Source organism: Asaia bogorensis, from assembly GCF_900465345.1.
GTDB lineage: Bacteria > Pseudomonadota > Alphaproteobacteria > Acetobacterales > Acetobacteraceae > Asaia > Asaia bogorensis_A.
The window spans coordinates 1-57,671 of record NZ_UEGO01000008.1 but is presented as its reverse complement, the minus strand read 5'-3'; the positions used below and the strand labels follow the sequence as shown (position 1 = coordinate 57,671).

52 protein-coding genes, 1 tRNA gene and 1 riboswitch (1 of these 54 running past the window's edge) are annotated in these 57,671 nt (G+C 60.5%); of the genes, 31 read left to right on the top strand and 22 right to left on the bottom strand.

Annotation, left to right across the window (positions count from 1 at the left end; translation table 11 throughout):
• From ribB to ED655_RS03590, 5 genes are all read left to right on the top strand, one after another.
• Positions 1-980, top strand: partial view of a 3,4-dihydroxy-2-butanone-4-phosphate synthase gene (gene ribB, locus ED655_RS03610; RefSeq protein ID WP_122049028.1) — the 3' portion only. It extends 310 nt beyond the left edge of the window; only the last 980 of its 1,290 coding nucleotides appear in the window; its start codon lies beyond the left edge, outside the window; the stop codon is at positions 978-980.
• A 9-nt stretch (positions 981-989) separates the two neighbouring features.
• The gene (gene ribH, locus ED655_RS03605; protein ID WP_023977802.1) at positions 990-1,463 is read left to right on the top strand and encodes a 6,7-dimethyl-8-ribityllumazine synthase; all 474 of its coding nucleotides are present in this window, start codon (positions 990-992) and stop codon (positions 1,461-1,463) included.
• A 115-nt stretch (positions 1,464-1,578) separates the two neighbouring features.
• Positions 1,579-4,173, top strand: coding sequence for an MMPL family transporter (locus tag ED655_RS03600; protein WP_122049027.1), 2,595 nt, complete (start codon positions 1,579-1,581; stop codon positions 4,171-4,173).
• Positions 4,174-4,335: 162 nt separating this feature from the next.
• Positions 4,336-5,796 carry a carbohydrate porin gene (locus ED655_RS03595; RefSeq protein ID WP_240993479.1) on the top strand — a complete coding sequence of 487 codons (1,461 nt, stop codon included), beginning with the start codon at positions 4,336-4,338 and terminating at the stop codon, positions 5,794-5,796.
• A 132-nt stretch (positions 5,797-5,928) separates the two neighbouring features.
• Positions 5,929-6,678 carry a TIGR00266 family protein gene (locus ED655_RS03590; protein WP_122049025.1) on the top strand — a complete coding sequence of 250 codons (750 nt, stop codon included), beginning with the start codon at positions 5,929-5,931 and terminating at the stop codon, positions 6,676-6,678.
• A 27-nt stretch (positions 6,679-6,705) separates the two neighbouring features.
• Here ED655_RS03590 and ED655_RS03585 read toward each other — a convergent pair whose 3' ends face one another.
• From ED655_RS03585 to ED655_RS03575, 3 genes are read right to left on the bottom strand one after another with little or no spacing between them, the layout of a single operon-like run.
• Positions 6,706-7,434, bottom strand: coding sequence for a hypothetical protein (locus tag ED655_RS03585; protein WP_162993371.1), 729 nt, complete (start codon positions 7,432-7,434; stop codon positions 6,706-6,708).
• Between the two features lie 56 nt (positions 7,435-7,490).
• Positions 7,491-8,315: a serine O-acetyltransferase gene (cysE, locus tag ED655_RS03580; protein ID WP_023977808.1), complete on the bottom strand. Its 825-nt coding sequence runs from the start codon at positions 8,313-8,315 to the stop codon at positions 7,491-7,493.
• Positions 8,312-9,535 carry a UbiH/UbiF/VisC/COQ6 family ubiquinone biosynthesis hydroxylase gene (locus ED655_RS03575; RefSeq protein ID WP_122049023.1) on the bottom strand — a complete coding sequence of 408 codons (1,224 nt, stop codon included), beginning with the start codon at positions 9,533-9,535 and terminating at the stop codon, positions 8,312-8,314. Before ED655_RS03575 ends, cysE begins: the two co-directional genes overlap by 4 nt.
• A 170-nt stretch (positions 9,536-9,705) precedes the next feature.
• Between ED655_RS03575 and glnK the strand changes: the two genes are divergently transcribed.
• The 6 genes from glnK to ED655_RS03540 all read left to right on the top strand — a co-directional run bounded on the left by glnK (position 9,706) and on the right by ED655_RS03540 (position 16,043).
• On the top strand, positions 9,706-10,044 hold the full coding sequence (gene glnK, locus ED655_RS03570) for a P-II family nitrogen regulator (protein ID WP_023977809.1): 339 nt from the start codon (positions 9,706-9,708) through the stop codon (positions 10,042-10,044).
• The gene (locus ED655_RS03565) at positions 10,041-11,381 is read left to right on the top strand and encodes an ammonium transporter (RefSeq protein WP_122049022.1); all 1,341 of its coding nucleotides are present in this window, start codon (positions 10,041-10,043) and stop codon (positions 11,379-11,381) included. The genes glnK and ED655_RS03565 overlap by 4 nt, the downstream gene beginning before the upstream one ends.
• 31 nt (positions 11,382-11,412) lie before the next feature.
• Positions 11,413-11,916 (top strand): hypothetical protein, encoded by a 504-nt coding sequence (locus tag ED655_RS03560; protein ID WP_023977811.1) that lies wholly within the window; start codon positions 11,413-11,415, stop codon positions 11,914-11,916.
• A 533-nt stretch (positions 11,917-12,449) separates the two neighbouring features.
• Positions 12,450-13,994: a hypothetical protein gene (locus ED655_RS03550; protein ID WP_122049020.1), complete on the top strand. Its 1,545-nt coding sequence runs from the start codon at positions 12,450-12,452 to the stop codon at positions 13,992-13,994.
• Positions 13,995-14,290: 296 nt separating this feature from the next.
• Positions 14,291-14,980: a transaldolase family protein gene (locus ED655_RS03545; protein WP_122049040.1), complete on the top strand. Its 690-nt coding sequence runs from the start codon at positions 14,291-14,293 to the stop codon at positions 14,978-14,980.
• A gap of 103 nt (positions 14,981-15,083) precedes the next feature.
• Positions 15,084-16,043, top strand: coding sequence for a carbohydrate kinase family protein (locus ED655_RS03540; protein ID WP_162993370.1), 960 nt, complete (start codon positions 15,084-15,086; stop codon positions 16,041-16,043).
• A gap of 62 nt (positions 16,044-16,105) precedes the next feature.
• Here ED655_RS03540 and ED655_RS03535 read toward each other — a convergent pair whose 3' ends face one another.
• The 3 genes from ED655_RS03535 to ED655_RS03525 all read right to left on the bottom strand — a co-directional run bounded on the left by ED655_RS03535 (position 16,106) and on the right by ED655_RS03525 (position 18,903).
• Positions 16,106-17,032 carry a GIY-YIG nuclease family protein gene (locus ED655_RS03535; protein WP_122049018.1) on the bottom strand — a complete coding sequence of 309 codons (927 nt, stop codon included), beginning with the start codon at positions 17,030-17,032 and terminating at the stop codon, positions 16,106-16,108.
• Positions 17,033-17,275: 243 nt separating this feature from the next.
• Positions 17,276-18,487 (bottom strand): nucleoside hydrolase, encoded by a 1,212-nt coding sequence (locus tag ED655_RS03530; protein WP_240993478.1) that lies wholly within the window; start codon positions 18,485-18,487, stop codon positions 17,276-17,278.
• A 330-nt stretch (positions 18,488-18,817) separates the two neighbouring features.
• Positions 18,818-18,903 (bottom strand) — tRNA-Tyr (locus tag ED655_RS03525).
• A gap of 95 nt (positions 18,904-18,998) precedes the next feature.
• Between ED655_RS03525 and rlmB the strand changes: the two genes are divergently transcribed.
• Positions 18,999-19,850: a 23S rRNA (guanosine(2251)-2'-O)-methyltransferase RlmB gene (gene rlmB / locus ED655_RS03520; RefSeq protein WP_122049017.1), complete on the top strand. Its 852-nt coding sequence runs from the start codon at positions 18,999-19,001 to the stop codon at positions 19,848-19,850.
• Positions 19,851-20,077: 227 nt separating this feature from the next.
• Complete coding sequence (locus ED655_RS03515; protein WP_122049016.1) at positions 20,078-21,076, top strand: zinc-binding alcohol dehydrogenase family protein; 999 nt, start codon at positions 20,078-20,080, stop codon at positions 21,074-21,076.
• A 57-nt stretch (positions 21,077-21,133) separates the two neighbouring features.
• On the opposite strand, the gene ED655_RS03510 is transcribed toward ED655_RS03515, so the two are convergent.
• Complete coding sequence (locus tag ED655_RS03510; RefSeq protein ID WP_122049015.1) at positions 21,134-21,961, bottom strand: sulfotransferase family protein; 828 nt, start codon at positions 21,959-21,961, stop codon at positions 21,134-21,136.
• 254 nt (positions 21,962-22,215) lie between these two features.
• Here ED655_RS03510 and ED655_RS03505 point away from each other — a divergent pair, with 254 nt between their 5' ends.
• Complete coding sequence (locus ED655_RS03505; protein ID WP_122049014.1) at positions 22,216-22,611, top strand: DUF3597 domain-containing protein; 396 nt, start codon at positions 22,216-22,218, stop codon at positions 22,609-22,611.
• A gap of 115 nt (positions 22,612-22,726) precedes the next feature.
• On the opposite strand, the gene ptsP is transcribed toward ED655_RS03505, so the two are convergent.
• The 5 genes from ptsP to ED655_RS03480 all read right to left on the bottom strand — a co-directional run bounded on the left by ptsP (position 22,727) and on the right by ED655_RS03480 (position 26,966).
• Positions 22,727-24,553: a phosphoenolpyruvate--protein phosphotransferase gene (ptsP, locus tag ED655_RS03500; protein ID WP_240993477.1), complete on the bottom strand. Its 1,827-nt coding sequence runs from the start codon at positions 24,551-24,553 to the stop codon at positions 22,727-22,729.
• Positions 24,546-24,839, bottom strand: coding sequence for an HPr family phosphocarrier protein (locus ED655_RS03495; protein ID WP_122049012.1), 294 nt, complete (start codon positions 24,837-24,839; stop codon positions 24,546-24,548). The genes ptsP and ED655_RS03495 overlap by 8 nt, the downstream gene beginning before the upstream one ends.
• Positions 24,839-25,339 (bottom strand): PTS sugar transporter subunit IIA domain-containing protein, encoded by a 501-nt coding sequence (locus ED655_RS03490; protein ID WP_122049011.1) that lies wholly within the window; start codon positions 25,337-25,339, stop codon positions 24,839-24,841. Before ED655_RS03490 ends, ED655_RS03495 begins: the two co-directional genes overlap by 1 nt.
• Positions 25,340-25,415: 76 nt before the next feature.
• Complete coding sequence (gene rapZ, locus ED655_RS03485) at positions 25,416-26,384, bottom strand: RNase adapter RapZ (protein ID WP_240993476.1); 969 nt, start codon at positions 26,382-26,384, stop codon at positions 25,416-25,418.
• A 45-nt stretch (positions 26,385-26,429) separates the two neighbouring features.
• Positions 26,430-26,966 (bottom strand): HPr kinase/phosphorylase, encoded by a 537-nt coding sequence (locus ED655_RS03480; RefSeq protein WP_240993475.1) that lies wholly within the window; start codon positions 26,964-26,966, stop codon positions 26,430-26,432.
• Here ED655_RS03480 and ED655_RS03475 point away from each other — a divergent pair.
• The gene (locus ED655_RS03475; protein WP_062163962.1) at positions 26,961-27,305 is read left to right on the top strand and encodes a RidA family protein; all 345 of its coding nucleotides are present in this window, start codon (positions 26,961-26,963) and stop codon (positions 27,303-27,305) included. The two genes, ED655_RS03480 and ED655_RS03475, sit on opposite strands and share 6 nt — an antisense overlap.
• A 118-nt stretch (positions 27,306-27,423) precedes the next feature.
• Here the strand turns inward: ED655_RS03475 and ED655_RS03470 are convergent, their stop codons facing one another.
• The 3 genes from ED655_RS03470 to ED655_RS03460 form a co-directional block, all read right to left on the bottom strand.
• Positions 27,424-29,409 (bottom strand): M61 family metallopeptidase, encoded by a 1,986-nt coding sequence (locus ED655_RS03470; RefSeq protein WP_240993474.1) that lies wholly within the window; start codon positions 29,407-29,409, stop codon positions 27,424-27,426.
• 215 nt (positions 29,410-29,624) lie between these two features.
• On the bottom strand, positions 29,625-33,242 hold the full coding sequence (gene putA, locus ED655_RS03465) for a bifunctional proline dehydrogenase/L-glutamate gamma-semialdehyde dehydrogenase PutA (RefSeq protein ID WP_122049008.1): 3,618 nt from the start codon (positions 33,240-33,242) through the stop codon (positions 29,625-29,627).
• A gap of 219 nt (positions 33,243-33,461) precedes the next feature.
• On the bottom strand, positions 33,462-33,773 hold the full coding sequence (locus tag ED655_RS03460) for a putative quinol monooxygenase (RefSeq protein WP_122049007.1): 312 nt from the start codon (positions 33,771-33,773) through the stop codon (positions 33,462-33,464).
• A 60-nt stretch (positions 33,774-33,833) separates the two neighbouring features.
• A riboswitch (glycine riboswitch) is annotated at positions 33,834-33,924 on the top strand.
• Between the two features lie 116 nt (positions 33,925-34,040).
• Between ED655_RS03460 and gcvT the strand changes: the two genes are divergently transcribed.
• From gcvT to gcvP, 3 genes are all read left to right on the top strand, one after another.
• Positions 34,041-35,174, top strand: a complete 1,134-nt coding sequence (gene gcvT, locus ED655_RS03455; RefSeq protein WP_122049037.1) for a glycine cleavage system aminomethyltransferase GcvT — start codon at positions 34,041-34,043, stop codon at positions 35,172-35,174.
• A gap of 27 nt (positions 35,175-35,201) precedes the next feature.
• Positions 35,202-35,567 carry a glycine cleavage system protein GcvH gene (gcvH, locus tag ED655_RS03450; RefSeq protein ID WP_035443956.1) on the top strand — a complete coding sequence of 122 codons (366 nt, stop codon included), beginning with the start codon at positions 35,202-35,204 and terminating at the stop codon, positions 35,565-35,567.
• Positions 35,568-35,707: 140 nt separating this feature from the next.
• A complete protein-coding gene (gene gcvP, locus ED655_RS03445; protein WP_122049006.1) occupies positions 35,708-38,599 on the top strand; it encodes an aminomethyl-transferring glycine dehydrogenase in 2,892 nt (963 codons plus the stop codon).
• A gap of 244 nt (positions 38,600-38,843) precedes the next feature.
• On the opposite strand, the gene ED655_RS03440 is transcribed toward gcvP, so the two are convergent.
• Positions 38,844-39,311 (bottom strand): YbaK/EbsC family protein, encoded by a 468-nt coding sequence (locus tag ED655_RS03440; protein WP_122049005.1) that lies wholly within the window; start codon positions 39,309-39,311, stop codon positions 38,844-38,846.
• A 7-nt stretch (positions 39,312-39,318) separates the two neighbouring features.
• Positions 39,319-40,551 carry an energy transducer TonB gene (locus tag ED655_RS03435; protein ID WP_240993473.1) on the bottom strand — a complete coding sequence of 411 codons (1,233 nt, stop codon included), beginning with the start codon at positions 40,549-40,551 and terminating at the stop codon, positions 39,319-39,321.
• A 163-nt stretch (positions 40,552-40,714) separates the two neighbouring features.
• Between ED655_RS03435 and ED655_RS03430 the strand changes: the two genes are divergently transcribed.
• Positions 40,715-41,293 carry a DNA-3-methyladenine glycosylase family protein gene (locus tag ED655_RS03430; protein WP_122049035.1) on the top strand — a complete coding sequence of 193 codons (579 nt, stop codon included), beginning with the start codon at positions 40,715-40,717 and terminating at the stop codon, positions 41,291-41,293.
• 105 nt (positions 41,294-41,398) lie between these two features.
• Here ED655_RS03430 and ED655_RS03425 read toward each other — a convergent pair whose 3' ends face one another.
• On the bottom strand, positions 41,399-42,808 hold the full coding sequence (locus ED655_RS03425; RefSeq protein WP_122049034.1) for a M20/M25/M40 family metallo-hydrolase: 1,410 nt from the start codon (positions 42,806-42,808) through the stop codon (positions 41,399-41,401).
• A 35-nt stretch (positions 42,809-42,843) separates the two neighbouring features.
• Complete coding sequence (locus ED655_RS03420) at positions 42,844-43,623, bottom strand: alpha/beta fold hydrolase (protein WP_122049004.1); 780 nt, start codon at positions 43,621-43,623, stop codon at positions 42,844-42,846.
• A 366-nt stretch (positions 43,624-43,989) separates the two neighbouring features.
• Between ED655_RS03420 and ED655_RS03415 the strand changes: the two genes are divergently transcribed.
• The 8 genes from ED655_RS03415 (at position 43,990) to ED655_RS03380 (ending at position 50,825) form a co-directional block, all read left to right on the top strand.
• A complete protein-coding gene (locus ED655_RS03415; protein ID WP_240993472.1) occupies positions 43,990-45,630 on the top strand; it encodes a chloride channel protein in 1,641 nt (546 codons plus the stop codon).
• 127 nt (positions 45,631-45,757) lie between these two features.
• Complete coding sequence (locus ED655_RS03410; protein ID WP_240993471.1) at positions 45,758-46,099, top strand: AtpZ/AtpI family protein; 342 nt, start codon at positions 45,758-45,760, stop codon at positions 46,097-46,099.
• A gap of 93 nt (positions 46,100-46,192) precedes the next feature.
• The gene (locus ED655_RS03405) at positions 46,193-46,942 is read left to right on the top strand and encodes a F0F1 ATP synthase subunit A (RefSeq protein ID WP_062165669.1); all 750 of its coding nucleotides are present in this window, start codon (positions 46,193-46,195) and stop codon (positions 46,940-46,942) included.
• 57 nt (positions 46,943-46,999) lie between these two features.
• Positions 47,000-47,224 carry an ATP synthase subunit C family protein gene (locus tag ED655_RS03400; protein ID WP_023977841.1) on the top strand — a complete coding sequence of 75 codons (225 nt, stop codon included), beginning with the start codon at positions 47,000-47,002 and terminating at the stop codon, positions 47,222-47,224.
• Between the two features lie 22 nt (positions 47,225-47,246).
• Positions 47,247-47,849: a F0F1 ATP synthase subunit B family protein gene (locus ED655_RS03395; protein ID WP_062163972.1), complete on the top strand. Its 603-nt coding sequence runs from the start codon at positions 47,247-47,249 to the stop codon at positions 47,847-47,849.
• Positions 47,850-47,861: 12 nt separating this feature from the next.
• Positions 47,862-48,389 carry a F0F1 ATP synthase subunit B family protein gene (locus ED655_RS03390; protein ID WP_062163973.1) on the top strand — a complete coding sequence of 176 codons (528 nt, stop codon included), beginning with the start codon at positions 47,862-47,864 and terminating at the stop codon, positions 48,387-48,389.
• A gap of 49 nt (positions 48,390-48,438) precedes the next feature.
• Complete coding sequence (locus ED655_RS03385) at positions 48,439-49,164, top strand: glycosyltransferase (RefSeq protein ID WP_062163974.1); 726 nt, start codon at positions 48,439-48,441, stop codon at positions 49,162-49,164.
• A gap of 8 nt (positions 49,165-49,172) precedes the next feature.
• Entirely contained in the window at positions 49,173-50,825 is a 1,653-nt protein-coding gene (locus ED655_RS03380) for an ArnT family glycosyltransferase (RefSeq protein ID WP_122049002.1), read from the top strand.
• 104 nt (positions 50,826-50,929) lie between these two features.
• Here ED655_RS03380 and ED655_RS15965 read toward each other — a convergent pair whose 3' ends face one another.
• Positions 50,930-51,061 (bottom strand): hypothetical protein, encoded by a 132-nt coding sequence (locus ED655_RS15965; RefSeq protein ID WP_023977846.1) that lies wholly within the window; start codon positions 51,059-51,061, stop codon positions 50,930-50,932.
• A gap of 180 nt (positions 51,062-51,241) precedes the next feature.
• Positions 51,242-51,757, bottom strand: a complete 516-nt coding sequence (locus tag ED655_RS03375) for a DUF2721 domain-containing protein (protein WP_035444273.1) — start codon at positions 51,755-51,757, stop codon at positions 51,242-51,244.
• 356 nt (positions 51,758-52,113) lie between these two features.
• On the opposite strand from ED655_RS03375, the gene ED655_RS03370 reads away from it, so the two are divergent.
• Together ED655_RS03370 and ED655_RS03365 are read left to right on the top strand one after the other, a co-directional pair.
• Positions 52,114-52,926, top strand: coding sequence for a creatininase family protein (locus tag ED655_RS03370; RefSeq protein WP_408735639.1), 813 nt, complete (start codon positions 52,114-52,116; stop codon positions 52,924-52,926).
• Positions 52,927-52,951: 25 nt separating this feature from the next.
• On the top strand, positions 52,952-54,319 hold the full coding sequence (locus ED655_RS03365) for a YncE family protein (protein ID WP_122049000.1): 1,368 nt from the start codon (positions 52,952-52,954) through the stop codon (positions 54,317-54,319).
• Between the two features lie 247 nt (positions 54,320-54,566).
• Here ED655_RS03365 and ED655_RS03360 read toward each other — a convergent pair whose 3' ends face one another.
• Positions 54,567-55,547, bottom strand: a complete 981-nt coding sequence (locus tag ED655_RS03360; protein ID WP_122048999.1) for a SphA family protein — start codon at positions 55,545-55,547, stop codon at positions 54,567-54,569.
• A gap of 194 nt (positions 55,548-55,741) precedes the next feature.
• Here ED655_RS03360 and ED655_RS03355 point away from each other — a divergent pair, with 194 nt between their 5' ends.
• Both ED655_RS03355 and ED655_RS03350 read left to right on the top strand, forming a co-directional pair.
• A complete protein-coding gene (locus tag ED655_RS03355; RefSeq protein ID WP_122048998.1) occupies positions 55,742-56,716 on the top strand; it encodes an AraC-like ligand-binding domain-containing protein in 975 nt (324 codons plus the stop codon).
• A 135-nt stretch (positions 56,717-56,851) separates the two neighbouring features.
• A partial coding sequence (locus tag ED655_RS03350; protein WP_162993369.1) for a carbon-nitrogen hydrolase family protein occupies positions 56,852-57,671 on the top strand: 820 nt, incomplete at its 3' end.

Sequence of the window (57,671 nt, the reverse complement as noted above, 5' to 3'; positions counted from 1 at the left end):
CGGCCGATCGGGCACGAACCATTCAGGTTGCGGGCCACCCCGATGCAAGGCCCGAGGATATCAGCACCCCCGGCCACATCTTCCCCTTGCGGGCGCATCCCGAAGGTACGGTGGCCCGTGACGGGCATACGGAAGGCGCTGTGGATCTGGCTCGGCTGGCTGGCCTGTTTCCCGCGGCGGTGATCTGCGAGGTCATGAGCGATGACGGCACGATGGCACGCCTGCCGGAACTGCGCGCATTCTCGGCCCGTCACGACATTCCCGTCATCAGCATCGAGGAAATCGCGGCCTGGTGCCGTGTGCATGGCCGCGAAGCGCTGGGGGACGTCATTCTGCCGGCACCCGTTCCGCCTGCGGTCGAGCGCATTGCCGAGGCAGCGCTTCCCAGCGTCTATGGCGGTCACGACCTGCGTATCCAGGCGTTCCGTGCCCCTGATGGCATCGAGCATGTGGCGCTGATCAAGGGTGATCCCGCTAACGGTACCCCCCTGGTGCGTCTGCACTCCGAATGTGTGACAGGTGATGCGCTGGGTTCGCTGCGCTGCGATTGCGGCCCGCAATTGCGCGAGGCGCTCGAGCGTATCGCCGCAGCGCCTTCCGGCGTGCTGGTGTATCTGCGCGGGCATGAGGGCAGGGGGATCGGACTTGGCAACAAGATACGGGCCTATGCCCTGCAGGATGCCGGCAAGGACACGCTTGAAGCCAATCTGGAACTGGGTCTGCCGGGCGATGCGCGTGACTGGGTGACAGGCGCGGCCATTCTGCAATCGCTTGGTATCGACACGCTCAGGCTGCTCACCAATAATCCCAGCAAGGTCTCGGGACTGGAGGCGGCAGGGCTGAAGGTCATCAGTCAGGAACGCCTCGAAGCCGGGTCCAACCCGTTCAACCGGGCGTATCTTCACGCCAAGCGTACCCGGATGGGGCATCAGCTCAGCGATGTCTGGCCCGAACTCGTTGATTCAGTGATTCAGAAGTAAGGATCTTCCATGAGCAAATCCATCCCCGTCGCTCCCGACCTCACACTCGTTCCCACGCCCAAGCTCGCTCTGCTGGTGAGCCGCTTCAACACGGATGTCACGCATGGCCTGCGTGATGGCGCGCTGGAATGGCTCGCTGAACACAATATCCGCGATGTCGATGTGTTCGATGCACCGGGAGCTTTCGAACTGCCCTTGATGGCGCAGGCTCTGGCCAAGACGGGAACGTATGAGGGGATCATCTGCCTTGGCTGCGTGATCAAGGGTGACACGGCCCATTTCGAGTTCATCAGCCTCGGGGCCACCATCGGCATCATGCAGGCCCAGCTTGCCACTGAAACGCCCATCTCCTTCGGTGTGCTTACCACCTACACGGACGAGCAGGCCCAGGCCCGCTCGCGCAAGGATGTACACAACAAGGGTCGCGAGGCTTCGGCCGCCTGTGTCGAGACCCTGGCTTTCCTGCGCAACACCCGCAGCTGAGGTGTTTGTTACAACGCTGTGACGGGTGTGGTTTCCCATTCGGGTGACAATGCTCTAAACCTGCCCGGACCATGACGCCTTGGCGTCTTTCCGTGGCAGGGTTCATCACACGTCAATGCTAGCAAATTTCATCGGATCGATCGTCTCGTTCTGCGCAAGGCGCGCCCTTGTTATCGTCGCTCTCTTTGCGGTGCTTACAGCCGGCAGTCTGGTGCTGACGGCGCAACGCCTTGGTGTGACAACCAATACTGATGAAATGTTTGCAGCCAGCCTGCCCTGGAAACAGCGTGGCGCAGAGCTGAGCCAGCTTTTCCCGCAGAATGACGACCTGATGGTGGCCATCATCAAGGCCGACATGCCAGAGCAGGGCCGCGCGACAGCGCGCGAACTGGCCCGTATCCTGCGCGCCGATCACAAGAATTTCCGTACCGTTCGCCTGCCTGACGACTCGCCCTTCCTTGAAAATCACGGGCTGCTTTATCTCGACAAGCCGGTTCTCGGCACGCTGCTCGATTCCATCGTGGCAGCGCAGCCTTTTCTGGGGACGCTTTCGGCCGATCCGTCATCGCGCGGTATTTTCACGGCCCTTGGGCTGATGGGTGAGGGGCTGTCGGCGGGCGAGGATATTCCCGAGAGCTTCATGCCAGAGCTTCGCGGCTTTGCCACAGCGCTGAATGATGCCGCCAGCGGCCACCCGAAAGATCTGTCATGGCAGAATCTTCTGGCGGGTCCGCTGGGCGATATGGCGGGCAACTACCAGTATGTGATCACGCAGCCGCATCAGGATTTCGGCTCGCTTCAGCCGGGTGGTGAGGCAAGCGCCGCCATGCGCCGTGCCATCGATTCCCTGCCATTCGTCAGGAGCGGCAACGCAATCGCCATGATCACCGGCCCGGTGCAGCTCAGCGATGAGGAGTTCTCGACCGTTGCCCATGGCATGGGGTTTGGTCTGCTGACCTCGCTCGTACTGGTGGCGTGCTGGCTGGTTCTGGCCGTGCGTTCTGTACGCGTGATCGTGCCGATCCTGATCACGCTCGTGATCGGTCTGCTGTTGACGACCGGCTTCGCCGCCCTCGCCGTTGGCAAGCTCAATCTGATTTCTGTCGCGTTTGCCGTTCTGTTTGTCGGTATCGCTGTCGATTTCGCGATCCAGTTCTCTGTCCGCTTCAGGGGGCAGCGTCTGGCATCAGGTGAGGCCATGGTGCCTGCCGAAGCACTGGCCGAGACGGGCCGCGAGACGGGACATCAGATTCTGGTGGCGGCTCTGGCAACGGCGGCGGGTTTCCTTGCCTTCGTTCCGACCAATTTCGTGGGCGTGGCCCAGCTTGGCCTGATTGCTGGTATCGGCATGATCATCGCCTTCCTGTGCACCATGACCCTGCTGCCGGCCCTGCTGCATCTGTTCCGCGCGCGTCTGAGCAGGGGCATGCCCGGTTTTGCAAGCCTTGCACCGGCCGACGGTTTCCTGCGTCGTTTCCGCAAGCCCATCTTGGCGTTCTACGCCATTCTGGCCCTGACCGGCATTGCGCTTATTCCGCGCCTCAGCTTTGACGCTGATCCTCTGCACACCAAGAATCCGGACACCGAGGGAATGCGCGCGCTTCATCTGCTGGAGCAGGACCCGCGCGCCTCGCCCTATGATGGCGAGGTGATCGTGCCGAACCTGAAGGTCGCCGCAGAACGGGCCAAGCAGTTCGACGCGCTGCCAAGTGTTTCCTCGGTCATGTGGCTGGGCATGTTCGTGCCGGAAGATCAGACCGAGAAGCTCGCGATGATCAAGGACACGGCGTCGATCCTGCTGCCGACACTGGTGGGTCAGGAAGTGCAGCCTGCGCCCGATGCCAATGCCCTTCGCGCCAGCGCGGCCTCGGCAGCGGCGAAGCTGGGCGCCGTGATCGACAAGACAGCGCCTGACTCACCGCTGCGCGATATCCAGAAAGCCCTTGCGACACTCGCCAAGGCGCCGGATGACCGGATCATGGCGGCCAATACGGCGCTGACGCGCTTTCTGCCCGAGCAGCTCGCCCAGCTTGTTGATGTGCTTCAGCCCACGCCTGTGACGATGGAAAGCATCCCGCAGGATATTGCGCGTGACTATGTGGCGCCGGATGGACGCGCCCTGTTGAAGATTCTGCCGAAAGGACGGATGTCTGACAGCAAGGTGCTTTATCGCTTCCTGCGCGACATGCAGTCGGTGGACAAGAATACGGCAGGCACGGCGCTTGAGGTGGTCGAGAGCGCCCATACGATGGTTCATGCTTTCTCGACAGCGGCGATTTCGGCTCTGGTCATGATCGCCATCATCCTGTTTGTGGCGCTGCGGCGCCTGCTGGATATGGCGCTTGTTCTGGCACCCCTGCTGCTTTCTGCGCTGATCACGGTCATTCTGATCGTGACGGTGCCCGAAACACTGAATTTCGCCAATATCATCGCGCTGCCCCTGCTGCTTGGCGTGGGGGTGTCGTTCAACATCTATTTCGTGATGAACTGGCGTGCGGGCATCAAGAGTCCCTTGACATCGCCGACGGCGCGCGCAGTCCTGTTTTCGGCCCTGACAACAGGAACGGCATTCGGGTCGCTTGCCGCCTCGCAGCATCCGGGCACGGCCAGTATGGGGCGGCTACTGCTTATGTCGCTGGCCTGCACATTGCTTGCAACGCTGACCTTCATTCCCGCCCTGCTGCCCAAGCGCAGCATCGACAAGGAATAGCCGGTTCATCTGGCAAGACGGGGGCGCCTGCCAAAGCCGAAGCATTGTGACCCCCGTGTGCTGGTTTCCCCCGGCTCCGGGTTTGCGGAAAAAAAATCGGACTGGTCAGGCACGGATTGGCGATGCTAGGACCGAGGCCTAACGTTTCCGTGAGCAGTTTCTTTGGTTCTGAGTCACTTCTTCCGCTGGAGCCTGGCCGCCGCCTGTCTTGCAGGTATGTCAGCCCCGATGCCGGGCTGGGCCGCCGATGATGACGATGAGGAAACCGGCTCGGAACCCAGCTATCAGATCAATGATCCGTTTCCTGACCGGCCCTTGCAGCCCACCAGCGTGCCGGCATTCGGTCAGCCCAAGGCCGTATTCTACAATCCCTTTGGCCTAACGGACTGGTTGCGTCGCCACGGGATCGGGCTGCTGCTCGACAATATCAACGAATATGCGGCCGCCGTCACCACACCCACACGCCATGTCGGCGATTACCGTCAGGGATCGAGCAATGCCGGGCAATATGCCCTTTCGCTGAATGTGGACTGGGAGCGCATCGCGCATATCAGGGGCTTTGCCACGCATATGGTCCTGACGGGGCGCTATGGCACGCCTGCCAACCGCATGTTCGGCGACTGGCTGAACCACTCCTCAGAAATCTATGGCGGGGGCGGCAATGTGGTGGTGCATCTCGTCATGGCCTATGGCGAAGAGACACTGTATGGCGGCAAGCTCTCGATTGCGGCGGGGCGCATGGCCGAACTCTCCGACTTCGTGGCCAGCCCGCTTTTTTGCACTTTCCAGATCAACGCCATTTGCGGTCGCCCCCGTGCTGCGGCCGATACCGGCTATGCCTCGACCTTTCCGGCGGGGAACTGGGGTTTGCGTGTGCGCGGCCGCCCCTTGCCGCAATCCTATATCCAGCTTGGCCTGTATCTGACCGAAGAGGGCATGTTTGCCTATTCGATGAACCGCAGCGGCTTCAAGTTCAACAGTGCCTATATCAATGGTGTGCGTATGCCGCTCGAACTGGGCTGGGAGCCAAGGGCGCGCGGCCATTTACCCGGCCATTACAAGATTGGTGCGGCACTCACGACCACCCCGCTTTCCGATATCCACGAGGACCAGTACGGCCAGCCCTATGCCGTGACAGGGCTGAACCAGCGCCAGCATCGTGCCAGCTATAATGCCTGGGTGCTGATGGATCAGAAGATCACGACCTATCGCAAGGACAAGGCCGGACAGGATACGGATTCCGGCCTGACGGCGCTTTGGGGCTTTCTCTATAATGACGGGCGCGTGGCGCTGCGTCACTGGCAGGCTTATGGCGGTCTTATCAGCCGTGGGACTTTCGCCTCCCGCCCTGAGGACACCATCGCTCTGGCCTTCAGCTACACGGCAATGTCGCCGGGCGTGCAGCGCACCGAGGAATTGCTGCGCGCGAGGGGGGAGGTACTGCCCTACCGTGCCACCGGTATCCAGCGCCATGCCGTTGTCATGGAGGCCAATTATGGCTGGCATGCCTGGCGCGGTATTCTCATGCAGCCGATAGTCGAACTGTTCGTGCGACCCAACGGGCAGGGAAACCTCAAAGACGCTGTTCTGCTCGGCTTCAAGTCCCATGTGGAGTTCCTCTGAACAACCGGAACCGGCCTGATGGTCATGATCGGTCGAGAACGCATCTTTCCTGGTCTCCTGCATTTTTGCCGATGCATCGACTGGCTCCGCCGTGCCATGCTCTGTGACGTAATGTTTCCCGGAGAATGATTCATGGATGCGCAGATTGATGGTTCGTTGTTCCCCGTACTCCGCATCGCCCTCCAGCCCGGCGAGACGCTCATGGCCGAAACGGGCGAGCTCTCCTGGAAAAGCCCCCATGTCACGCTGGAAACCAGTACGTCAGGGGCCGGGCAAAGCGGATTCATGGGCACCATCTCGCGCATGATTGCGGGAGGTGGGCTGTTCATGACCCGTTATCGCGCTGAAGGGGCTCCCGGCATCGTTGCCTTCGCCGCCAAGATACCGGGGCATATCACCGAGCATACGCTCGATGGATCGCGGGCCTATCTTGTGCATCGTCATGGCTTCATCGCTGGTACCGAAGGGGTCCGCCTCGACATGGCTTTCCAGCGCAAGCTCGGCGCGGGCCTGTTTGGCGGGGAGGGATTCATCCTCCAGCGCATCTCGGGCTATGGTCAGTTCTGGGCGGAGCTGGGCGGCGAGATCGTGGCCCATGATCTTGCACCCGGAGAACAGATCGATGTGCACCCCGGTCATGTCGGTATGTTCGAGGAGAGTGTGCAGTTCGATATCACGACACTGCCCGGCATACGCAACAAGCTGTTCGGGGGCGATGGCGTGTTTTTGGCCCGTTTGACCGGGCCGGGGCGCATCTGGCTGCAGACACTCACCTTGTCCAATCTCGCCGGAGCCCTGTCGCCCTATCTGGGCGGGACCGAAGCCAGAGGTGCTGTGGAAGGCACGCTGCTCAGTTCGCTCGTCCGCAAGGCGTTCGACTGATCCCGACGCTGCGGGATACGCCCTGTCTCAGGGCAGTCGCGCCTCGCGCAATCTGGCGAGGCGCTTTTTCTCGGCTGGAGGATTCGCGTAGAGCGCTTCAAGGGGAACAGCGTCATGGCCGAGCATCCAGGCGACTTCCAGATGATAGAGTCGATAGAGTCCGCTCCGGCGCACATCCAATGAGGGATCATGCGCCTGGAATCGTGCCAGATTATCTCGCATATCGAAGTCACCGCCCTTGCCGATGAGATCGGCATAGCCTTCATTGAGCCATGTGGGGCGGGTCAGGGCAAAGAAGCGTCCGAAGCTGCGGCCCTGCATCACATGCGTCGCCTCATGGGCAATGTAATAGGCGAGCGGGCGTTCCTTCGCATCTGCCATCGGTCCGGCATGGGGAGGAATGATCCTGTCATGACGGATATCCGACTCACGAAGGTAGATATTGGATGTGAGCGGCGCGATCACGATGCCCCCGACGTTCGGGTGAAACAGCCCATAGAGCTGTAACCGCCAGCGCGTGTTGCAGAAAAAGACGTGGAAGTGCTGCTGTGGCGTGTAGAGGCTCGATGTCTGCAAGCGCCGCGTCGCGTCATCCAGAATGATAGTGATATGACTGTCGATAGGGCGATCCGACCAGAGATCGAATTGCCGATACTGCATCCGATAGGCAAAAGCCGGTTCAGGATAAGCCAGGACACCTAGATAGGTGGCGACCAGCTCAGCCAGAGTAAGCGCCCCACGGCGCAGCCAGCGCAACAGCGTCCTCACTCGAGAGGGCACTGTTGCCGGAGACACTCCTGAAGGCTTCGATGTCAGATCACGTAATCCACGGGAGGTAGACGCTGATCCATGCCCAGCGCTGGCATGGAGGTATGGCGCGTGCCGATGCGACGGGCGGGATTGCCCACAACCGTTGTGTAGGGCGGTACACTCTCGAGCACGACAGAGCCGGCGCCCACCTTGGCGCCCTCGCCAAGCTCGATATTACCCAGCACGATGGCTCCGGCTCCCACAAGAACGCCCCGCCGGACCTTGGGGTGACGATCGCCGGTTTCCTTGCCCGTGCCGCCGAGAGTAACGCCCTGAAGAAGTGAGACATCGTCTTCAATGATGCAGGTTTCACCCACCACGATGCCTGCCCCATGATCGAACACGAGGCGCCGTCCAAGACGGGCGGCGGGGTGAATGTCGAGACCGAAGCGTTCACTCACCAGGCTTTGCAGATGGCGGGCAAGATGCTGGCGGTCATGGCACCAAAGCCAGTGGGCGATACGATAGGCCTGGATGGCGTGATAGCCCTTGAAAAACAGGAAGGGGGTCACGTAATCCGGGCAAGCGGCATCGCGCTCGCAGATCGCGATCATGTCTTCGGCCGCGGCTTCTGCAATTTCAGGTTTTTCAGCCAGCGCCGATGTGACGAGCGCAGAGAGCACCGGAGCCGAAAGCGCGCGGTCAGCCAGTTTGGTGCCAAGCAGCGCCGCGAGAGCCCCCTGGAAATTGCGGTGATCGCTGATGCCTGTCGCAAACACACCCTGAATCAGCACATCGCAGCAGACATCGCTCTGCTTGAGCATTTCCTGCCATACGACGCCCAGATCGGGCGCTCTGGGCGATGTCTGATCGGGTGATGTGCTCATAATCCCATGGCCTTCTTCACGAATGTGCGGCGCAGGCCTGGCAGGCGGCTCATCACGCCCAGCCCAAGATCACGCCCGAAGCGCAAGAGAGGATTGTCATTGCCGAAAAGACGTTCAAGCCCGTCACAAGCCGCCATGATCGCCATGTTATGGGGGCGCACCTGACGCTGGTAGCGAGCAAGCAGATCTGCGGCGCCGAGATCGCCTCCGCTGGCAAACCGCGTTTCCAGAAGGGAAGAAAGGGCGATGATGTCCTTGAACCCGACATTCAGGCCCTGTCCGGCAATCGGGTGAAGCCCATGGGCAGAGTCGCCCGCGAGCGCAAGCCGCGGTGCCGTGTAACGCTGGGCATATTGTGCCGAGAGCGGATAGATCCAGCGTCGGCCGACCGGAACGGCCTTGCCTACATCATCGCCAAGACGCTGCATGATGGCATTGGCAAAGGCTGCTTCATCGAGCGCATAGAACCGCTCGGCGCGTCGTGTCGCCTCTGCCCAGACGATCGCCGAACGATAGGGATGCTCGGCCGTGGGCGGCAGGGGGAGGCGTGCAAACGGCCCCTGAGGAAGAAAATGTTCGAGCGCCCTGTCGTCATGCGGGCGCTCATGATGAATGATGCTGATCAGTCCGCACTGGTTGTAGGGCAGGCGCGTGACCATGATGCCCGCCTGCTGGCGTAACGGGCTCTGCCGCCCCTCTGCGGCAATGACGAGCGGCGCCCGATAGACCGGTCCGGATTTGAGCGTGATCTCGACATGATCGGCGCCAAATTCGAAGCGCCCCGTATCAGGCGCGGCAATATCGAGAGCGCCTTCATGCGTTGTCAGGGCATGGTTGAGGGCCGCACGCAGGTCGCGTGCCTCGATCATCCATCCGAATGGCGTGGCTTCACCATTTTCGATCGGTGCATCCTCCGGGCCAAAGCGCAGGCCGTGGGGGGAGGCTGGCTCACCGGGGCGGCCATCACTGACGGTGATACTACGTATGGGCTGCGAGGGGGAGGGGAGGTGCTGCCAGATACCGGCCGCCGCCAGCATGCGGCGTGAGCCTTCGGTGATGGCATAGGCGCGCCCGTCGAGCGAGGGATGTTCCATGCCCGGCAGGGGAGACCGGTCGATGAGCAGAACCCGAAGCCCCGAGGCCGCAAGGCGACAGGCCAGAGTGGCCCCAACGGGGCCAGCGCCGTTTATGCAGATATCGACCTGTCGCATGGGGTTCATTTCTCCGCAGCATTGTTGACCGTGGCTTTTTTAATGCAGTCGAAGGAAATGGGAAATGGATCGTCATAGACCCTTGCCAATCTCGTTATGAAACTGGCACGATTTATGTTCATGAGAACTGGCGGAGCTGTTTCTATAAACAGAAGCCGTTTGCGGTGCGGAGGAATGTAATGAAGCTCATTACGGCGATTATCAAGCCGTTCAAGCTGGACGACGTCCGTGAAGCGTTGACCCCTTTAGGGGTACAGGGCCTAACGGTTACCGAGATCAAGGGTTTCGGCCGTCAGAAAGGACAGACGGAGATTTACAGAGGCGCTGAATATCAGGTCAGCTTCTTGCCGAAGGTCAAGATCGAGATCGCTGTCAGTGATGACATCGTCGATGAAGTCGTCGATGCGATTCTCAACGCCGCCCGCACCGGCAAGATCGGCGATGGCAAGATCTTCGTCTCGCCTCTCGACAGCGTCATCCGCATCCGAACCGGCGAAACGGGAGAAACTGCCATATGAGCCGCGTCTTCAAGGCCCTTGCTCCTCTCGCTCTTTGCGCGCTTCCCCTGCCTGCCTTCGCAGCGCCTGCCGCGATTGACACGGGTGACACGGCCTGGATGCTGGTCAGCACTGCCCTTGTGCTGCTGATGACCATTCCGGGTGTCGGCCTGTTCTACGCTGGCATGGTCCGCAAGAAGAATGTTCTCGCGACCCTTATCCAGTCCTTCGCCATCTGCTGTATTGCCAGCATCGTATGGCTGGTGATCGGCTACAGCCTTGCCTTCGGCACGGGCACGCCCTGGATTGGCGATATGTCGCGCTTCATGCTGAGCGGCGTGGCCGAGCATATCAGCAAGGGGGTCGATCAGGCCTTCACCATGGGGGCCAATTCGGCCAACCCTGTAGCGATGACGATTCCCGAGAGCGTCTGGGTGATGTTCCAGATGACCTTCGCAATCATCACGCCTGCCCTGATTGCTGGCAGCTTTGCCGAACGCATGAAGTTCTCGGCCCTGTGCGTATTTACAGTGCTGTGGTCCCTGCTGGTCTATGCGCCGATTGCCCACTGGGTATGGAGCCCGCTCGGCTGGGTGGCCGGTATTGGCGCGGTCGATTTTGCCGGTGGTACCGTCGTTCATATCAACTCGGGTGTCGCAGGTCTTGTCGCTGCCCTCGTGATCGGCAAGCGCCGTGGTATGGGTCATGACGACTTCTCGCCCTTCAACCTGACCTACGCCATCATCGGCGCCTCGCTTCTGTGGGTGGGCTGGTTCGGCTTCAATGCCGGTTCTGCCGGTGGCGCCAATGGCCGTGCAGGCATGGCCATGCTGACCACACAGATCGCGACCGCAGGTGGTGCGATGGCCTGGATGGCTGCCGAATGGATCCACTCCCGCAAGCCGACGGCTCTTGGCATCATCTCCGGTGCTGTGGCAGGTCTTGTGGCCATTACGCCTGCGGCAGGCTTCGTGCTGGCTGGCCCCGCACTGATCATCGGCCTCGTGGCTGGCGTGGTGTGCTTCTGGGCTTCGGCCATTCTCAAGCCGCGCCTTGGTTATGATGACAGCCTTGATGCCTTTGGTGTGCACGGCACGGGCGGTATCGTAGGCGCTTTGCTGACCGGCGTGTTTGCCTATGGGCCGCTATCGGCAACGGATGCCAACCCGACAGGCGTCGTCGGTTCCTTCGCGCAGTTCGTCCGTCAGGCCGAAGCTGTGGGTGTGACCATCGTCTGGTGCGTGATCTTCACCTTCATCATCCTGAAGGTTATCGACCTCACAATCGGGCTACGTGTCACGCGTGACGAGGAACTCGAAGGTCTGGACATGGTTCTGCATGGTGAGCGGATCAACTGATCCGCACTCCTTACCCAACGGGAATTTGCCAATGGCGCTGAAACTCTCTCATGGCCACGTTCTGCTGGCCGGTCTCATGCTCGGTGGAGCGGCCTGTGCCAGCTCCCCCGCCCTGGCGCTGACGGCGAAGGAATGTCATGCGAAGTTTCAGGCTGCCGAGAAAGCTGGCACCCTGAATGGCCAGAAATACAAGGATTTCAAGGCTGCCCAGTGTGGCGATGTCTCGACCAGCACCGCGCAGACATCCATGGCTCCGGCAGAAAAGGAAGCAGCGGCAGACAAGCCTGTAACCACCGAGGCACCCGCCTCACCGGGCGCAGGAATCGCTTCGAAGCCTTCCACGACAGCGTCTGGCAACGTGGTATTTCCGACCTCTGTCTCCGCTGCCTATGCCAAGCTCCCGGCTGGCAAGGCACGCATGAAAACCTGCCTCGACCAGTATCATGCGAACCAGCAATCCGGCGGAAACGGTTCCCTGAAATGGATCCAGAAGGGCGGCGGGTATTACTCCCAATGCAATGCCAAGCTGAAGTAAACAAAAAGGCCCGGAAACGGGCCTTTTTTTATGGAATCTGCCGGGTTTTCCGTGATGAGATGGGCTCACCAGCCTTGATGCTCTAGGCCTCATCCTGTCGGAGGCAAGCAATGATTGATGGCCAGATGGGGTCATTATGGTCGGGCTTGCAACGGCCCAGGCGTGCAGCGGTTCAGGCGTACAGCGGGTCTGTCTTGCAAATGCTCGCTTCAGCCCGCCCGCAAATTATGATCCATGAGGCGGGCCCCTCTCCGGAAGAAAAGCGCTCCGGCTTTCCCGACGACATGCAGAAGGCAAGCGGCCTATAATTCGGAGAGTTATTCCGACAAATTATGTATATAATCAAACAAATTTGATAATTGAGGCAAATACCGGTCTCAAAGCAGGGGGGATCTCTTGTTATCTCTGGATTCCTGATTCTATATTCCACCATATCATGGATTTCTGGAGGTCAAGCCTGATCCTTGTTCATGCCGTCTCCGAGGGTGTGAGGACAATGCTTGTACTTTTGCGGCAAGTGGGGAGTTTTTTCCGTGGAGAAGGTTGTTTTTGCAACAAATTACAATGAGGGAGAGGACTACCTTTCTCTCTACATAGATAACTTTCTCCATTTTACCGATGAGAACTGCCAGCTGATCATCAATCTGTCGCCCGGACGTCGTCTGGCGGATTCAACGATCGGCGAGCATGACCGGGTCCATATCATCAACGGGCATACAGAGCGCTCCAAATGGGGCATGGGTCTTGCGATGGGGCATCTTGAGTCCTTTGCATATGCTGCGAGAGAACTGGGCCCGTTCGATTTTTTCTGCACCACCGCATCGAATGCGATGTTTTTCAGGAAACCGGATTTCCGCGCTGTGATCAGCGAACTCGATGCCGGCCATATCTTTCCTGTCACTTCCGGACGAGATTACTCCAAGGATCATGACATATCGATCAGGGGATATGAAGGCGAGGGTGGAACCTGGGCCTGGACGGGCTTCAACCAGTCCGAGAATTTTCGACGCGCGCTTGAGGAAAAATGTGGAATCAAGCGTTGCTCGGTAACGCAGATCGAGGGGTTGTTTGCGAGCAAGCAGGATTGGGACATCATCCTCGATCATCACGAACAGATAAGTGCCCTGCGTCACGCCCTTGATGAGGATCCGAATGACGCACGCTACTATATGGCTGTCGAGGAAATGCTGTTCTCGACATTTATCCTCCAGTCCGGCAGCGGGCGTTTTGCCCATCTCTGCTTCGTGTTCTGGAGTGGCCTTGGCCGTGTAGGCCCTTCCGAGTTGCTTACTACGCTTCCGGAGCTGCCACCACATTTCTGCTGCGCAAAGTGGTTCGATCGCCAGATTACTGATCCTGCAGCCACCCTTGTGGGGACCGAGGCGGGTCGCGCTCTGCTTTCAGCGTGTCGGACGGCGCCAGCCAAGCGTTCCATGCTGTTCGCCCAGATCCGGAAAAGCCTCGATGCGCTTGAGGCATCGCAGTATGAGGCGAATGCAGAGGGTAGTATCGCGCGGCACTGGCATTCACTGCCCGGGTGGACCGGGCGTGTGCTGGTCGAGGGACAGATTGATCTCGTGAGGCAACATGAGACAATTATCGACGATGTCTCCCGACCGGTCGAAACCTACGCGCCATTTTTTCTTGCCGAGGAAGCGCACAAGCCTTTCGATCTCTCGATTTCCATGACCGATGGAGAGGATAGTCTCCAGATTGTGGCAACCGGTCTCTATCCGAATGATCGGCAGAGCACCGCGCTGGCTGGTTACATCTATCTTTCCTGTCGAGCACCTGTCAGCGAGTTCATTCTGGCTTTTGACAGCCGAGACAGCGCGCATCGCGTGGCCGATCGTGTCGTGCTGTACGATAATCATCATCATTACACAGTCGTCTCGCCGGACCGCAAAACAGAGCGCAATGGTGAAATCAGGCTTCATTACCAGGTCAGGGATGAAGTGAAATTCAACATCATCTCCATCGGGGTCCCGTGTTTTGGCAGGCACTACACGGCCCTTCGTCTGAGCGTGCTCGAAACGATCCCACAACCCGGTCAGATGATGATGACCCTTCCCTCCTGATAACAATTGCGTGGCAGGTGGAGTGTGGCTTCTTTTGCGAAACCACTCTCCCGATGCCCTCCTCCGCGGCGCCCGCCCTGCCAGTACCCGCCCTGCCAGTGCCCACCCGTATCGGGCGGACCCTATGGGGGACAAAAGGCGATAATGCCGGTGCGCTATATTGCATGCGGTCTCGCTCGTCGATGACAGAGAAGTGTGGGCCGAACACATAGATATGCGCTGACAACTATACGGATCGTCTCACAAGCTTCATGACACGATTTTCCGATTCCTGTTCCAAGGCCAGGGGATTTGTCATGACGCTTCGAGCCGTTCCCGAAAACCAGCCCGGTTTAAGACTCTTTCTGGACACAGCGGATCGCGACGCCATACGGCGCTGGCTTCCTACAGGGCTCTTTCATGGCGTCACGACCAACCCGACCATTCTTGACCGGGCTGGCTTGCCCTGCACGCTTGCCGACATTGCGCCACTGGTTGGTGACATCCTCAGCTACCCGGTGAATGAGGTGCAGGCCCAATGCTGGGGGGTAGAAACAGACAGGCTGATCGAAACCGGATTGGCGCTTGCGGCGCTCGATCCGCGTATGGTCGTCAAGGTACCGATCACTGAAAACGGCATACGTGCTGTTTCAGCATTGCATGCCTATGGTGTACGGACGACCCTGACCGCTGTTTATGCAGCGCATCAGGCCCTCACGGCTGCCGCTGCGGGTTCGGATTACGTGGCCCCCTATTTTGGCCGGATTGGTGATCATGGGGGCGATGCCCTCGCAATCGTCACGGCCATGCAGCGCATCCTGCACGCTTGCGGGCGTCCGACGCGTCTGCTCGTTGCAAGCCTGCGAAAAGCCGATGACCTCGCGGCTCTTGCGGCCTCGGGGTGCGACACCTTCACCTTCAGCCCGTCTGTCGCTGAGCAATTATTCAGCGATCCGCTGACGACAGACGCAGCGGCGGCCTTCGAGAAAACCGCTGCTGGTCAATGACCGTGCTCGCCAGTGACCGTGCCCGCCTGCTGCTGCGAGCCCGCGAGGCATAGTCAGTATCAGTTCTCTGATGGCGGGCTCATGTCTCGCTGAAAGTCTGGTCATGAGTGGTTCAGTCCTGTGTCTTGGTGAAGCCCTTATCGACTTCATTCCGGTCGATTTGCCAGACGGGCTATCAGGAAAAGGGGGTGCTTATCGGCCCTGTCCTGGTGGCTCTTCCTACAACGTAGCGCGTGCGTTGGGGCGTCTGGGCGTCAAGACCTGGTTCGGTAGAGCCGTCTCGACAGATCTGTTTGGCGATCAGCTTGTCGCTGCACTTGAGCAGAGCCGGGTCAGGCTGGACTTTCTGCAGAGGCTGGATGCACCCTCCACCCTAGGCTTTGTCAATCTCGATCAGGCTGAACCGGCCTACGCGTTTTTCGACGAGGGAGCGGCCGATCGCCTGTGTGAGACCATGCCGGACAGTGCGGATCTCTCATGCGTGGGGACCCTTCATTTCGGGTCGATCGCGCTGATAAGAGAACCCGCGGCGAGCGCCTATGAGGCGCTTTTCATGCGGGAGGCCGGCGGGGCGAGGCTCATCAGTTTTGACCCGAACATCCGCGCGTCGCTGGTCCGTGATGAACAGGGTTATCGCACCCGTATGCAGCGCCTCCTGCATTATGCCGATATTATCAAGATCAGCGGGGCTGATCTGGATTGGCTCTATCCGGGTATCGCTCATGAGGATGCAGCGCGCGATTGGCTTGGCCACCGGGCACGTCTCGTGGCGATCACGCATGGCAAGGAGGGTGTCAGCGGCTGGACGCCCACAGCGCAGGCTCATGCCAGCGCCATACCCACCAATGTGGTGGACACGGTGGGTGCGGGCGACAGCTTCATGGCGGGGTTGCTTGCGGGTCTATCCGATACAGGATTTCTGGCGCCGGAGGCTTTGGAAGCGCTTGATGGGACAGCCCTGCATACGGCCCTCGCTTACGGGCAAACCATTGCCAGTGCGACTTGTGCGCGTCGCGGTGCCGATTCACCGTGGCGAGAGTCGCCTCGAGAACGACCGTCATAATCAGCCTGCAGTGCTGATTTCAAATTACTGAATTCGAGTATGGGAGAGACGATAGAGAAGAATCATATGTCGCTGGAGGTCTTGCTTACATTGCGGCCCATCATTTCGGAGAGGGGACGACCACAGTCATCTTTCCATTCGACCCATCCATTGGTTGAGCGACCATTCACCATGGTTCCTGCCGCACTTGGTGAGGTGAAACTCAAATCGGTGAGAAAGCAGAGGCGTTCCTCGATAACCTGCAGATGGCCGTTATCGAGGAGATCTTGGCGCTTCTTTTGGGTGGCTGCGGTAAGAGACAAATGGGAGGCTGGAGCACGCCCCCATGAACCCTTTAAAACGATAAAGCCCGTTTCTGTATAGACACCTATCGCATTAGCTTTTTCATTACGAAGGTAAACGGTCTTTTCGGGGTGATCGCGCTCCGTTATTCGAGAAAGATGACTTACTTCCTCGAGGTTATGCTTGGCGGCTTTGTTGCTGACAAGCGCTTCAAAAACAGGGTGTCCGAGCGTCGTCAGGAGGATATCGATCGTCTCGAAAATCTCGCGACATTCAGCTTCCATAGCGGCCGGGGTATGCGGGCGTGTGCCTGTGGTGCTGTTCTCCAGCTTGCAGCGGCCCGCCTGCGCGGCGCGGCTGATTGCCAGCCATTCCAGATAATGCGCATGGGTTACCGTAAGACTATGCGTCAGTGAGAGAGCAACGAGGGCGCGGTTCCAGAAATCCTTGCCGTCATGGTGCTGCTTGAGTCGTGCGCCTAGATTACCCGTCTGACCAATATAGGCCTTGGCATGGCCCGTCTCGTCATCCTCACCGAACAGAAGGTAGAGCCCCACATGGCCCGCTTCCGACATGGCAAGAAAGTCAGCCAGCCTCAGGCGAGGAATCTCGATCAACTGAACAATGCGGGTTGTGATCGAGGCAATGCGTATGCCCTGCGGGTCGCCATCGGGAAGGAAGATCTGGATCGTCTGGGGATGGGCCATGGGGCTCTTTTTCTTCTTTGCAGGCAGGTTGCGGTCCTGTCCGGATAGGGCCGCAATAAAGGTTTCTGACGCATTCGGGTCATACCCGTAAAGGGCAGGGAGCGGCTCTCTCTTGGCCTGCGGCTTCAAGGGGCGAGGCCGAACAGCAATTGGGGCGGCCTGTCCGCAGTGCAGAACTGCGACAGGCCATGGCTACGCGCAGGGCCTGACAGGTTATCCAGGCCCTCTCGTCAGCAAGATCGCTTAGGGTAGGGGCTTGCCGCTCAGCGGAGGCTGGGGGGCGGCCACCAGCCTGTCCATCAGATCCTCAAAGCGGGGCACGTCGATTTTCTGCACCACGATTGTCCGGCCCTCACCGAGGCCGGGCTGATAGCCGGGCGACCACGAGATAATATCGCCATAAGACGGGCCGAACTGTGTGTTTACGTCAACATAGAGGTCGGCTTTCTGGGTGATCAGGCCCGGATTCAGCCAGACAGCCGCAGCAATCTCGTCCCAGAGCGGAAAGCCCGGCTCGCGGGTCTTGAGGGAGCGCGAAACCGGGGTGTCGGAGCGCGAAAGACGCTTGAGCAGATCGGGGGTCAGCTCGGTATCTGTCGAGGGGTCGACCGGGATCATGGTGATCCGGGGCCAGGGCGCGCGCAGGGCGATGCTTGCAGCCTCAGGGTCGAAGCGAATGTTGAATTCGCGCCTTGGTGCATTGAGAAATTCGCGTGCGAACTGATGGGCAACTTCATCAGAGCGTGTCTGACGCGGGTTGAGACTGCCGCCCATATAGACCAGCTCCTTGGCGAGCGAGGCAAATTCCGGGTCGAGGCGTTGGGCCAAAGCCAGGTTGGTCAGCGGTCCGGTGGCAATGATCGCCACCTGATGCGGGTAGCGATGCACCATGTCGATCATGAAATCAGCAGCGCGTTCGTGTTGCGCCTTGATGGTCGGATTGCCCTGAGGCAGGTCCGGCACGACATCCGGACCGTGATAGGGTGGGAGTTTCTGAAGAGTGGGCTCTACCCAGTGCTTCATCCACACGCCTTTCCAGACAAGCTTGCCGTAAAGGGTTTCCCAGCGTTCGGTCTGCGCTTCGGTATTCACCAATGGATAGGTGGCCCCTGTATAGACAGGCAGATCCGGCCGGCCGGCAATTTCCACACCACGAAGCGCATCGGCTGTGGCTTCTTTCGCCCAGGCATCGCCTGTCACGGTCGTGACGCCCAGAACCTTCACATTCGGCGCCTTGATGACCATCCACTGGGCAAGGGCAAATCCGTCATCATCGAGAATGACCAGGCGTGGCTCGGCATGCGCCGCACTTATGGCAACCCCATTGGCGGTCACCCCGCTGAAGGCGACAAGGCCAAGTAGAGCGAGTGAGGCTGTGCCCATACGCGCGATACCGGCATCCCGGCCACGTCGCGCGGCGGGCATCAGTCTCGAAAAATTCGGTTTGCAGCGCATGTGCCGTTACTTCCCTGGTTCATTGTCCTGCATCGGGCTTCTGACTTGGAGGGGGCGCCTTTCGACCCGACCAACGAAGCAATAGTTGTTTGCAATGAGACAGGCGCAAGGCGCAATCCGCCCTGGCGACGATGCGTGATCAAAACGAACGAAGGCGGACAGGGCGGGGAGGCACTGGAAGGACTTGTCCGGTCGCCGATCGCTCGTACAGAACGCAGAGCAGGCGGTCTCAGCCTCACGCGACGACAAGGACTGCTTATTGCCTCGAACAGCCCGGAGCGCGTTAGCGCATCGACAGCAAATGATTGAATTTTCTAAAGGAAGGGGACCTGGTGGAGAGAGTTGGATTCGAACCAACGTAGGCGTACACCAGCGGATTTACAGTCCGCCCCCTTTAGCCACTCGGGCATCTCTCCAGGTCGGGACGGGGAATATGGCGGATCAGGATTGGTGTCAACAAGCTTTCTTCATTTTTGTTGCATGACGGGCGGCTTGCTTTCATAGAGCGCTCATGTCCAGACGCCCTTCACGCTCATCCGCCTCGCGCGCTGCCCGCGCTTCCGAAAACCGCGCCCCAGAGGATCGCCCCTCTGGCGAACGCTCTTTCGAGGGGCGTTCTTCAGGCGGCCGTTCCTCCGGTGGGCGCTCATCCGCCGCCGGATACTGGATGTATGGCCTGCATGCCGTTGAAGCGGCCCTGCGCAATGCAGATCGCGACGTGCACGAACTGCTGGTCACGAAAGAAGCCCTCTCGGCACTCGAAGCCAGACAGGTTCCGATCCGTATTTCCCCCAACGTGGTCGAGCGCCAGCGACTGGACCATCTTTGTGAGCGTGACGCCGTGCATCAGGGCGTCTGCATGCGCGTCGAACCCTTGACCCCGCCCTATCTCGATGACGTGCTGTCCAGCCGCGAGGGTCCCTTGCTGATTCTCGATCAGGTAACCGATCCGCGCAATATCGGTGCGATATTGCGGTCGGCAGCGGCATTCGGGGCAGCTGCTCTTGTGGTGCAGGACCGCAATACACCTCAGGAAGGCGGGGCGCTGGCCAAGGCGGCCTCAGGAGCGCTGGATGTCGTGCCCATCCTGCGTGAGGTCAATCTCTCGCGCATCATTGCCCAGCTGCAAAATGCCGGTCTCTGGACGGTGGGTCTGGATGCGGGCGGCTCGATGTTGAACGGTCAGGGTTTTGCGGGCCGTCGCGTAGCGCTGGTTCTGGGTGCAGAAGGGGCGGGCCTCAGGCGCCTGACCCGGGAAAGCTGCGATGAGATCGCCAGCGTCTACATGCCCGGTGACATGGAAAGCCTCAACGTTTCCAATGCTGCTGCCGTAGCGCTTTATGAGCTGGTTCGCCCGGCCTGACTTCCTGCAGGTTTGAGGCATGACCCCTTGTCATGCCTGATCTGCTACGTGACGGCATCCATGCTCGCGGCTTGATGCATATGGCGGGAGTGCCCATCTCTGGAGAGCCCTGAGCATGAGTGCCCGTAGCGTAAGTGCCCCGGGTCACCCGTCAGGGAATTCCATCAGCACGGATGATGGTCTAGTCTGATTGCTCCAAGGACATGTTTCCGGGAGGGATCACTTCCATGAAAGCAGTTGGCTACAAGGCGCCCGGTGCGCCTGATGTCTTGCAGGACATTACCCTGCCCGACCCTCCGGCCCCGAAAGGGCACGACCTGCTCGTGCGGGTCAGGGCGGTCTCGATCAATCCCGTCGATACCAAGATACGTGTGCGGGCCGGTGCGCTGGATGGCGAGGCATGGCGCGTTCTGGGCTGGGATGCCGCCGGAATCGTCGAGGCCACGGGCCCGGAGGTCCGTTTCTTCAAACCGGGTGACAAGGTGTTCTATGCCGGTGCCCTGATGCGCCAGGGCAGCAATGCCGAGATGCAGACGGTCGATGAGAGACTGGTCGGCCATATGCCGGACCGTCTCGATTGGGGGCAGGCCGCGTCGCTACCGCTGACCAGCGTGACAGCATGGGAAATGCTTTTTGACCGCATGGCGGTTACCAACCTGACAAAAGGCGTCCTGCTGGTTGTCGGCGGCGCTGGGGGTGTGGGCTCGATTCTCATCCAGCTGGCCCGCAAGCTGACGCGTCTTACCGTCATCGCCACAGCATCACGGGATGAAACGCGCGACTGGGTGCTCAGGATGGGCGCGCATCATGTGATCGATCATCGGCAGGATATGGCAGCCCAGATACGGGCCCTTGGTTTCGAACAGGTAACCCATATCGCCGCCCTGACAGCAACGGACCGCCATCAGGCTTTTTATGAGGAAATCCTGGCGCCTCAGGGGCATCTGAGCGTGATCGACGATCCCCCGCATTTCGATATCGTGGGGTTCAAGAAAAAGAGTGCCACGATCTCATGGGAATTCATGTTTACACGCTCGCTTTTCGCCACGCCCGATCAGGCAAGGCAACATGATATTCTCGAGCAGATCTCCTCGCTTGTTCAGTCCGGAGATGTGGTGGAGACAGAGTATCACCGGGCTCAGGGCCTCAGTGCTGCGGCACTGGGCAGGCTGCATAGTGAGAGCGAAAGCGGAAAGAGCATCGGTAAATCTGTGCTGGTGTTCTGACGTCCGATGCGCCGGCGCAGCCCGGCGCTTTTTCATCCGCCGCGCTGGATGGCGGGATCAGCACAGGATGAGTGCTCCGCTCTCACGGGCCTGTGCGCTGCGCCAGAACTTGCCGCCTTCCAGCCTTTCGCGCATGGCGGGCGGCAGGATCGAGCGTCTGGGCTTCGGTGCAACACGGGGGCGTAGCGCGTGCAGACCCGGTGTGCCGAGAGCCTGATCGAATTTGTCCGTATCGGGTGTCACCACATGGTCGGGATCGTAATCATGAGGTGGCAGTCCCAGCGCCCGTGTCAGGCTGTCCAGAGCCTGACATGGTGCGCGGGCCAGATAATCGTAATCCACCAGAATGAGCCGATGCGCATAGGGGCCGTGGAACGCCTCGTTGAGGACGCGCCACGCATAGCCAAAGACGCCCTCGGGTGAGAGAATATAGTCCAGCCGGTCATGCTGCGTGGCCCTTCTGGACAGTGGTACGAGATTGGAGGAAAGGACCGGATCGCGCACGATCAGTCGCTCCAGCGAGTCGAGAATCCAGATTGGATCACGCACGCAGCAAATGACTTTGGCTTGTGGAAATACGGCATCGATCAGCCCCATCCGGGCGCACCAATCGCGATGCGTGTCGATGACGATCTGCTGGGGGTCGGTTATGGCGTAGTAGCTCTCCAGCAAGCGGCGCATCACACGGTCCCTTTTCGCCGCATCGAAATCACCGGCGTAATCTCCCTCAGCCATCAGGGACGCGACACGCAGCATCATGGGGGCGACGGGTGAACTGCGCCCCGACGTTACAATGGCGGGGTTCTGGGCCAGAAGGGCTGAGAGCAGCGTGGACCCTGAGCGAGGCAGGCCGGCGATGAAATGAACGGCATTGGCATGGGGCATGAGGGGGGTCTTCCACGATGAGGGGCATGGCTCGCGTAGAGGGCACCTTATGGCTGTGCAATTGGGCGTCCGAACCTCACTATGTTGCCAAAATATCACGCCAAAGAAAAAAACCTTTTGCGCACTGGGGCGATAGTGCTGAACAGAGAAGCTGTGCGGCCTCAGGGTCACATGTCACTTTTTGTTACTGAATGAAATATAGGGTCGGTCCAGCACTACTGGCTGGCAGATCCGTCAGAAGGAAGAAGCGATCAATGGGTATCTTCAGCACGATCATGAGCAAGATCTTCGGTCACGCGGAGGCTGCCCCTGCCAGTGGCTCGAATGGGGCGGCTTCTGGCGCTGAGGCGCCTGCTGCACCGGGTTCCACCACGCCGACGGCACCGAGTGCGCCGGTCGACGTTGACGCCGTGCTGACCCAGATGGCAGCCGATAAGGGCCAGACGCTCAACTGGCGCACGTCGATTGTCGATCTGCTCAAGCTGCTCGACATGGATAGCTCGCTCGATGCCCGCAAGCATCTGGCGCAGGAGCTGCACTACACGGAAAGCACCGAGGACACGGCCAGCATGAATGTCTGGCTCATCCGTCAGGTCATGCAGAAGCTGGCCGAAAACGGCGGCAAGGTTCCGGAAGAACTGCGTCACTAAGGGCCTTCACGCCCTCATAATCATCCAGCCGGAAAAGGGAGCCTATGGCTCCCTTTTTTCGTTTGCGGTCAGGCCTTTCCTGACCGCTCAGAAAACTCGTGCAGGCACCTGAAAATCAGACCGCGAACTCGCGAATGATGCGATGCAGTTCGGTGGGATCTTCCACAAGTATGGCCTGACGGTAGAGAGCATCACAGGAATCAAGGCTGAGCGAACGGATCATGCGCTTGACCGGTGGGAGAAGCGCCGCCGACATCGAGAATGAGCGCAGCCCCATACCGATCAGCAGGGCGACAGCACGTGGGTCCGATGCCATCTCGCCACAGACACAGACGGGTCGGTGCGCGCGAAGCGCCTCGTCAATCGTGAGGCGAAGCAATCGGAGCAGGGCGGGGTGCAGGGTTGTGTAGAGCTCGGAACCCATGGCAGCAGTCCGATCGACGGCGAGCGTGTACATCGTCAGGTCGTTGGTGCCGAGCGCCAGAAACTCGGCCTGTCGCACCAGGGCACCCGCCGTCAGGGCAGCAGCCGGCGTCTCGATCATCACGCCAAGCGGTGGCAGATCGGCAGGAAGTTTCACGCCACGACGACGCAGCCTTTTGGCGCAGCGTTCGTAGATCTGTCGGGTGGCGATAACCTCGTTCACCGAGCTGACCATGGGCAGAAGGATACGTAGCTGGCCATGCAGGCTGGCGCGCAAAATAGCGCAGAGCTGCGTTTCAAGAATTTCCGGGTGACGAAGCAGCAAGCGCAGGCCACGCACGCCAAGCGCCGGGTTTTCCTCTTCCTCTTCGCCCTGAATCCCAAGCTGGCGCAGCCGCGACAATCCTTTTTCACCACCCCAGTCCAGCACCCTGATGGTGGTGGTCATATTGGGCATGTCGGCCACGATGCGGGCATAGATCTCGTACTGCCCATCCTCATCAGGCAGAGGCGCAGCTTCATCGAACAGGAATTCGGTCCGCAAAAGGCCAATGCCTGCTGCGCCGTTGCGATGCAGCAGGGGGAGTTCATTCGGGATCTCGACATTGGCCAACAGCTCGACATCCTCGCCGCTCACCAGTCGGCTGGGCAGGCGTCGTAATCTGCCAATTCCCTTTCGTTCCCTGGCCTCCTCGGCCATTGCCGAACGTGCCTCCGCCAGCGTGGTCGAGTCTGGGTGCAGGATGATCCTGCCGCTCGACCCGTCCACAATCAGCAGATCACCGTCATTGATGCGATCGGTCAGATTGGGAATGGCAAGAATGGCTGGCACATTGAGCGCACGCAGCATGATGGCGGTATGGTCGGTTACCCCGCCGCCTTCCGAAAGCACAGCCGCAATGCGGTTCGGATCAATGACGGCGGCATCGGCCGGTCTGATCTGCTCGGCAACGAGAATGGAGCCGCCCTGGACATCGGAGAATGCCTTGAAGGAAACACCGGTCAGATTACGCAGGAGCCGTCTGGCCACCTCACGGAATTCACCTTCACGACGCCTTGCGCCTTCAATTTCCTCTTCAGGCATGTCGGGTTGCGGCCCGGCCATGGCCGCCAGTGCGTCGCTTTCGATCTGCACAGCGGCTTCGGCGGTCAGCCCGTCTTCCCCGATCCGGCGATGCGCCGCCCGAACGAGGCGCGAATGGTTAAGCATACGCTCATACACCGAAAGCAGCGCATCGATTTCGATACGCCCTTCTTCCGGCAGGGCATTGAGTTTGGTGCGCAGCTTGCGCAGCTGCTTGAGCGTGAGAGCTATGGCCTCATCCAGCCGCGCCCGCTCTGCGTCACTCCCCAGCAGGGAGGGGAGCGCCTCGATAACGGGCAGGGGGCGCTCATAGGTCAGGCTGGCGCGCGCGATAACGACACCTGCCGAAATCCCGACACCCTGCAGGATTTGCATGGGGAGGTCGGTATCAGGCTGGACAACTTCGCTCGACGGGCGGCGCAGTCGCTTAATCACGTTCACCAAAGCCGTCAGAAACGAGGGCGATCAGGGCATCGAGCGCCGCGCTGGCCTGGGGCCCTTTGGCGGAGAGCAGTATGGTCTCACCCCGGCCCGCGCCAAGCATCATTAGCCCCATGATGGACAGGGCAGACACGGTCTGGCCATGACGGCTGACCTCAACATCAGCCTTGAAGCCTTCGGCCGCTGTAACGAATTTCGCTGCGGCCCGGGCATGCAGGCCCAGGCGATTGACGATCGTGACATCGCGCTCAAGGGTCGGGCTCGAAACCGTGCCCGACATCAACGGGCAACCTGGCGCAGCGGTGTGATCAGCGGGGTGAGGGGGGGAACATAGCTCATGGTCGTCGTCACAACCATTTCACAGCTCTTGCCACCCTGCAAACAGGAAGGCGGCAGCTCATAGGCGGCGGCGATGTATTTGCGTCCCGCCAGAGTGGCCAGCTCGGCACATTCTGCAAGGCTGCGTGTGCAGCGCGTCTTGGCGAGCTTGACCAGCATCGGCACGTTGACACCGGCCAGCACCTCGACAAGGCCTTCCTGACGCAGCGAAAGGGCAAGATTGGAAGGGGTACTGCCAAACATGTCAGTCAGGAGAAGAACGCCGTCACCTGTATCGACCGAGGCGATGGCAGAACCAAGGTGGGCTCTTGCGGCAACGACATCGTCGTCGGGGCTTACACCCATGACTTCTATTTGTGGCTGGGGACCGACCACATGGGTCACGATTTCAAGGAGAGACTGAGCCAGGGAACCGTGGGTAACAAGAACGATCCCGATCATCGGGGCATTCCTTCAAGGGGTGCATGACGCCATTTTCGTGGCGACCCCGAGAGATATTGGTCATCCATCACGGTAATCAAGACGGCTCTGTCCGTATCTGTTCATCCGGTATGGCAAGTTGCTGAGGGGCGCGGACCCATCGCCATGAGCTGCGTCCCTGACGTGCCAGTTCCCGATGCATGACGACGATTGGCACATCTGACAAGAGTTTAATCTCTTCGGCGCGGCTTAACGCGGCTGCAATCTCTTCAACAAGTGTTACGGAGCGGTGCTGACCCCCTGAGCAGCCAATAGCCACGGTCGCGTGCTTTTTTCCTTCAGTTACGAAACGAGGCAGAACAAGTTCGAGCAGTCCCATGATGCGTGAAAAGAAATTCAGGTAATCGGGGTCTTGCTGCACGTATTCGCGCACCACAGCCTCGAGCCCTGTGCGGGCTTTCAGTTCAGGGTCGTAATGCGGGTTACGCAGGAACCGGGCATCGAATACGAGATCGGCCTCACGGGGAAGACCGGCCGGGTAGGCGAAGGAAAGCAGGGTGACTGTCATCGAGTCGCCATCATTCTGATGGCCAAAACGCGACTCGATCAAGCGGCGCAGATCATGGGGGGGCAGGTCGGATGTATCGATCAACAGATCGGCTTCATCACGCAGGGGCGCCAGCAGGGCAATCTCCTGCTCGATGCTCGCCACAAGGCCCGGTGCGATTTCCGAATTGTTGTCCAGCGGGTGACGACGGCGCGTGGCCGTGAAACGTCGTAACAGCACTTCTGTCTCTGCCGTCGCGTAGAGCAGCTCCACATGCAGGTCGCGCTGGGTACGCAGCTGCGCTAGCGCCATGATGACGGCTCTGGCCTCGAACCCTCTGGTGCGCACATCAATGCCGATGGCCAGAGGCTCCACCGTTCGGGCGGCCAGGGCGTCGAGCAAGGTCAGCGGCGGATTGTCCGTGACCTCGTAGCCGATATCCTCAAGGATACGCAGGATCGAGGATTTCCCCGCGCCTGAAAGGCCGGTCACCAGCAGGATGCGCCGCGCTGAACTCACAAATCGCCACTCCAGTTACCGGACGGAAAAAATACCACCAGAACCTTAACCTTCTTCAAGGTCGCTGGGGAGGGGGAGACAGGAGGCGTTCCCCCCATTGAGGCCGCAAAGAAGTGTGAAATCACCCAGGCGGCAGCGCAGCGCCGCGCGAATGATCGCCACCGCGTCCGCGTGAAAGCCGTTCAGAGTCATCTGCCATAGTCCTGTATCGGGTTCGACAGTTTTCTCTGGCAGGCGGACTGGCCTGGATGGGATCGACAGATGAACATGCAGGCCAAGCCTTGCCGTAGCGCGATAGGGCATCCGAACCAGACCCAGCCCGCGAATCTCGATCATCCCGGCGAGAGCCGGGGGGGCAGAGGCATGGAGATCGCGGATGACCAGACGATCATCTCCCACCAGATCGAGGCCTGAGTCGATCAGGCGGAGCAGGAGGCTGGATTTGCCGCATCCCGATTGTCCGGTGAGCACAACACCTATCCCCGCAAGGCTCGCACAGGATGCGTGGATCTGCCCGTCTCGGGGAATGATGAAAGGCGATGTGCAGTCCCGTGATTGTGGGTTATGAGTGCCGTCATGCACGACCATTCCTCCCTCTCTCCTCGTCCCGTCCTGCAGGACAGCGTGACCTATTACGGTGTGACAGGGCTGGGCCCGGACGGCAAACCGCCCGAGAGCCTGATTGAGGAATGTCAGAATGCCCTTGCCCGCATACGCGATATTCTGGCGACACATGGGCTTGTGCCTGAGGACATCACGCATCTGGCGTATATGATACCCGATAGCGTGGTGTTTACGGCCTGCCAGCGGATCATTGCCGAGGCGCTTGGTCCGGCCCGACCCGCCATGACCCTGCGCCTGAAACCGAGCTTCGACGTGCCGGGCCAGAGGCTGGAATTCAATTTTATCGCCTCGGCCTGAAGCCGCGCCGTAGAGGCGCGTTGCGGAGCGATCTGTCTCGTCAGACGCCAACGCCTCATAGGTGTAAAGAAACAGGGGGCTGTAACGCCCCCTGAATATCCTCGTTCGCGATGCCGGCTCAGTGATGCGGCGAATAGAGCGTCGTCAGGCGGTCGGGGGTGTTGTCCAGACGTTCCAGATGCGGGTAGCGCAGGCCGTCATGGTAGGGAATGGCCACGGTGCGGTAATGCTCGCCCGATTTGACCAGAAGCGTGATGGGCGCCTTGTCGGTTTTCGCGGCCTTGATGGCATCGATCAGGCCTTCGGGTGAGAACGTATCGCCATTGACGGCAACGATCTCGTCATGAATGGCCAGACCAGCCTTGTAGGCGGGGCTGTCCCAGGCGACCGTGCCGAGCTTGCCGTTCTTGGCGCTGATGATCACACCCAGCGAGAAACGCAGACTGAGGCGATGGCGGTTCTTGCCAGCCTGCGCCTCGAATGCGTTTTCCTTGTCGGTAAAGACCAGCTTGTAGCCACCGGCTTCGAGCCCACCCAAAGGCGCGCGCTTTTGCACGGTGCTGATGCGCTCATGCAGGAACTTCGCCCAGTCATAGGGCACGACCTTATTCAGGGTCAGGACGACATCATCGAAGGTGTAGGTGCTGACGATGATGCTGCCGTTATTGGTGCCAAAGAACGCCTTGGCGAAATCGTCGAGCGATTTCGTGTCATGCGAAAGTTTGCGGATCATCATGTCGGCATCAAGCCAGACGAGCTGACCTTCAACATAGTAATCTTCCGAGCGCTGATAGTCGCGCCAGGACTGGGGGGCACGCTGGGCGATGATCGGGTCATTCGTGGTATCGGCAACCGGACGCCATGCCCGTCCGGCCTGGGCGTCGTAGCTGGCCGCCATCAGAGCGAGCGCTTCAAAGCCCTGATCCTTCGACACAAGTCCGGAACGGGCCGCGAGGACATTGCCCCAGAACTGGGTCTGCCCCTCATACACCCACAGCAGCGAGCCGCGCTGGGGCGTGTTGAAGGTGGGGCCGTACAGATCGGCCGGGCGGCGATACTTGCCGTTCCATGAATGGGTATATTCATGGGCCAGCAGGTCGCGCTGCGGGAAGGAATGCTTCCAGTCCGTGAAGTAATCCTCGCTCACGCTGTCTTCGCTCGACTGGTGATGCTCAAGCCCGATCCCGCCGAGCTCGTCCGTCAGTGCCATCAGGAAGTCGTAATGGGCGTAGTGCTGCGAGCCGAAAGTCAGAATGGCCTGCGTGACCAGATTGCGGTGGATCTGCAATTCGGCATCGTCATAGGCCAGATCGCCCGGCTTGTCGGCCACCATGTTCAGTGTGACAGGCACGCCACCCGGTGCGTTGAGCGCGACCTTGCGGAAATAGGCCCCGGCGAAGATCGGTGAATCGACCAGCGTGTTATACGGCACCACGCCATAATTGAGGGTGTCGCCGGTTGCGTTGCCATTGGTGCGCAGCGCCGTTGCAGCCTGCCAGCCATGCGGCAGGGTCACGCTGGCCTGAACAGGGATGTTACGCGAGTAGTAGCCCGCCGGGTAAAGCGAGACCTCGTTCCACTGCACATTGACGATATGGGGCGTCATGACCACGCGCCCTTCATCATCCGTCACCGGCGAGAGAAGCTTGAAGTCGAGGTCGAGTTGCGTCTGGTCCTTGGTGACGGGCACGTGGAAGGCAAACACATCCACCGGGTCGCGCAGCCAGGGAATGGTCTTGCCGCCGGCGCTCGCGACCAGGCCACCAAGCTGCATGATCGTGCCTTCCGGCGCATGACCGCCCGGTACCCATTTGGGATAGAGCAGCACCAGTTCACCGGCTTCGCGGGCACTCTGCGGCACGGGCACGGTCTCATGCATGGTCATGACATGATGATCCAGATCCGTGGCATTGACGCTCAGCTTGAGCGTGCCGGGAAAGGCAATGTCCTTGGGTTGCGGCAGGGGCGAGGGCAGCGGTGTGGCTTCCGGCTGCGGCTGGCCCTGTGCGGAGGCGCTGGCCGGGGCCGCGAAAGCAGGCACGGCATGCGTGCCGAGAACGAGGGCAGCCAGAAATGTGCCCGCGCGAAAAAGGCGAATGGTCAAGCGTGATACTCCACGAGATGCAGATCGATCATGTGTATTCATTACCAAAGTGCAAACGCGCGCGGCTGACAACCCATATTCCGGGTTCGATATGACCCTTCCTTGCGAAATCCTGTGTTGCTGCTGCCTCATCGTCCCTCGACTGCCGGACATATCGGGGGCGCAATTCAGGCGACAGGACCATCAGTATTTCACAAGACCCATGACAAAACCGCTCAGAACTCCTGTTGTATCAGCAGGGTGATATCACCACCGCAGGCGGCTTCGTTGGTTGTGATCACGGTTTCACTCAGCAGCCACTCAGGCCGGACCGTATCCAGATCATAGACCGGGACCACCATGCCCTCGCGTGCCGTAACGGTCAGGGCGGCCTGTTCGGCACTCTCGGCGCCACGCTGGATGAGCATGGCATCACATTCCGGCAGCGCACCGGGATCGACGCGCGTGATGACATTGGCCAGCTGGCGAGAGACCTGCCTCAGCCACTCCACTGCGTTATCGGGTGCCAGAACCAGAACCTGATTTCCTGCGCCAAGCGCGAGCCCCACGGCGTGCAGCAGGGCAGGCCAGCTTTCGCAGGCACAGAGAATGACGCCCTTGGGGCGCAGCATATAGCGGCTGGTTTCTCCATTCGGGCCAGGCATGTCGAGGGTGAGGCCGCATAATCTGTGTGCGATCACGGCTCTTACACGGCGGGCCGAAGGCGGGTCCCGGGGTTCGAGAAAGGCAAGAAAGGCGCGCGCCGTGGCGGGGACAGGCGCCTCTGGCGACGCTTCGAGCGGGCAGGGTGCGCCATGCATCAGGCGTGGGAGGAGCAGGGGACCACCCAGCTTGGGGCCAGAGCCGGAAAGCCCGCGCCCGCCGAAAGGCTCCGTCCCGATTCGTGCGCCGATGATGCCGCGATTGATATAGATATTGCCAGCGCGGCTGCGGGCACAGGCACGGTTGATACTCTCCTGGATACGGCTCTGCACGCCAAAGGTCAGGGCATAGCCTGTGGCATTGAGGGCATCCACGACGCCGTCGAGCTCGTGACGCGCATAGCGCCGGATATGCAGAACCGGGCCGAATACCTCCTGTCCGATATCGGCAACGCGGCCAATTTCGATAAGTGTGGGAGGGACGAAATGGCCCTTCAATGTCTCGACGCGCATGTCGGGCTGCCAGACGGGATAACCGGCGCGGCGCATCCGATCGACATGGGCTTCCACCCGAACACGCGCCCCAGCCGAAATCAGGGGGCCGATATCGCAGCACAGCCTGTCCGGTGCGCCGAGGTGACGTTCGATAATGGCACCACGCAAACGTTCGATGAGTTCATCTGCGCTGTCTTCCTGCACCAGAAGGACGCGCAGGGAAGCGCTGCGTTGGCCGGCACTGTCAAAGGCGGAGGTCAGGACGTCGGGAATGACTTGATCGAGCGGTACGCTGCTATCGACGAGCATCGCATTCTGCCCGCTGGTATCGGACAGGAGGGGCACAGGCTGGCCGGTTCGCCCGGTACGACCCAGCAACTCGCGGCTGATGGTCTTGGCCACGGCGGTCGAGCCAGTGAACATGACGCCGTCGATACGGGGGTCGGCCACCAGCGAAGCGCCGACATTGCCTTCGCCCGGCAGGAGCTGGAGGGCCGATGGCGGCAGGCCCGCTTCCATGAAAAGCGAGAGCAGATGGGCTGCGACAAGCGGTGTTTCTTCCGCAGGCTTGGCAATGACGGCATTGCCCCCAGCCAGGGCGACGGCAACCTGACCAGTGAAACTGGCAACAGGGAAATTCCACGGGCTGATGCACAGTATCGTGCCAAGCGGTGCACCGTGCCGCCCTGTTTCATCCAGCTTGCGCAGTTGCGCCGCATAGTACCGCAGGAAATTCACGGCCTCACAGAGTTCGTGCGTGGCATTGGCGAGTGTCTTTCCTGCCTCGCGAATCAGAAGTTCGAGCAGCGTCGCGCAATCCTGCTCGATGGCCACGGCGACACGATCGAGACAGTCCGCGCGCTCCTGTGCGGTGGTGCGACGCCATATCTGTTCACCCTCGGCAGTATTGAGGGCAGCATCGATATCGCGCGGTCTGGCATAGATGACGACACCAACATGATCGTCATGCGCCGCCGGGTTGGTGATTGAGCGCGCGCGCCCTTCTGGCCGTGGCATGGCCGGGCCAATGGGCATGGCCCTGAAAACACGGGCTGTCGCGGTAAATCCTGCGATCAGGTTTTCCAGATCGAGCGGGTTGTCGAGATCCGGCGCGATGGCCCCCTGTCGTTCTGCCCCGTAGAGATCGGCAGGCAGGCTGAGCGATGGGTCCGGTGAGCCGTGGGGCAGCGGTGCGCGTGCCAGCGTTACGGGATCGGCAATGAGTGCATCAAGAGAGACGGCCCGGTTGGCGACCTGATTGATGAAGGAGGTAGGCGCGCCATTTTCGAGAAGGCGATGCACCAGATAAGGGCCAAGATGTGAATCGGCCCCGACAGGTGACAGAATACGACAGGCAGCGCTGCGCGGACGTGTCGAGACCAGAGGGGTATAGAGCGTTTCCCCCATGCCATGCACGCAGCCGAATTCGTAAAGCCCCGGCCGCCATTCGGGCGCAATGGCAAGAATGGTCGCTATGCTGCGGGCATTATGGGTTGCGAATTGCGGGTAAAGCGCAGCCTCTTCTTCCAGGGCGCGACGGGCGCAGGCGATATAGCTGACGTCACTATGGCACTTGCGGGTAAAGACAGTGTAGTCGGCGTTTGCCCTGGCCTGACTGTGCCGGATTTCCTCATCACGATAACTGCCTTTGACCAGACGCAGCACCACGCGTCGCCGGGTCTCGCTGGCGAGCGCCACCAGATGCTCGATAAGGGGCAGGGACCGCTTGTCATAGGCCTGCACGGTAAAGCCAAGACCGTTCCAGCCGGCAATTTCAGGGGCGTGACAGAGCGCATCGAACAGATCGAGGCACAGCTCGAGTTTGTCTCCTGTCTCGGCATCGAATTGCAGGATCACATTGGCTGCCATGGCACGTTGTGCCAGCATCACCAGAACAGGCAGGACCTCATTCATGACGCGGTCGCGCTGGGTGGTCTCGAACCGGGGATGCAGTGAGGACAGCCGGAGCGACAGGGCAGGGCGTTCATACAAGGTCTGCCCCCTGCCATGCCGGCCGAGGGTCTCCACCATTGCCAATGCGTCATGGCGTGCACGATCGGCTTCTTCCGCCGTCTGGGCGCTGCCATGCAGGGATGCACAGGCCAGGCTGAAACCCTTTTGCTCAGCCGGACGATGGCGTCGCAGGGCCTGCCCGAGGGTCTCTGCCAGAATGAACTGGCTGCCCATCATGCGTATGGCTTTCTCGACGCCATGGCGGATGAAAGGTGCTCCGCTGCGCATGGCGAGGCCGCGCAAACCGCCCGGGGCGGCATGGAGCTTCGATGAGGTCGACATGGCCCAGCTTGCCGCATTCAGGAACAGGGGAGGCTCATCACCGCCATGATGATGCCAGTCACCCTGACCGATCTGGTCGCGTATCAGCGCATCACGCGTGGCTGAGTCGGGAATGCGAAGGAGGGTGCCCGCGAGACAGAGCAATGCCTTGCCTTCGGGAGAGGCGAGGGGGAAAGCCTGCATCATGGTCTCGATGCCGTTTGTCTCGGCATGAGCGCGCCAATGGGTCGTGAGAATGCGTGCCTGTGTCTCCGCCCGCTCTGTCAGGGGTTCTGGCAGGGTGGCCCGAGTGAGCAGCCCGGCAAAGGCCTCGGCCTCCGGGCGACGCGCAGCATGGGCAATAGCCTCCCGCGAGGGCGACAGGGCCGGGCGTCGGGGGAGAAAGCTTGAGAACAAAGTCATGCTGGCTCAGTCATGCAAATCGGGCGCGTCAATCATACGCGCCCCGCAACATCATGCGGGGATACGAAGCAGGCAGACTAGGCGAGGGCAAAGGGCAGGAAAACCCTTGCAGCGTTACGTTCCGGTCATGCGCGTGGCCAGATGTTAGAAACGCGTCCGGTGAGGCTGTGACTCATGACCCTGGGCGCAGCCAGATCACCGGAATGTCATGGTGATTTGTCAGAGGGTCAGGGGGTGACGATGCGTGAAGAGCCGCACATTGCGCTCTTCAATGCCGAATTCGCGCAGGGCAGCAGCAAATTTCTCGAAATGGGGCGTCTTGAGATGCGCCTCGAAAGCAGCGCGCCCTGTATAGACCTCGTGCAGCACAATGATGTCAGGCGCGTCCTGCTGGGTGAGTACATCGAAGGCCAGACAACCTTCCTCATCGGCGAGGGAGCGGTCGCTGTCGTAGCAGCAGATTTCGAGGAATTTGTCGAAGTTTTCAGCCGGTGCGGCGAATTCAGCGATGACTGTGAAGCTTTCAGACATGAAACGAATCCGATCAGTTTCCGGAATTGACTTTTCTGCTCCAATTCTGCGAAGAGTAAACACCGATTCACGGGAGAGACCGGACAATTTTTCCGGCGCCGAAGGAGCAACCGCCCCGGAAACTCTCAGGCAAAAGGACCGCGATCGGCTGGAACTTCTGGAGAGAGGCATCCCTGTAGGGTGTCCGCCGACGGGATAGCGATCTCAGGCAAAGGCGACAGAAGGGGCGACGATTTTTTCGTTTTCTGCCTTGGGGGATTCCGCCCGTTGTCCGACGCGCTCTGTTTCACGCCGCTCAATGACCTGCATATCGAACTTGGCGCCCGTATGGTGCCGTTCGCAGGCTATTCCATGCCCCTGCAATACCCGGCCGGGCTCATGGCAGAGCACCTGCATACGCGCAAAAGCGCGGGGCTGTTCGACGTCTCCCATATGGGGCAGCTGCGTATCACGCCAAAGCAGGGCACGCTGCAGGATGCCGCCCTCGCGCTTGAGAGCCTTATTCCGGTCGATCTGGCAGGTCTGGGTGCCAACCGCCAGCGCTACGGTTTTCTCACCAACGATGCCGGTGGTATCCGCGACGATCTGATGGTCGCCAATATGGGTGACTGGCTGTTCGTGGTGGTCAACGCCTCCTGCAAGGCTGCTGATACCGCGTTGATGGAAGCAGCCCTCGGGGATCGGGTGGTGATCGAGAAGCTCGATGACCGCGCCCTGCTGGCGCTTCAGGGCCCCGAAGCCGTCAACGTGCTTCAGGATCTCTGCCCCGAAGCCGCTGAGATGCGTTTCATGGATGCGATCGAGGCTGACATCGATGGCGTTGCCTGCACCCTGACCCGCTCGGGTTACACGGGTGAGGATGGCTATGAGATCGGCATCCCGGCCGAGCATGCCGGGCAGATTGCCCGTGCGCTTCTGGCAGATGAGCGCGTTCTGCCCATCGGGCTTGGTGCGCGTGACAGCCTGCGTCTCGAATCCGGTCTGTGCCTGTACGGCAATGATCTGGATGAAACCACCACACCCGTTGAAGCTGCCCTTGGCTGGGCCATGCAGAAGGCGCGCCGCGAAGGCGGGGCCCGTGCAGGGGGCTACCCGGGCGCTGACATCATCATGAAGCAGGCGCGTGAGGGTGTGTCCCGCCTGCGCGTGGGTCTGGCAGCGGAAGGGCGTGCGCCCGTTCGCGCTGGCACAGAACTTTTTGCCGATGAGGCAGGCACGCAGAAGGTGGGTGTCGTCACCTCCGGTGCTTTTGGCCCCAGCATCAATGCCCCTGTGGCGATGGGTTATGTCGAGACGGCTCATGCCGCCCTTGGCACCACGCTTTACGGCGCCCTGCGCGGCAAGTTCGTGCCGGTTCAGGTGCGCGCCCTGCCTTTCGTCCCGCCCGGCTTCAAACGCTGAAAACCGTCAACTGAGAGAACGCGATCAATGAGCACCACCTACTACACCCCGTCCCATGAATGGATCCGTCTCGAAGGCGATATCGCCACGGTCGGCATCACGGCTCATGCTTCCGACGAACTCGGCGAGCTGGTTTTTGTGGAAGCCAAAGACGAAGGCACCGAAGTGCCGCAGGGTGAGCCTGCCGCCGTTGTCGAATCCGTCAAGGCCGCTTCGGACATCTATGCCCCGGTGAGCGGTGTTCTGGCCGGGTTCAACACCCGTCTTTCCGACGAGCCGACGCTGGTCGGTACCGATCCGGAAGGCGAGGGCTGGATCTTCAAGCTGCGCGTAAGCGACTCTGCCCAGCTCGAATCCCTGCTCGATGCGGATGCCTACAAGGCGTCGCTCTGATCTGACCGCCGGGCTGGCTTGCCAGTCCGGCTCTTTTTGTATCGTCAGATCCGGATGGCCGGTCTGATGTTTCCTTCCGAGCACAGGGTGGCCCGTGCCGTCCTGACTCGTTTGCGTTCCTGACAAGGATCTGCCGAGACGTGACCCGTAACGCCCCGCTCAATACGTCGCCCAATACATCGCTGTGGCCCGCGCATGAAGATGACCAGTTCGTCTCACGCCATAACGGCCCGCGCCCTGGCGAAGTCGTTTCCATGCTCAAGACGCTCGGTGTGCCAAGCATCGACGCGCTGATCGAGCAGACGGTGCCTTCTGCCATTCTGGACCGCAAGGCCTCTGGCGTCGGCCCCGCGCTGACCGAGAGCGAGGCGCTGGCGCGGCTCAAGCAGATCGCAAGCCGCAATGTGGTCATGCAATCCATGATCGGGCAGGGCTATCACGGCACGATCCTGCCTCCCGTCATCCAGCGCAACATTCTGGAGAATCCGGCCTGGTACACGGCCTACACGCCGTATCAGCCGGAAATCAGCCAGGGCCGTCTTGAAGCGCTCCTGAACTTCCAGACGCTGGTTTGTGATCTGACCGGGCTCGATATCGCCAATGCCTCGCTTCTGGACGAGGCCACGGCCTGCGCCGAAGCCATGGCGCTCGCCCAGCGCAACGCCAAGACCAAGAGCACGGTATTCTTTGTCGATTCCGACACGCATCCCCAGACGCTTGCGGTGCTGCGGACACGCGCCGAGCCTTTGGGCTGGACCATCCAACTCGGCAACCCTGAAACCGATCTCGATCCTGAAGCCGTTTTTGGTGCGCTGCTTTCCTATCCGGGCAGTTCGGGTGAAGTGCGTGATTTCCGTGGGGTGATTGCCTCGCTGCATGAAAAGGGTGCCATTGCGGCCCTTACCTGCGACCCGCTCGCCCTTGTCATGCTTGAAGCGCCAGGCAAGCTGGGCGCCGATATTGCCATCGGCTCCATGCAGCGTTTTGGCGTACCTATGGGCTTCGGTGGCCCCCATGCCGGGTTCATGGCCGTGCGTGACGCCTATAAGCGCACCATGCCGGGCCGTCTGGTTGGCGTATCGCGTGACAGCCGCGGGGCTTCGGCCTATCGCCTTGCGCTTCAGACCCGCGAGCAGCATATCCGCCGCGAGAAGGCGACCTCGAACATCTGCACGGCGCAGGTGCTTCTGGCGGTCATTGCCTCGATGTACGCCGTCTATCACGGGCCTGAGGGCCTGCGCGCCATTGCACATCGTGTGAACCGCCTTGCCTCCATTCTGGCTGAAGGCCTGCGCGAACTGGCCGTCAAGGTCGAGACCAGCGTTTTCTTCGACACCATTACGGTCGAGGCCGGTGAATCCGCGACTCTCGTTCTGGAGCGCGCGCGCAAGGCCGGAATCAATCTGCGCGATGCCGGTCAGGGTCGTCTTGGTATTGCGTGTGATGAAACCACCGAGGCGAGCCATATCAAGGCGCTGTGGCGCTGCTTCTGCCCCGATGAGGCACGTCTTGCCGCGCTTGAGGCCAAGCTTGATGGCGCCACCACGATCCCGGAAGCGCTGACGCGCAGCGGGGCCTTCATGACGGCCGCCGTATTCCACGCGCATCGCTCAGAGACGGACCTGCTGCGCTATATGCGTCGTCTGTCCGACATGGATCTGGCGCTCGATCGCACCATGATTCCGCTTGGCTCGTGCACCATGAAGCTGAACGCCACGGCCGAGATGATCCCCATCACCTGGCCGGAATTCGGGGCGCTTCATCCCTTTGCACCTGCCGATCAGACCGAAGGTTATCTGGAGCTGTTCGGTATCCTCGAACATGCGCTTTGCGCCGTGAGCGGGTATGACGCGGTTTCGCTCCAGCCCAATTCCGGCGCGCAGGGTGAATATGCCGGGCTGCTCGCCATTCGCGCCTATCATCAGGCCAATGGCCAGAGCGAACGCGATGTGTGCCTCATTCCGGCCTCGGCGCACGGCACCAACCCGGCTTCCGCCCAGATGGTCGGCATGCGCGTGGTCGTGACCGCCTGCGATGCTGCGGGCAATGTCGATCTGGAGGATCTGCGCAAGAAGATCGCGCAGCACGAAGGGCGCATTGCAGCCCTCATGCTCACCTATCCCTCGACCCATGGCGTGTATGAGGAAGCGGTGATGGAGATCTGCGATCTCGTGCACGAGGCTGGCGGTCAGGTCTATCTGGACGGTGCGAACATGAACGCGCAGGTTGGCCTTGCCCGCCCCGGGCTGTACGGCGCCGATGTGTCGCATTTCAACCTGCACAAGACCTTCTGCATCCCGCATGGCGGCGGTGGCCCGGGCATGGGGCCGATCGGTGTCAAGGCGCATCTCGCCCCGCATCTGCCTGGCCGTCCTGAGCGTGGCGATGCCCGCGCCGTATCGGCTGCCCCTTTCGGTTCCGCTTCGATCCTGCCGATCTCGGTCGCGTATGTGCTCATGATGGGCGATGACGGCCTGCGGGAGGCCACTGAAATGGCCATCCTGAATGCTAACTACATCGCAGCACGCCTCGAGCCGCACTACCCTGTGCTTTATCGTGGCGCCAATGGCCGCACGGCGCATGAATGCATCATCGACCTGCGTCCGCTCAAAGACGCTGTGGGCGTTACGGTGGATGATATCGCCAAGCGCCTGATCGACCATGGCTTCCATGCCCCGACGGTCAGCTTTCCCGTGGCAGGCACCTTCATGATCGAGCCGACCGAGTCCGAGGGCAAGGCTGAGCTCGATCGCTTCTGCGATGCCATGATTGCTATCCGTGAGGAGATCCGTGCGATCGAGGCTGGCAGCATTGCCATGGAATCCAGCCCTCTGCGTCACGCGCCCCATAGCACCGCCGATCTGGTGGGTGAGTGGGACCGCGAATACGACCGCATGCAGGGCTGCTTCCCCAACGGGCTGGACCGCGTGAAGTATTTTGCGCCAGTCAATCGTATCGACAATGCCTGGGGCGATCGTAATCTGGTCTGTTCCTGCCCGGATATCTCCAGCTACGCCGAAGCTGCGGAGTAATTCTGGCTGACCCTCGTTCCCTCTGAGGGGACGGGGGTCTTCTTTTTCTGGAAGAAAAAGAAGCAAAAAGACTTTTCAGATTTGAGCCGACGGCATTGGGTAGCGTTTTTGCCCTCGGACCGCCGAAGGCATTTTATTGATCGGCGGTGACCCCTGAACCGGCACCTGCGCTTTCTTGCTGCCTCCTGCTTCAGGCCCTCATCAAGTCAGAAGTTTTCTGGTTCTTTTTTGCAAAAAAGAACGCTTACTTCGTATCCTGCCGCACATGCACCCAAACCCCGTCTGTCAGTTCGACAAGACGTTGTGGCGTCATGCGCACCGAGGCTGTGATCGATCCGGCGGCGGGGATGATTTCCTCGAAGGCGCGCAGGGAGTCGTCGCAATAGACCGGAAGAGGGGCAGGCAGGCCAAAGGGACAGACACCGCCCACCGGGTGACTGGTGACGTCCATCACAGCTTCGGGCCCGAGAAAGCGGGGCTTGCCGCCCAGAGCCTCGCGGGCGCGTTTGTTATCGAGCCGTGCTGTTCCAGCCATGACGACCAGGACAATACGCCCGCCCACATCCACGCAGAGGGTTTTCGCAATCTGGTCGGGTTCGACACCATGCACACCGGCCGCTTCGAGAACGGTGGCGGTACTGCGACCATCATCGATGATCGACAGGTCGGGGGCGAGGCGGGCGAGTTCGTCGCGAACGGAGTCCAGGCTCATACGGGTCTCAGCGTCTGATCAGGATGTAGTTGATTGTAAGGTCGATATCAAAATGGTCGCCCTTCATATCAGGCGGGACGGGTGGCAGATGCGCGCCCTGGAACATGCCTGTCGTTGCAGCATCGAGCGAGTAGGAGCCCGACTGCCCGGTAAGGCGCACTGATTTTACGCGGCCTGTGCGGTCGAGCACGACATGAACAGAAGAGGGGCCGTCCTCGCCGTTCTTGATGGCATCCTCAGGGTAATAGAGATGCGCACGGATCCAGCGGTCGATCTCGCTGCCGTAATCGTCGCTCACGCCGCGTATGGAGTTGCGCGTCATGAAGGGCGCATTGATCTGACCATTGGTCGAAAGCGGGCCGAGCGACATGTCGATTGGCGCACCCGAACCGCCACGGCGTCCACGCTGGCGGCGCGGGGTGGAGGGGGCCTCGCCAAAATCGAGCGTCGTCATGTTTGCAAACGGATTGTCCGACTGTTTCGTGGTCGGGCGTCGGCTGGAGCGATGGCTATGGGCGCGCGTCTGCGTTTTCGTACCCGATTTGGCGATGCCGGGGCTTACGGGTCGGTCGGTCTGTGTCTTGGGAATTTCGGTTGAGGGACCATCGGGCACAGGGGGGGCCGCAGGCGGTGTTGGTGTGGGTACGGCCGGGGTGGGTGTGGATTCGGCCTCGTCCGGCTGTTGTTCCTGCTCTTTCTCGGGGCTGGAAGCCGAAGGCGCATCGTGACTCTGCGATGGTTTTTCCTCACCACCGGGCTTGTCTTCATGCGGTCCCGCCATGCCGCTGCGCGAGGGCGGGGCAAACATCATCTCGACCTGTGGCTGTTCGATTCCCTCCGGCAGGCCTCGCGCATGGCGGGCACCTTCATAGATCAGCAGGCCCAGGATGATCGCGTGAGCAATAGCCGAAGCAATGAGGACCGTGACAACGCCCTGATCTTCCAGAATCTGGGGGCGAATGAGCGATGCGCCAGCCGGTTTGAGATCCGGCTCGAGCCCGGTTTTCGGCTCGTAATGGGTCAGGGGTGCGCGCGTGCCACGCATCGGGGGCAGGGCGCGCATCGACTTTGCCGTTGGTGCATAAAGCAACGGCTCGTTTCGTGCCCGTTTTCTATCCGGGCGCGGCATAGGGGCCGCACCGGATGAAGGGGGCGCCGGATCGACGGGTCGGGTGCGTTTCAGAAGAACACCTGCAAGAATCAGAACACACGCCGCCACGTGGCCGGGCAGGGCGCTCACCCTGGATCACGACACGATCTGGCTTCTGGCGCTATCATGACATTGGACCCATGATCTTGCCAAGCGCGTGAACGTCTTGCCTGTTACATAAGAGGAAAAACCGGTGCTCGAAGACCCAGCTCTTTACGCCTGTCTCGGGCAGGATCCGGCTCTGGCGGAAGTCATGGCCCGCATCGGCCCCTGTCGCCTGCGCGGGGCTGATGGCAAGACACCTTATCAGGCCCTGATACGGGCCATCATCGGCCAGCAGCTTCACGGTCGCGCGGCAGAGGCCATACTGGGGCGTGTCTGTGCCCTGTCAGGCGGGGATATGCCCGAGCCAGGCTTCCTTCTTTCCCTGCCCGAAGAGACCCTCAGGGGCTGCGGGCTCTCAGCAGCGAAATTTGCGGCGCTGCGTGGGCTCGCTCAGGCCACGCTGGAAGGTACTGTCCCCGGTGCTGAAGAGGCGTCTGTGCTGCCCGACGAAACCCTGATTGCCCGTCTCATCACGTTACGGGGAGTGGGGCGATGGACAGTCGAGATGTTACTTATCTTCACATTGGGACGTCAGGATGTGCTGCCCGTGGATGATTTTGCGGTCAGGGCAGGATGGCAGAAGCTGCGCGGGCTCGACGCGTCGCCCAGGCCGGCTCAGCTACGGGTGGAGGGTGAGCGTTTCGCGCCCTGGCGTTCGGCGCTGGCGTGGTATCTGTGGCGTCTCTCGGAAGAGGGGAAAACAATCCGCAATGCGCTGACAGGGTAAGCCAGGGTCGCCTCCCTCCCTCAGGATGGATGCCGAGGGAGGAGGGCGAATAATCGACCGGTCAGAGGGTCTGCGGTCAGAGGGCACCGAAGGCCGCCAGGGGCATTATGGCCCGGAAAGGGCAGGGATCAGCGAGAGCAGAAAGTGTAGTCCCGGCGTGATGGCGGAAAGTGGCACGCGTTCATTCAGCCCATGGGCAAAATTGTCTGACGACTTCATGAAGATCGGGCAGACGCCATAGCTTGGCACACCAATGGCCCGAAACCACATGCTGTCGCTCGCACCCGAACTCATGCTCGGAAACACCGGTACATCAGGGTAGGCAGCATGCGCAGCGCGGGTAACGGCGGCGGCGAAGGGGGCGTCCAGAGGCGACGGTGGTGTCTCGACCGATCCTGCACTCTGATCTTCCAGATGAACGGACGGGTCATCGATGATTTCTGCCAGTTCGTGCATGACGTCGATGCGTGAATGGCCGGGGAAGATACGGCAGTTGATATTGGCCTCGGCGTGTTGCGGCAGCGCATTGAGGGCATGGCCACCCCGGATTGTCGTCACCGTACAGGTCGTGCCGATACTGCCAACAAGAGACGGCTCGGCGCGTAATATGGCGACGGCTCTGGCATTATCAGGCGTCGCAGCAAACACACGCATGGCCGCAGCCAGCCGGGGCGAGGAGAACCGGGCGGCATTCATGAAATAGCTGCGTGTCAGGGCATTCAGTTCGGGGCGGAACGGATGCGCCTGTATTTTCAACAGAGCTTCGGCCAGCACGTCAATGGCGTTGCGAGATCTGGGTTCTGAGGAATGCCCCCCCGGATCGCTGACGCTCAGAGCGATATCGGCATAGGTTTTTTCAGCACCGGACCATGTGTAGAAAACGGGACGGTTCGTTTCCTCATCCAGCACGCCACCGCCGACATCGAGATTGAGCACTTTGCCTGCATTGGCAAATATCCTGGCCAAAGCCTGGCCGGTCTTCATCTCCGTTTCCTCATCGCCGGACAGGGCGAGAATGATGCCGCGATCCGGAACAAAACCCTGCTGTCTGAGGTGGATGAGTGATGTGATGGCAAGAGCATTGCTCATCTTCATGTCACTCGCGCCGCGTCCGTAGAGGTAGCCATTTTCCGTCACAGGCGTGAACGGGTCATGCTGCCAATCGGAGGGATTGGCAGCCACCACATCCATATGGCCCAGTATCAGGAGCGGCTTGAGGGCAGGATCGCGCCCTTGCCAATGCAGGGCAAGAAAGGCCGTCCCGTCCTGCTGCGTGATAGTGATGCTACTGGCAGCAAAGCCGCCACTGATCAGGGCTCGCCGATACAGATCGGCCACTGCCGGGGTTTCGTTGCGCGTCCCAGCAACTGAATGAAGCGCTATGGAGGAGCGGGCCAGTTCCAGGGTCTGAAGGCTCTCTCGGGTCAATGCCGGCAGGGGCTCCGCCCGAGCGGGCTCGCTATCCCAAGCGCTGGTGTGCAATAGAAGCATCAGCAGGATAGCACGCTTGATCATTGCAGGTCGGAACCTGGGCATCTGGGCGCGCATGGTCATATCATGTCGATGAAAGCGAGCATTTTCTCGGTGAACAGCTTGGGATTGTCCGCGTGGAGCCAGTGTCCGGCATCGGGGATCGTTTCCAGCCGGTAATGGGGGAAAAGCCGCCTCATGACCGGCTCATGATCCTTGCTGATATAGGGCGAATGTTCGCCGCGCAGAAAAAGCGTCGGCCCTTCATAAACATAGCCCTCGGGCATGTAAGGCCAGTTCTCGATGTTGGGCATCGAGTTGGTGATGTCCTGCAGGCCGATCTGCCAGCCCGGATCGCTGCCGAGGCGAACATTCTGGAGCATCAGGTCACGCACACTCCGGTTGGGAATTTCCCGGGCGAGAAGCTGATCGGCTTCCTGCCGATCGAGATGATCGGGGAAGTGGATATGCAGCATTGCTTCCGCCAGGGCGGCTTGTCCAAAGCCGGTGCGGGCCGGTGCCATATCGCCGATCAGCAGCCCTGCCACGAGCTCGGGATATTGCAGCGCCATGATCATGGCGAGCTTGCCGCCCATGGAATGGCCCACCAGTATGGCGGGCAGGGCTTCCTGCGCACGCAGGGTTTCCACCACATCATCCACCATGGTCGGGTAGTCCATCGGTCCGTGGGGGCTCTCGCCATGATTGCGTAAATCAAGCGCAAGCGTGCGATGGGTACGCGCCACCTGGCGCTGGAGGAACCCCATATTGCGTGCGCGTCCGAAGAGGCCATGCAGGAACACGACCGGCGGATGACCCGCGGGCTGGGCCGGGAGGCGCTCGATAACGTTCAGAAGCACGATGGGTGAGTCCTTATGAGCAGAGGGACGACGGGGGCCATTGCGTGAAGCGCTGCCCGATGGGGGCGGCAATGCGGCCAGTATGGGGCCTTGAAGGCGGAATGGAGCGGAAGTCTGGGGTTTTCTGTTGCCTGCGACAAGTCCGGACGACAATAAGGACAGCGCTTTCCTTCGGTCCTCAAAGTCATGTTAGGATCTCTCTTGGGTTCAGGGTTCCACAGAACTGCGCGGCGACAGGCTTTCAGGCGTATTCGCCACAGGGTGCATGTGCCCTACTATGCCCGCGCCCTCGTCCGATCCAATGAAATCTGGTTGACTGTCCTATCATCTTGTGTCGGAATTTTTGCTGGATTGAGTGTCTGGCTCATGACGCGGGCAACGCTGCTGGCCCACAGGCTGCTTTACGACCTGCATAATGATGGCAGGCTTTCAGGGCTTGACCGTCTCGACCCCTGGCGCACCGTGCTCATGCCCTGCCTTGGCGGTCTTGCGCTCGGCATGTTCGGGCTGATCGTCGCGCGGCGCTACCGTCATCGTCCCGTTGATCCGATCGAAGCCAATGCCCTTCACGGTGGGCGTATGTCGGTGCGTGACAGTGCCATCGTGGCGTTTCAGACCTTCATGTCCAATGGCTGCGGTGCCTCGCTCGGCCTAGAAGCCGGGTTCTCGCAGATTGCTGCGGCTCTGGGCTCACGATGTGGCGCTCTGTTCCGCGTGCGCCGCGCCGATATGCGTATCCTGGTGGGATGCGGTGCCGGTGGCGCTATTGGTGCGGCGTTCGATGCTCCCCTGGCGGGGGCCTTCTATGCCTTTGAGCTGGTGATCGGGACGTATTCCCTCGTCAATCTGGCCCCTGTCGCGATCGCCAGCATCAGCGCTGTCGGGGTTGTCCGCCTGCTTGGCGGGGTAACGGCGACGGTCACCATGCTGCCGCACGCTGCTTTGGGAATGCGTGACAGCCTTCCGGTCATGCTGCTTGGCATAACATGTGGTCTCACGGGTATTGCCGTCATGTATGGCGTGACATTTGCCGAGGGTCTGTTCAGGCGGCTGTCTCTGCCGGGCTGGGTCAGGCCCGGTCTGGGTGGGTTGATGGTGGGTGGCCTCGCTCTTTACTCGCCATCCATCCTGTCTGCGGGTCACGCAGCCGTTCGCAAGGTGCTGGTCGAAGGATTGCCAGTCTCGACACTCGTCATTTTGCTGGTGTTCAAGGCTGTTGCCTCGTCCATCTCGATCGGGAGCGGCTTTCGCGGCGGCCTGTTCTTCGCCTCGCTTTTTCTCGGCGTGTTGTCAGGATCGATTTTCGGGCATGGGCTGACAGCGCTCTTCCCGGCGGCCTTGTCAGTGACCACCTGCGCCATTCTTGGCATGAGTGCCACGGCGGTGGCGATCATCGGCGTGCCGATGACCATGACCTGCCTTATCCTTGAGATGACGGCGGATCTATCTCTGGCAAGCGGTGTTCTGCTGGCCTGTGTGATGTCCCTGCTCACGGTGCGGCGTCTGTTTGGCTACTCATTTGCCACATGGCGCTTTCATCAACGTGGCGAATCGATTCGCTCTGCCATCGATATTAGCTGGCTGCGTGAGCTGACCGTGGGGCGGATGATGCGCCATGAGATGACCTGCTTCACCCCCGACACCCTGCTTGGCCAGGCGCGGCAATGCTGCCCTCTTGGCGCAACACCGCAGATCGTGTTGGTTGATGCATCCGGAACATATCGTGGGATCGTGCTTCTCTCCGAGATCCATGCGCCGGATCACCCTGACGACAGGGTGCTTGGCGATCTGGCCCTGCATCAGGATATGACGCTGCTGCCGGAGATGACCTGCCGGGAAGCGGCTGCATTTTTCGAGCAGGCCGAGGCCGATGCCCTTGTTGTGATCGCCGATCGTCTCTCACGCCGTGTCGTGGGGCTGCTGAGCGAGAAATATGTGCTGCGTCGTTACGCAGAGGCACTGGACAGGACAAGGCGCGAGCTGACAGGCGAGGTGAGGGGCCAGTAACGCGGTCATGACAGGGCCAAGAAATCATTGTCATGCAGTTACGAGGCGTTGACACGACACGTCGACATGGGTAGCAGACGCGCACCAAGGACTCCCTGCACAGGGGAGAAAAGCGAGGTATGGAATCGTGGGCGCACAGGACGACCTGAACGTTTCCTCGCAGGCGGAGCAAGGCGCCGACAGCTTCAACAAGAGGCTGGCCGATGCAGAACTCCGGATGCGCGGCAAAAGCGGAAAGTCGGACTCGGTTTCCACAGGGGATGAAAGCAATGCCGATTATTCGGCATTCGGGCTGGCAATGCGGATCGGGACCGAAATGGTCGCGGCGCTGGTTGTCGGTGTGGTTGTGGGATACGGGCTTGATCGCCTGTGTGGCACCAAACCACTCTTCCTGATCCTGTTCTCGCTTATCGGCGGTGCAGCAGGAATGCTGAATGTCTGGCGTGCGGTGAAAAACGCCAACGTCTGACGGGGTGAAGGCGCAAGCTGCACCCTTTAACTGTGAGTTTCATGGATTTCCGGCATGGGCCTGGAAGTCTGCATCGTAAGCGGGAGAGGCAGCTTGGCCGCCGGATCAACGATTGACGCGCTCGGCCAGTTCGAGCTTCATCCTGTTCTCGGGCAGATTGGCGAGGCGCTGCGCTTCAGTCAGTCTCCGGCTTTCATGCTGGTGGCTGTCATCCTTGTTCTGGCCTTCCTGTATATCGGCATGCGCCCGGCGGCTGTTGTCCCGGGTCGTCTGCAGGCAGCGGCCGAACTGGGCTATGACTTCATCCATAACATGGCGACAGAGACGATCGGCAAGGAAGGCACGGCCTTCTTCCCGTTCGTGTTCGCGCTGTTCTTCTTCATTCTGGCCGGTAACTATCTTGGCCTGATCCCGTATTGCTTCACCTTTACCAGCCATATTGCCGTGACCGTGTCGCTGGCCCTGCTGGTTTTCGTGGTGTCCATTCTCGCTTCGCTGAAGCACCAGGGTTTCAAGTTCTTCGCGCATTTCCTGCCCGATGGCGCCCCTGTGTTCCTCGCGCCGCTTCTGGTGCCGATCGAGATCCTTTCTTTCCTTTCGCGACCTGTCAGCCTGTCGATCCGACTTTTCGCCAACATGATGGCTGGTCACGTTCTGCTCGAAGTCTTCGCTGGCTTCACCCTGATGCTGGCGGGTCTTGGAGCCTTCGGGTCGGTGCTGGCTGTGGCGCCTGTCGTCATCAATGTCGCACTGACGGCTCTGGAATTGCTGGTGGGCGTTCTGCAGGCTTATGTGTTCGCCATCCTCACCTGCATTTATCTGCGTGAGGCTGTGGCGCACTGAGTGCTCGCCGCGACCCACGCTCAACTGTTGTTTCGTCGTAACCAAGGAACCTGACTCATGGACGTCTCTGCTGCTCGCGAAATTGGCGCCGGTATTGCTGTTATCGCTCTTGCCGGTGTCGGCATCGGCCTCGGCAACATCTTCTCGACGCTGGTGAGCTCGATCGCCCGCAACCCGGCTGCACGCCCGCATGTGTTCGGCCTCGGCATGCTCGGCTTCGCGCTGACGGAAGCCGTTGCGCTTTTCGCTCTCCTCATCGCCTTCCTGATCCTCTTCGTCTGATCCAGAGGCAGGGGTAACAGTCATGCGCCTTCCGTCTCGAAACCTCGCTGCCACGCTTGCCGTCGTGCTTGCGCTCGGCACTGTGCCGGGACGGGCCTGGGCCGTTGGCATGCCGCAGCTTGACTTCTCCAACCCCCTGCTCATCGGGCAGGTGGTCTGGGGCGCTGTCATCTTTGCGGTCTTTTACGTCATTCTGAGCCGCTCGGCCCTGCCGCGCATCGAAGGGGTTCTGACCCATCGACGCAACCGGATCGAGGGCGATCTCGATATTGCCCGCCGTGCCCGTGACGACGCTGACCGCGCCGTTGACGAACTGCGTCGCGCCCGCCATGACGCGGCTGCACAGGCTCAGGCCAATATCGATCGGGTCGTTCACGAAGCCCGTATGGCTGCCGAGGCACAGACCCACGAAATGAACCATCGGCTCCATGCCGATATTGTCGAAGCTGAAAAGCGCATTGCTTCTGCCCGTGCCGAAGCGCTTGCCAGCCTGCCGACAGTCGCTACTGAAACGGCCCAGAGCCTGATCGAAAAGCTGCTGCGCCCCGCAGGTCTGGAAAATGCGGTTTCCAGAGCTCAGGTGCAGGACGCGGTCCAGGCCGGGCTTGCGGCCAGCAAGGGCTGAGGAGAATACGCGATGTTTCATGATCAGCGTTTCTATGTCGCTATTTCCTTCGTCCTGTTCTTCCTGTTTTTCGGACGCAAGCTCTGGGCGGCCATTGCAGCTGTTCTCGATGCACGTGCCGACCAGGTGCGCAGCAATCTGGACGAGGCAAGCCGCCTGCGCCGCGAGGCCGAGAAGATGCTTGAGGATGCCACGCGTGAGCGTGAGCAGGCCTTGGCCGAATCCCGTGCCCTGATCGAGCGTTCACGCGCCGAGGCAGCCAGCATTGCCGAGAACGCCCGTCGCGAGGCAGAAGCCGTGGCAGCCCGCCGCGAGCAGATGGCCCGTGACCGCATCGCGGCCTCCGAGCGCGCAGCCATTCGCGAAGTGCGTGAAATGGCAGCCGATGCAGCCATTCAGGCGACACGCAGCCTGCTGACACAGCATCTTACTGCCGAGCAGGCAGGCGCTTCAGCTCTGCTTGACCGTGGCATTAGTGATCTGCCACAGGCTCTGAAGGCTTCCAACGAAGCCGGATCGCGCAACCAGAACGCGGCCTGATCATCTGTCCGGGCTTCATGGCCCGGACAATTCATAGGCGGTTTCTGCCATGACCATTCGTCTTTCCATCGTTATCGCCGTTCTGAACGAGGCCGAGAATATCCGCCCCGTTTGCGAGGAACTCGCGAATGTGTTCGAGAACGCGCCGGATATCGAAATCATCTTCGTTGATGATGGCAGTCGCGATGCGACGGTGCCCCAACTCCTCTCTGCCCGTGAAAGCCTCCTTCCTGCGCTACGCCTGCTGAGCCATGATCGGTGTCGGGGCAAGTCTGCGGCATTGCGTACCGGCATCGAGGCAGCCCAGGGACGCTGGATTGCCACGCTGGATGGCGACGGTCAGGATGATCCCGCAGTTATCATCGACATGCTCAAGCGTGCCGAAGCCTTCAAAGAGGGCGAACCTCTGGTTGTGGGCGTTCGCCTCAAGCGCAATGACCGTCTTTCACGCGTAATCGCCACGCGACTGGCCAACGGGCTGCGTCGTCGACTGCTCAATGATGGCTGCCCCGATACGGGCGCCCCGATGAAGCTGTTCGCGCGTGATACCTTCCTGCGTATCCCTCAGTTCGAGGGTGTGCATCGCTTTCTGCCTGCCCTTCTCGGGTGCTACGGGGCAAAGCTGATTTGCGTCGAGACCCGCCACCGCGCGCGTCTGCACGGCCAGTCCAAATATACCAATCTCAATCGCGCGCTCGTCGGCATCCGTGATCTTCTGGGTGTCATGTGGCTGCTCAATCGCACGAGACTGCCGGGCCGCGTAACCGAACGCTGAGGGCTCTCATGACTCTGACCTGGCGCCATTACCTTGGCGTAGCGCTGCTGACGCTGGCAATTTTCCTGCCTGGGCGCATGAGCCTCGTGCCGCTCGATCGCGACGAGCCACGCTATATGGAAGCGTCGGCCCAGATGCTCGAGAGCGGCAATTTCGTCGATGTCCGTTTTCTCGATCAGCCCCGCTATCTGCAGCCCGCTGGGATTTACTGGCTGGAGGCAACGGCGCAGAAAATCTTCGGCGGTCCTCATGACCGTCATGTTGCCTGGCCCTATCGAATCCCGAGCCTGATCGCCGCCGTGTCTGCGGTGACTCTGACAGCCTATCTGGGTGCTCTGCTCTTTGGCGGGATGACCGGCCTTGTAGCCGCGGCCCTGCTGGCGGTCTCAACGTTGCTGACAGCCGAAGGGCGGATGGCGACCATCGACACCGTCTTGCTGCTGGACATCCTTCTAGTCGAGACGGCCTTGCTGCGTGCTTATCTCGACGCCCAGCGCAACCGCGAAACGCCGGTTACCATTGCGCTGCTGTACTGGGGTGCGCTGGGTTGTGGGCTCATGCTCAAGGGGCCGGTCGTTCTCATCCCCGGGCTCGCCACACCGCTGGCCCTGCGCGTGATCGAAAAGCAGGCGAGCTGGTTCCGGCGTTTGCGCCCTTCATGGGGCTGGCTGGTCACTCTGGCTGTCGTGCTGCCCTGGTGCATCGCGATTGGCGTGGTCAGCCACGGGGCCTTCTTCTCACGCGCAGTCGGAACCAATTTCCTTGGCAAGATCGGACACGGGCAGCAGGCGCATGGCTTGCCGCCGGGCTTTCATGCCGTGGTGTTCCTGCTTGCCTTCTGGCCCGGCTCGCTTTTTCTGGTGCTGGGTCTGCCTGCCATCTGGGCGCGTCACCGCGAGCCGGCCGTGCGCTTCCTGCTGTGCTGGATTGTCCCCCATTGGCTGGTTTTCGAGGCGATCGCGACCAAGCTGCCGCATTATGTTCTGCCCACCTACCCCGCGATTGCCATTCTGGTAGCGGCCACGCTGGTCAAATGGCCGCTGCGTCGACCCTCTGCCTTGTGGGCACGGGGGCTGATGGGGGTCTATGGACTGCTCTGGGGGGCACTGGCCCTGGTCTTTGCCGTGGCTGGACTCGCCTTGCTATGGCAGAGCGAACATCGCTTCGATATTGGTGCGTCGATTGCCGTGGCAGGCGCTCTGCCTCTGGTGGTTTACGGGTTCTGGCTTCTGTGGAAAGCGCGACGCCTTCAGGCGGCCTGGGTCATGATCAGCGCGGCTGTTGTGATCCATGCCGGCATCTTCCTGACGGTCATACCCAATCTTGGCCTCTTGCAGCTCGCGCCTCGCGCCGCGGCGCTTTACGAGGATTACAAGCCTTGTGAGGATAGCACGCTCGTCTCGGTATCCTATTCGGAGCCCAGCCTGGCGTTTCTGGCCGGATCGAACACGAAGCTGCTCGGTGTGCCCGATGCCGCACGGTATCTCACAGCCAATATGGCGTGTTCTCTGGTGCTCGTCGATCGCAAGGACGAGGCAGCGCTTCGCTCAGCGCTGGATGGGCAGGGCGTTGCCCTGACGGAATATGGCCGCGTTACCGGGCTCAACTATTCCAATGGTCATAAGCTGGATCTGGGATTGTTTGCACCGACCCGCCGTTGAGGGCGGTGAGCAAGCCACAGTGATGAATTTCTTGAAGACGGGATGACGCCCGAGCGGGTGATTAATCTCTTCTTCAAGTATTCGCAACTATTTCCGATGTTAGATCAGGCCGTACGATCGGCTGCGATCGTGGCAACCAGCAGAGCGCCAATAACGGGAATGAAAGAAACCATCGTCAGAGCGCTCAGAGCGCTGAGCGGATGAGAGACGAGGTTGAGGATTTCGACGGTGAACATAAGCTATTCCTAAGGTATCTGGTGTGTGGGCGCGGTAAGAGCGCCCAAAACCGGCCCGAAGCAATCGCTCAAAACGCGCTCCAGCAATGCAATAAACGCATGGAACGACTTCGTTTTCTATTTGGATTTTACCTCCGGGTATTTGGCGAAATAAAATATCTCGCCAAGGTGTCCTGAGGCCTATCTTGTTGCTTTGATGGTGGTTACGGGCTTGGGAAGGGCCCCGTCTCTTTTCAGGCCATGCCAGGCCAGAAGTGTATCCACTAGAAAGGACGACAGCGCGCCGACCGTACAGAACAGCGCACCCCCGAACAGAAAGATCAGCCAGGCCACAGTCTGGCTGTTATGCAGACTGCCCAGAAACAGGGCCAGTGCCGCGCCGCAGGTGGAGGCCCCGCCAACGCCGCCCAGCATGATGGCACAATCCAGTGCAAAGACCCGCCGGCGTAGCCGATTCTGGTGCCGCTTCAGCCGTGCTGTCTCATCCGGGTCGTCCTCATGGTCGTCCTGCAGGCGATGGGCGACTTCCTCCACATGGTCCGAAACCCGCGCCAGACGGGTGTTGAACAGGGTCAGCAGTGAGGCGACACCTGACAGCATGAAAACCGGTGTCAGCGCGACCTGAATGACATGGGCAACACTATCGATGGGTTCGGGGGCCAGAAGGGCGTTGAGGCCAACGGGGTCGAGCGCCATGAAAATGATATCCTGAAGTGAAGGCGTGAAAGCGGGGCTGTGTGGAAGCCAGCAGGTTTTACAGTGCTGGCGCAACTCTGCAACATGACAGCGCAAGGGGCGACTGGTTGTGCTCCCTGTGCCGAGTCATGCGGTCTGCCCTGAGGGGGGCACGGCACTGGCAGGCCAACAGCAAGGGCTAGTCTTAAAATGACGCAGGCTATAGCGGCAGGTAGAGGCGCTGTCCCTTGGGATTGGTGTTTTGGAGCGCCTCTCTGGCGCACCGCTACAGCTATGTTAAAACCTGATCCGCTCAGGCCCGCCAGACAATGGGCAAGGCGTATCATGTGTCATGTTTTCCGGTGAAAGATCTCGGTTTGGCTTTTATTCCCGGTGTCAGGCGTGCGGCCTGTCTGTTGGTTGCCTCGGCGCTGACCTGCCTCATCCGTCCATCGACAGGTCATGCCGAGACGGTATCCTTTGCAAGGCTGACCTGGACCGAAATCCAGTCCCGTATCCAGTCGGGAACAGACACGATCATCGTGCCCGTAGGGGGAACCGAGCAAAGCGGCCCCTATATTGCCGTCGGCAAGCACAATGTGCGGGCCGAAGTACAGGCGGAACGCATCGCCGCCCGACTGGGCCATACGCTCGTTGCGCCGGTCATTGCCTATGTCCCTGAAGGCGGAACTTCCCCCCGTACCTCTCATATGCGTTTTGCCGGAACGATCTCGATCCCGCCTGCTGTGTTTGAAGGATTGATCATGGGAGCGGGGGACAGTTTCCATGTTCAGGGTTTCCGGCGTGTCGTGTTTATTGCCGACCACGGCGGGTATTTGTCCTATCTCAAGGCGGCGGTGGACAAGCTGAATAATAAGTGGCGTGGTCAGGGCGAGGCCATCTACCTCGCAGCCTATTACGACAGTATCGGCACACGCTATGCCGAGATCCTGCGGCAAAAGGGGTATGGCAAGGATTTGGGCAAACATGCGGATCTGAGCGACACGGCGCTCATGCTCGCTATCGATCCGACGATGGTGCGTGAGCAGGCGTTGCACAATGCGGCCCTGCCTGACAGCGCACAGGGTGTTTATGGCGGCGACCCGCGCCCGGCGACTGTGGCGCTGGGGCAGATCGGAACAGCGATTCAGGTTCAGGCGGCGCTCGATGCCCTCGGCGCGTCACGCTAAGCAGAACCGTTATCAAGGAGCATCTATGAAGTTCTCACATCACGCGTTCATCGTCTCGCTGGCTGGCCTGTCATTGGCCACGGCCCAGGCGACACGTGCGCAGGAAACCCCTGCAGCGCCGGCACAGGCGGCATCCGCACCGGCGACAGCATCATCGGCTGCTTCAGGTGTGACCTCACAAGCCCCGGCTCCTGCCGCCACAACGCCGGCTGCAGCGCCGTCATCCAGCTCTACCCCGGCCAGCCCAACACCGGTCGCCCCCGTCGCTCAGGTGACGCCCCCGGCCGCGACGAACGCGCCCACCCCGGTTGCCGGTGCTGTGCAGACCATTCCCGGCATGCCTGCGGTCATCGATCCCAAAAACATCTATAGCGAGACGATTTCTGGCAAGATCTCGCCGGCCATCAAGGATGATCTGGCGCGGGTTTATGTACCCAATCTGCGTGGCAACAGCGTGTCGGTTATCGATCCCGCAACGTTCAAGGTGGTCGATACCTTCAAGGTCGGTCGCAGCCCGCAGCATGTGGTGCCCAGCTGGGATCTGCGGACATTGTGGGTCACCAACAATGCCGAGGGCAGCAATGATGGCAGCCTGACGCCGATCGACCCGCGTACGGGCAAGCCGGGCCCTGCTGTCACGGTGGACGATCCCTACAACATGTATTTCACCCCGGATGGCAAATACGCCATCGTGGTGGCGGAAGCGCATGAGCGTCTGGATTTCCGCGACCCGCATACCATGGCCCTTATCGGTTCGGTTGAGGCGCCGCAGTGCAAGGGCATCAACCACGCCGACTTCTCGATCGATGGCCGTTATGCCATTTTCACCTGTGAATTCGGCGGCTATCTGGCCAAGATCGATACGGTCAACCGCAGCCTGATCGGGTATCTCAAGCTGTCGAAGGGTGGGATGCCGCAGGATATCCTGACTGCCCCGGACGGCCATAAGTTTTACATTGCCGATATGCATGCCGATGGTGTGTTCGTGGTCGATGGTGACAGCTTTAAGGAAACCGGCTTCATCCCGACCGGCCCCGGTACGCATGGCGAGTATCCCAGCCGTGATGGCAAGTTCATGTATGTCGCCAATCGCGGCTCACACAGGATTCATGGTCCGCGTCACAGCCCTGGCAGCGTGTCAGTGATCGATTTTGCGACAGACAAGGTCGTCAAGACCTGGCCGATCCCCGGCGGTGGCAGCCCGGATATGGGCAATGTCAGCGCCGATGGAAAACTGCTCTGGCTCTCCGGCCGTTTCGATGATGTGGCCTACGCGATCAACACCGAGACCGGCGATGTAAAGAAAATCCCCGTAGGGGCTGAGCCGCATGGTCTGACCGTCTGGCCGCAGCCGGGCCGCTACAGCGTGGGTCATACCGGTATTCTGCGCTAGGCTCTTTCCATCCTGGCTGTTCCTTTGGGCTCATGCGTTGGGCAGCCGGGATAAGAAGCGCAAGACCCATGCTGACGATGTGGTCAGCCTGGGCCGGGTGGCGAAGCCTGGGCCTTGCGTTTCCGCCATCTCGGCAGATCAGAGCTGTGTTGTCTGCCCGCTCGATCGATCGATCGAGGCTGTCATCGGCTGGTTTCGCCGAATGATGCTCCATAGAGCACGATTCCCCCTGTTTCGCGCCGCCCCCTCAGAGCGGTATCTGGAACTGAACCCAGTAGCGGTCGCCGCGCGTGCTGTTCTGTACGCCCATCTCGTGCTGCCATTTGAGGGCGACGGCATAGGGTGGTTTGAAAAACCAGATCAGTTGTGGGCCAAGTCCATATTTGGCCAGTCGGTTGCCATCCCCGACACGTCGCCCGTTCTGCACGTCATTGGTGAATTGCGACGTCACGAAGCCGTTCAGTCCGAGGCGAAGTTGGGGCAAGGCAGGGGTGAGCATGTAATTTGCGCCAAAGTCGATATTGATCACATTACCTGATTTGTAATCGGTAGCCCCGTTTTTGGCGTTGATCTGCAATTCACCCTCGGCTGAGACATCAAAGCGTTTTGTGGGCATCCAGGTCAGGGCGGCCTCCTGATTGAAGCCAAAGACATGGGTTGATTCACTGACGACATCGGTCTTGCTGAAGGAGCCGATGGGCAGAAATGCCCCTTCACCGAGATAGATATGCAGCTTGGGTGTGTGCCATGAGAGATAGAGCGGCGCGAGATAGAGCCAGTTGGCGCCAAAAGCCGTGCCGCCCTGTCCCCCCGCGCGGAGCGTCAGGCTGTTGATCGCAAGAATGGCGCTGCTTGAGATCGTGGCGCCCAGAAACTCGCCGTGCCAGCTATGGAACAGTCGCGCAGCATTGGCGATGGCGGTTGCCCTGAAGCCCGGCACAGCAGACTTCCGGCTTGTGCTCGAATAGGCGCCGTTCGGATTGACCACAAAGTAATCCTGCCACAGCGTCTGGCCGGGTGCTGGCGTCAGGGCTGGATAGATTGTCTGCACGCCCGAGGCCCAGTTGGTCTGGCCGCCTTCTGTCGCGACCGCTTGCGTCACGATGCCCGGACAGAAGGCGCTTATGGAGAACGCCCCGATGGCAAGCGTCCCGATGGAGAATGTCCTTCGGGCAAACGCCTTGAGGCAGAGCGTGAGGACCACGCCGGTTTTCAGGATCTGTCTCATCTCACCCCCGCTTGAAATCGAGCGGGAATGTCAGCATGCCGGGCGCAGGCAACTCTTGTCTGCAAGAGAGCTTTCTCTTGTCCGGAGGCTCCGGATTGTTCCAGAGCGGAACAATAACGATACCGCAACATTCCTGCTCATGCTAACCGGTGGGTTACGCTGTCAGATGACAGCATTGACGGAGGCAGAATGACATGCCGCTGGTATTGCAGAGTTATGATATTGCCGGTCTGCCGCCTCGGGCGGGAGTCGAGTTCTGGCACGATATTGTCTGCCGGTCTTTTGTGCCGCTTGAATGCAAGCCGGAACAGGCGGGGTTTCAGGGGGCCGTCACCCGTCTGGCGCTCGACAATTGCAGTGTCTCGACCGTGCGTTCCAGCGCGCAGTCGGTATCGCGCACCCGCCGCCTGATCAGCGCGTCAGAGGAGACCCATTATCTGCTGAGCCTCGGCGTCAGTGGCAGGGGGCAGGTATTGCAGGATGGTCGTGAGGCCATTGTCCTGCCGGGCACATTTGCGCTCTATCATACGAACCGCCCCTATACGCTGCGTTTTGACCGGGATTTCGAGCAGATTGTCTTCATGCTTCCCACCGATGCCCTGAATGCGCGCTTTGGTCACGCCGAGTATCTTACCGCGACCCTGATCGACGCTTCCAACCCGCTGGCAGATCTGACCCGTCATTTCCTGACGGGGTTGATGGCCACCACGCGGCCTATGCCTGACATGCTCGTGTCTAGGCTCACCGCCCAGGCCGCCGAACTGGTGGCGACCATGCTGATCGCTTCGGGGAATCGCTCAGGGGCGCCCACATCACATCGCATGGCCATGGGACTGCAGATACGCAATGCCATCGAGATGCGCCTGCGCGACCCGGATCTCGGGCGAAGGATGCTTGCCGAACAGTTTCGTATTTCCACGCGCTATCTCGATGATCTCTTTGCTGATGAGGGCATGGGGGTGGCAGAATATATCATGAAGCGTCGTCTCGAATGGGCGCGGGATGCGCTCTCTGACCCGAGCCGTGACCGGTACCAGATCGGCGAGATCGCGCGCATGAGCGGTTTTGTCAGCCAGGCCCATTTCAGTCGGGTCTTTTCTGTGGCCCATGGCTGTGCACCGCGTGACTATCGCAACAACCGCCAGAACAGGCTCGCCTTGCCCATCTGAGGGTTCTGCGAGGGCGAAAAGAGGCAGGCATGTTTTGCTTCCCTCCCAGACAAGACAGAAATTCGTTCCGACCTAAGATCGATCTCGTTCCGGGCTTTTCCCGCCCGATCAGACATCAACGGATGGAGCAGGCAAGTGAGTCTCAAGCACCCCCGATACAAGGTCGCTGTCGTGCAGGCAGCCCCGGTCTTTCTTGATCTCGATGCCACCATCGACAAGACGATCGCCCTGATCAAGGAGGCCGCCGCCTCTGGCGCCGCTCTGATCGCTTTTCCCGAAACCTTCATCCCCGGCTATCCGTGGCATATCTGGCTCGACAGCCCGGCCTGGTCGATCGGCAAGGGTTTCACCAGCCGCTATTTCGATAACTCGCTCGCTTATGACAGTCCCGAGGCCGACCGCCTGCGCAAGGCCGTCAGAGAGGCAGGCATCACGGCTGTGCTGGGGCTGTCGGAACGCTTTGAAGGCTCACTCTACATCGCCCAGTGGATCCTCGGGCCGGATGGCGAAACCATCGCCACCCGTCGCAAGCTGCGCGTGACCCATGTGGAGCGCACGGTCTATGGCGAAGGCGATGGCAGCGATCTTGCCGTTCACGACATTCCGGGGCTGGGGCGTGTTGGGGCGCTCTGCTGCTGGGAGCATATCCAGCCCCTCACGAAATACGCGATGTATGCCCAGAATGAGCAGGTCCATGTCGGCGCATGGCCAAGTTTTTCGCTCTATGAGCCTTTTGCATATGCCCTGAGTGCCGAGGTCAATAATGCTGCTTCGCGCGTTTATGCCGTTGAGGGCGGATGTTTCGTGCTCGCACCCTGTGCTGTCGTTTCCGAAGCAATGCTCGATGAATTATGCGATACGCCCACCAAGCGCGAGCTTTTGCGCGCAGGTGGGGCGGCGGCGCGTATCTACGGGCCGGATGGCCGTGAATTGGCCGCACCACTCGCCCCGGATG

Bases quoted from the DNA above. Each gene is read 5' to 3' on its own strand.
- ribH (WP_023977802.1), top strand. From the start codon at position 990: ATGAGCAAATCCATCCCCGTCGCTCCCGACCTCACACTCGTTCCCACG.
- ED655_RS03600 (WP_122049027.1), top strand. From the start codon at position 1,579: ATGCTAGCAAATTTCATCGGATCGATCGTCTCGTTCTGCGCAAGGCGC.
- ED655_RS03590 (WP_122049025.1), top strand. From the start codon at position 5,929: ATGGATGCGCAGATTGATGGTTCGTTGTTCCCCGTACTCCGCATCGCC.
- cysE (WP_023977808.1), bottom strand. From the start codon at position 8,315: ATGAGCACATCACCCGATCAGACATCGCCCAGAGCGCCCGATCTGGGC.
- ED655_RS03575 (WP_122049023.1), bottom strand. From the start codon at position 9,535: ATGAACCCCATGCGACAGGTCGATATCTGCATAAACGGCGCTGGCCCC.
- glnK (WP_023977809.1), top strand. From the start codon at position 9,706: ATGAAGCTCATTACGGCGATTATCAAGCCGTTCAAGCTGGACGACGTC.
- ED655_RS03565 (WP_122049022.1), top strand. From the start codon at position 10,041: ATGAGCCGCGTCTTCAAGGCCCTTGCTCCTCTCGCTCTTTGCGCGCTT.
- ED655_RS03560 (WP_023977811.1), top strand. From the start codon at position 11,413: ATGGCGCTGAAACTCTCTCATGGCCACGTTCTGCTGGCCGGTCTCATG.
- ED655_RS03545 (WP_122049040.1), top strand. From the start codon at position 14,291: ATGACGCTTCGAGCCGTTCCCGAAAACCAGCCCGGTTTAAGACTCTTT.
- ED655_RS03540 (WP_162993370.1), top strand. From the start codon at position 15,084: ATGAGTGGTTCAGTCCTGTGTCTTGGTGAAGCCCTTATCGACTTCATT.
- ED655_RS03535 (WP_122049018.1), bottom strand. From the start codon at position 17,032: ATGGCCCATCCCCAGACGATCCAGATCTTCCTTCCCGATGGCGACCCG.
- ED655_RS03530 (WP_240993478.1), bottom strand. From the start codon at position 18,487: ATGCGCTGCAAACCGAATTTTTCGAGACTGATGCCCGCCGCGCGACGT.
- rlmB (WP_122049017.1), top strand. From the start codon at position 18,999: ATGTCCAGACGCCCTTCACGCTCATCCGCCTCGCGCGCTGCCCGCGCT.
- ED655_RS03515 (WP_122049016.1), top strand. From the start codon at position 20,078: ATGAAAGCAGTTGGCTACAAGGCGCCCGGTGCGCCTGATGTCTTGCAG.
- ED655_RS03510 (WP_122049015.1), bottom strand. From the start codon at position 21,961: ATGCCCCATGCCAATGCCGTTCATTTCATCGCCGGCCTGCCTCGCTCA.
- ED655_RS03505 (WP_122049014.1), top strand. From the start codon at position 22,216: ATGGGTATCTTCAGCACGATCATGAGCAAGATCTTCGGTCACGCGGAG.
- ED655_RS03495 (WP_122049012.1), bottom strand. From the start codon at position 24,839: ATGTCGGGCACGGTTTCGAGCCCGACCCTTGAGCGCGATGTCACGATC.
- ED655_RS03490 (WP_122049011.1), bottom strand. From the start codon at position 25,339: ATGATCGGGATCGTTCTTGTTACCCACGGTTCCCTGGCTCAGTCTCTC.
- ED655_RS03475 (WP_062163962.1), top strand. From the start codon at position 26,961: ATGCACGACCATTCCTCCCTCTCTCCTCGTCCCGTCCTGCAGGACAGC.
- putA (WP_122049008.1), bottom strand. From the start codon at position 33,242: ATGACTTTGTTCTCAAGCTTTCTCCCCCGACGCCCGGCCCTGTCGCCC.
- ED655_RS03460 (WP_122049007.1), bottom strand. From the start codon at position 33,773: ATGTCTGAAAGCTTCACAGTCATCGCTGAATTCGCCGCACCGGCTGAA.
- gcvH (WP_035443956.1), top strand. From the start codon at position 35,202: ATGAGCACCACCTACTACACCCCGTCCCATGAATGGATCCGTCTCGAA.
- ED655_RS03440 (WP_122049005.1), bottom strand. From the start codon at position 39,311: ATGAGCCTGGACTCCGTTCGCGACGAACTCGCCCGCCTCGCCCCCGAC.
- ED655_RS03430 (WP_122049035.1), top strand. From the start codon at position 40,715: ATGGCCCGCATCGGCCCCTGTCGCCTGCGCGGGGCTGATGGCAAGACA.
- ED655_RS03425 (WP_122049034.1), bottom strand. From the start codon at position 42,808: ATGATCAAGCGTGCTATCCTGCTGATGCTTCTATTGCACACCAGCGCT.
- ED655_RS03415 (WP_240993472.1), top strand. From the start codon at position 43,990: ATGACGCGGGCAACGCTGCTGGCCCACAGGCTGCTTTACGACCTGCAT.
- ED655_RS03400 (WP_023977841.1), top strand. From the start codon at position 47,000: ATGGACGTCTCTGCTGCTCGCGAAATTGGCGCCGGTATTGCTGTTATC.
- ED655_RS03395 (WP_062163972.1), top strand. From the start codon at position 47,247: ATGCGCCTTCCGTCTCGAAACCTCGCTGCCACGCTTGCCGTCGTGCTT.
- ED655_RS03390 (WP_062163973.1), top strand. From the start codon at position 47,862: ATGTTTCATGATCAGCGTTTCTATGTCGCTATTTCCTTCGTCCTGTTC.
- ED655_RS03385 (WP_062163974.1), top strand. From the start codon at position 48,439: ATGACCATTCGTCTTTCCATCGTTATCGCCGTTCTGAACGAGGCCGAG.
- ED655_RS03380 (WP_122049002.1), top strand. From the start codon at position 49,173: ATGACTCTGACCTGGCGCCATTACCTTGGCGTAGCGCTGCTGACGCTG.
- ED655_RS15965 (WP_023977846.1), bottom strand. From the start codon at position 51,061: ATGTTCACCGTCGAAATCCTCAACCTCGTCTCTCATCCGCTCAGCGCT.
- ED655_RS03375 (WP_035444273.1), bottom strand. From the start codon at position 51,757: ATGGCGCTCGACCCCGTTGGCCTCAACGCCCTTCTGGCCCCCGAACCC.
- ED655_RS03365 (WP_122049000.1), top strand. From the start codon at position 52,952: ATGAAGTTCTCACATCACGCGTTCATCGTCTCGCTGGCTGGCCTGTCA.
- ED655_RS03360 (WP_122048999.1), bottom strand. From the start codon at position 55,547: ATGAGACAGATCCTGAAAACCGGCGTGGTCCTCACGCTCTGCCTCAAG.
- ED655_RS03355 (WP_122048998.1), top strand. From the start codon at position 55,742: ATGCCGCTGGTATTGCAGAGTTATGATATTGCCGGTCTGCCGCCTCGG.